General features: G+C 54.0%; 38 protein-coding genes (2 of these 38 cut by a window edge). 12 read left to right on the top strand and 26 right to left on the bottom strand.

Features of this window, described 5'->3' with window-relative positions; all coding sequences use genetic code 11:
- The 10 genes in view from H6G07_RS19395 to drmC are tightly spaced (at most 49 nt apart) and all read left to right on the top strand, a layout consistent with a single transcriptional unit that may run on beyond the window.
- Positions 1-1,252 carry the 3' portion of a hypothetical protein gene (locus H6G07_RS19395; protein WP_073609788.1) on the top strand. The gene continues 734 nt to the left of window position 1, outside the view, so the window shows 1,252 of its 1,986 coding nt (coding positions 735-1,986); its start codon lies beyond the left edge, outside the window; it ends in the stop codon at positions 1,250-1,252.
- Between the two features lie 49 nt (positions 1,253-1,301).
- Positions 1,302-5,426 carry an Eco57I restriction-modification methylase domain-containing protein gene (locus H6G07_RS19390; protein ID WP_073609787.1) on the top strand — a complete coding sequence of 1,375 codons (4,125 nt, stop codon included), beginning with the start codon at positions 1,302-1,304 and terminating at the stop codon, positions 5,424-5,426.
- 4 nt (positions 5,427-5,430) lie between these two features.
- Positions 5,431-5,619 (top strand): hypothetical protein, encoded by a 189-nt coding sequence (locus H6G07_RS19385; protein ID WP_073609786.1) that lies wholly within the window; start codon positions 5,431-5,433, stop codon positions 5,617-5,619.
- A complete protein-coding gene (locus H6G07_RS19380; RefSeq protein ID WP_073609785.1) occupies positions 5,616-5,927 on the top strand; it encodes a nucleotidyltransferase family protein in 312 nt (103 codons plus the stop codon). The genes H6G07_RS19385 and H6G07_RS19380 overlap by 4 nt, the downstream gene beginning before the upstream one ends.
- Entirely contained in the window at positions 5,924-6,295 is a 372-nt protein-coding gene (locus tag H6G07_RS19375) for a DUF433 domain-containing protein (RefSeq protein ID WP_073609784.1), read from the top strand. The genes H6G07_RS19380 and H6G07_RS19375 overlap by 4 nt, the downstream gene beginning before the upstream one ends.
- A 48-nt stretch (positions 6,296-6,343) precedes the next feature.
- The gene (locus H6G07_RS19370; RefSeq protein WP_073609783.1) at positions 6,344-6,598 is read left to right on the top strand and encodes a UPF0175 family protein; all 255 of its coding nucleotides are present in this window, start codon (positions 6,344-6,346) and stop codon (positions 6,596-6,598) included.
- On the top strand, positions 6,591-7,091 hold the full coding sequence (locus H6G07_RS19365; protein WP_073609782.1) for a PIN domain-containing protein: 501 nt from the start codon (positions 6,591-6,593) through the stop codon (positions 7,089-7,091). The genes H6G07_RS19370 and H6G07_RS19365 overlap by 8 nt, the downstream gene beginning before the upstream one ends.
- 47 nt (positions 7,092-7,138) lie before the next feature.
- On the top strand, positions 7,139-10,540 hold the full coding sequence (drmA, locus tag H6G07_RS19360; RefSeq protein ID WP_073609781.1) for a DISARM system helicase DrmA: 3,402 nt from the start codon (positions 7,139-7,141) through the stop codon (positions 10,538-10,540).
- Entirely contained in the window at positions 10,537-12,438 is a 1,902-nt protein-coding gene (gene drmB, locus H6G07_RS19355) for an MrfA Zn-binding domain-containing protein (RefSeq protein WP_073609780.1), read from the top strand. The genes drmA and drmB overlap by 4 nt, the downstream gene beginning before the upstream one ends.
- Complete coding sequence (gene drmC, locus H6G07_RS19350) at positions 12,438-13,238, top strand: DISARM system phospholipase D-like protein DrmC (RefSeq protein ID WP_073609779.1); 801 nt, start codon at positions 12,438-12,440, stop codon at positions 13,236-13,238. Before drmB ends, drmC begins: the two co-directional genes overlap by 1 nt.
- Before the next feature lie 91 nt (positions 13,239-13,329).
- On the opposite strand, the gene H6G07_RS19345 is transcribed toward drmC, so the two are convergent.
- The 23 genes from H6G07_RS19345 to H6G07_RS19235 all read right to left on the bottom strand — a co-directional run bounded on the left by H6G07_RS19345 (position 13,330) and on the right by H6G07_RS19235 (position 54,397).
- Complete coding sequence (locus H6G07_RS19345) at positions 13,330-13,983, bottom strand: SGNH/GDSL hydrolase family protein (RefSeq protein ID WP_073609778.1); 654 nt, start codon at positions 13,981-13,983, stop codon at positions 13,330-13,332.
- 173 nt (positions 13,984-14,156) lie between these two features.
- Complete coding sequence (locus tag H6G07_RS19340; protein ID WP_073609777.1) at positions 14,157-15,950, bottom strand: bifunctional DNA primase/polymerase; 1,794 nt, start codon at positions 15,948-15,950, stop codon at positions 14,157-14,159.
- A 90-nt stretch (positions 15,951-16,040) separates the two neighbouring features.
- Positions 16,041-24,224, bottom strand: a complete 8,184-nt coding sequence (locus H6G07_RS19335) for a DUF6908 domain-containing protein (protein ID WP_073609776.1) — start codon at positions 24,222-24,224, stop codon at positions 16,041-16,043.
- A gap of 2 nt (positions 24,225-24,226) precedes the next feature.
- On the bottom strand, positions 24,227-24,517 hold the full coding sequence (locus H6G07_RS19330) for a hypothetical protein (RefSeq protein ID WP_073609775.1): 291 nt from the start codon (positions 24,515-24,517) through the stop codon (positions 24,227-24,229).
- A complete protein-coding gene (locus H6G07_RS19325) occupies positions 24,514-25,158 on the bottom strand; it encodes a hypothetical protein (protein ID WP_073609774.1) in 645 nt (214 codons plus the stop codon). Before H6G07_RS19325 ends, H6G07_RS19330 begins: the two co-directional genes overlap by 4 nt.
- Entirely contained in the window at positions 25,155-25,598 is a 444-nt protein-coding gene (locus H6G07_RS19320) for a hypothetical protein (RefSeq protein WP_073609773.1), read from the bottom strand. The genes H6G07_RS19325 and H6G07_RS19320 overlap by 4 nt, the downstream gene beginning before the upstream one ends.
- Before the next feature lie 13 nt (positions 25,599-25,611).
- Positions 25,612-28,044 (bottom strand): glycoside hydrolase family 19 protein, encoded by a 2,433-nt coding sequence (locus tag H6G07_RS26520; RefSeq protein ID WP_073609772.1) that lies wholly within the window; start codon positions 28,042-28,044, stop codon positions 25,612-25,614.
- A gap of 513 nt (positions 28,045-28,557) precedes the next feature.
- The gene (locus H6G07_RS19310; protein WP_073609771.1) at positions 28,558-35,868 is read right to left on the bottom strand and encodes a CHAT domain-containing protein; all 7,311 of its coding nucleotides are present in this window, start codon (positions 35,866-35,868) and stop codon (positions 28,558-28,560) included.
- A 35-nt stretch (positions 35,869-35,903) separates the two neighbouring features.
- A complete protein-coding gene (locus H6G07_RS19305; RefSeq protein ID WP_073609770.1) occupies positions 35,904-36,287 on the bottom strand; it encodes a trypco2 family protein in 384 nt (127 codons plus the stop codon).
- A 392-nt stretch (positions 36,288-36,679) separates the two neighbouring features.
- On the bottom strand, positions 36,680-38,245 hold the full coding sequence (locus H6G07_RS19300) for a WD40 repeat domain-containing protein (protein ID WP_073609769.1): 1,566 nt from the start codon (positions 38,243-38,245) through the stop codon (positions 36,680-36,682).
- Positions 38,242-39,387 carry an ATP-binding protein gene (locus H6G07_RS19295; protein WP_073609768.1) on the bottom strand — a complete coding sequence of 382 codons (1,146 nt, stop codon included), beginning with the start codon at positions 39,385-39,387 and terminating at the stop codon, positions 38,242-38,244. Before H6G07_RS19295 ends, H6G07_RS19300 begins: the two co-directional genes overlap by 4 nt.
- A gap of 455 nt (positions 39,388-39,842) precedes the next feature.
- Positions 39,843-40,838, bottom strand: coding sequence for a hypothetical protein (locus H6G07_RS19290; RefSeq protein WP_073609767.1), 996 nt, complete (start codon positions 40,836-40,838; stop codon positions 39,843-39,845).
- 1 nt (position 40,839) lies between these two features.
- Entirely contained in the window at positions 40,840-41,046 is a 207-nt protein-coding gene (locus tag H6G07_RS19285; protein ID WP_073609766.1) for a hypothetical protein, read from the bottom strand.
- On the bottom strand, positions 41,046-42,923 hold the full coding sequence (locus tag H6G07_RS19280; RefSeq protein WP_073609765.1) for a type IV secretory system conjugative DNA transfer family protein: 1,878 nt from the start codon (positions 42,921-42,923) through the stop codon (positions 41,046-41,048). The genes H6G07_RS19285 and H6G07_RS19280 overlap by 1 nt, the downstream gene beginning before the upstream one ends.
- Positions 42,924-42,933: 10 nt before the next feature.
- Positions 42,934-44,421 (bottom strand): hypothetical protein, encoded by a 1,488-nt coding sequence (locus H6G07_RS19275; protein ID WP_073609764.1) that lies wholly within the window; start codon positions 44,419-44,421, stop codon positions 42,934-42,936.
- Positions 44,421-45,218, bottom strand: coding sequence for a hypothetical protein (locus H6G07_RS19270; protein WP_073609763.1), 798 nt, complete (start codon positions 45,216-45,218; stop codon positions 44,421-44,423). Before H6G07_RS19270 ends, H6G07_RS19275 begins: the two co-directional genes overlap by 1 nt.
- A 9-nt stretch (positions 45,219-45,227) precedes the next feature.
- The gene (locus tag H6G07_RS19265; RefSeq protein ID WP_073609762.1) at positions 45,228-46,922 is read right to left on the bottom strand and encodes a hypothetical protein; all 1,695 of its coding nucleotides are present in this window, start codon (positions 46,920-46,922) and stop codon (positions 45,228-45,230) included.
- Positions 46,919-47,662 (bottom strand): hypothetical protein, encoded by a 744-nt coding sequence (locus tag H6G07_RS19260; RefSeq protein ID WP_073609761.1) that lies wholly within the window; start codon positions 47,660-47,662, stop codon positions 46,919-46,921. The genes H6G07_RS19265 and H6G07_RS19260 overlap by 4 nt, the downstream gene beginning before the upstream one ends.
- Before the next feature lie 50 nt (positions 47,663-47,712).
- Positions 47,713-48,873, bottom strand: a complete 1,161-nt coding sequence (locus H6G07_RS19255; RefSeq protein WP_073609760.1) for a hypothetical protein — start codon at positions 48,871-48,873, stop codon at positions 47,713-47,715.
- 34 nt (positions 48,874-48,907) lie between these two features.
- On the bottom strand, positions 48,908-50,281 hold the full coding sequence (locus tag H6G07_RS19250) for a hypothetical protein (RefSeq protein WP_139297118.1): 1,374 nt from the start codon (positions 50,279-50,281) through the stop codon (positions 48,908-48,910).
- Positions 50,282-50,296: 15 nt separating this feature from the next.
- On the bottom strand, positions 50,297-52,981 hold the full coding sequence (locus H6G07_RS19245; RefSeq protein WP_199312252.1) for a putative type IV secretion/conjugal transfer ATPase: 2,685 nt from the start codon (positions 52,979-52,981) through the stop codon (positions 50,297-50,299).
- A gap of 217 nt (positions 52,982-53,198) precedes the next feature.
- Entirely contained in the window at positions 53,199-53,633 is a 435-nt protein-coding gene (locus H6G07_RS19240; protein ID WP_073609757.1) for a hypothetical protein, read from the bottom strand.
- Positions 53,634-53,731: 98 nt separating this feature from the next.
- The gene (locus H6G07_RS19235) at positions 53,732-54,397 is read right to left on the bottom strand and encodes a hypothetical protein (protein ID WP_139297117.1); all 666 of its coding nucleotides are present in this window, start codon (positions 54,395-54,397) and stop codon (positions 53,732-53,734) included.
- 363 nt (positions 54,398-54,760) lie between these two features.
- Between H6G07_RS19235 and H6G07_RS26950 the strand changes: the two genes are divergently transcribed.
- The gene (locus tag H6G07_RS26950) at positions 54,761-55,504 is read left to right on the top strand and encodes a response regulator transcription factor (RefSeq protein ID WP_171973060.1); all 744 of its coding nucleotides are present in this window, start codon (positions 54,761-54,763) and stop codon (positions 55,502-55,504) included.
- A gap of 4 nt (positions 55,505-55,508) precedes the next feature.
- On the opposite strand, the gene lepB is transcribed toward H6G07_RS26950, so the two are convergent.
- The 3 genes from lepB to H6G07_RS19215 form a co-directional block, all read right to left on the bottom strand.
- Complete coding sequence (lepB, locus tag H6G07_RS19225) at positions 55,509-56,048, bottom strand: signal peptidase I (protein ID WP_073609754.1); 540 nt, start codon at positions 56,046-56,048, stop codon at positions 55,509-55,511.
- 3 nt (positions 56,049-56,051) lie between these two features.
- On the bottom strand, positions 56,052-56,369 hold the full coding sequence (locus H6G07_RS19220) for a hypothetical protein (RefSeq protein ID WP_073609753.1): 318 nt from the start codon (positions 56,367-56,369) through the stop codon (positions 56,052-56,054).
- Between the two features lie 561 nt (positions 56,370-56,930).
- Complete coding sequence (locus H6G07_RS19215) at positions 56,931-57,329, bottom strand: hypothetical protein (protein WP_139297116.1); 399 nt, start codon at positions 57,327-57,329, stop codon at positions 56,931-56,933.
- Positions 57,330-57,601: 272 nt separating this feature from the next.
- Here H6G07_RS19215 and H6G07_RS19210 point away from each other — a divergent pair, with 272 nt between their 5' ends.
- Positions 57,602-57,671 carry the 5' end (the start) of a hypothetical protein gene (locus tag H6G07_RS19210; protein ID WP_139297115.1) on the top strand. The gene runs 191 nt beyond the window's last position, so only the first 70 of its 261 coding nucleotides appear in the window; it begins with the start codon at positions 57,602-57,604; its stop codon lies off the right edge, out of view.

Below are 57,671 nucleotides of genomic sequence, written 5' to 3'. Positions count from 1 at the left end.
AGTAGTAGACCAGTTAGGGGCGACCTCAGCAGTGGTGGCTTCTGGTTTACAGACAGGGCAGCTGCTTAGGGTGGTCGGCCCGCCAGAACTGGTTTCTGGTATATCCAAGGGAATTTACAAGATGGTTCAAAGTGGCGGCGCGTCTCTTGGAACTGTGAAAAATGTCACTGGAAGTAAGTTTGCTGGGCAACTCCAGTTTGCTCAAGCTTCTGCTGTGCCCATTCTGGCTCCTGTGGTTGCCTACCAGGTGCTCCATGCAATTGTGGGTACCCAGCAGCTAAACCAAATCAATCAGCGACTGGCCCACATGGAGAAAACCCTGGAAGAACTCCATGTCAGGCAAGAAGCCGAGGTGCTGGGCGAAATCTACTACGCTATCAACGTCTTGGACGACATCCAGGCAGAGCGGATGAACACTGGCGTGTTCACAGCAGATGCTAGTAACCGTTTAGCTCTGGTCGAGAAGAACATTTTGGCAATCCTTGAGCGAAATCGACTGCTCGTCGAACGGTTTAGAGATAAGGCGAAACACACTAGATATCAACGAGGTCGTCAAGGTGCCCGCAGTGCGGCAGAGCTACTTAAGTCAAATGGGAAGCAGGCGCTCCACGATATGCAGTGCTTAATTGGGCTTATTGCCGCTGACCTTAAGCTTGAGCAGATGTTGCTCCTGCAAGCTATGCAAAACAATCCTACGGATGTGGGGCGGCGGCAAGAGCGCATTCGCAACAAAATGCAGAAGCACGAACAGGCACTAGAAAATCTCCCGTCAGTGAAGGAGCTTGAGCGCCATGCCGATGCTTGCCTGAAGGCCATGCGGTGGTGGGAAAAGCTCACTGATTTTGGCCAAACCAAGAAAGAGGTCAGAGAGTTCCAAGCTTATGGGCTAGAGGATGCTAAACCAGCGCTTGCGGCACTTAAACCAGGTTTAAATGGCTATGTCTTTTGGCAAGACAAAGAGGGTATTCAAGTCTTTTCTATGTCTGGTGATGACCTTCGGCTTCGACCAACTCAGTTAGCTGCTGAGCAAGACTTGGACGTCTTGCAAGTGATGGTCAAAGAGCACGTCGTTGCTGGCAATACCTATAAGTTGCAGATCCCAGAAATAACAGAACCCGTAAGAGTTGCTGTAGATGAGGAGGTAGAACCAGGTCTTTGGTTGGGTAAACAACTTGACCAGGAACTGAGGCAATCCGTATTGATTCGAGCTCAGGACTACTTCAAACCCCATCCCAATTTTGGGCTAGGTTAGGCAGCACTCTCAAAGTAAGCATTTTTCTGCAATACAGTTCATTGTCACCATGCCATCTAAAGACCTCGACATCCTTAGACACCAAGAATGGCTCGGCCTGCTGCAACCGGTGGGTTTGGTCGTGTCGCCGCCTGCGCTGATCAAAGCCCAGGCGGTGATCGATCGCGCCAAACTGGTAGACCTGCAAGAGCGGCTGCAAGGCGTAGTCTCCACCGAGGCGATCCCGCGCCATAAGAATGAGGGTATTGCCTGGATTGAGAACTTCCCCGCCTTTACCCAGAAAGTGCTGAATTGGATGCCCGAAGACCTGGTGGTGGCGGCAGACCTGCCCGATCGCCTCTCGGCGGTACTGCCCAGCTATGGCGAGACCCTGCGGCCCACCTATGGGGTTAAAGACCCCGACAGCGACGAGTGGGTTTTGCTGGTGCAGGAAATGGCACCGGGGCTGCCGTTGGATGAGGATGATCCGGCGGCGGCGACGGGGCAGGGGTGGAAGGCGAGTTTTCAGGCCAAGTTTGAGCGGTTGCTGCGGGAGACGGGGATTCCTACCGGGCTGCTGGTGAATGGTACGGAGATGCGGCTGGTGTACGCCCCCAGTGGCGAGTCGTCGGGGTATCTGACGTTTCCCGTACAGGCGATGGTGGAGGTGCCGGGGCGGCTAATTTTGGGGGCGCTGAATCTGCTGATTGGGGCCGATCGCCTCTTTAACGTGCCCGAAAACCAGCGGTTAAACCGGCTGCTGGTGGAGAGCCGCAACTACCAGGCCGAGGTTTCGAATAAGCTGGCCAGCCAGGTGCTCGATGCCCTATGGGAACTGCTGCGCGGCTTCCAGGCGGCAGATGCTGCCGCCAACGGCAAAATCTTTGCCCCCCTCTTATCTCCCCTCTCCCGTTCTGGGAGAGGGGCCGGGGGTGAGGGCCAACACATCTACGGTGGCCTGATCGCCACACTGATGCGGCTGGTGTTTTTGCTCTACGCCGAAGACGAGGGGCTGATGCCCGACGATGAGGTCTACCAGCGCCACTATGCCGTGTCGGGCCTCTACGAAAAGCTGCGGGAAGACGCGGGCAGCTACCCCGACACGATGGATCAGCGCTATGGGGCCTGGGCTACGCTGCTGAGCCTGTTTCGGCTGGTGTATGACGGCGGCGGTGCCTACGACGAATATCTGCCCGCCCGCCACGGGCAACTGTTTGACCCCGACGAGTACCCGTTTTTAGAAGGGCGACCCCAGGGCACCCAGTATGAAACCCATGGCCGGGTAGAAGCGCCCCGCATTGCCGATGGGGTGATTTACCGAATGCTCGACAAGCTGCTGATGCTGGAGGGGGAACGCCTCTCGTACCGGGCGCTGGATGTGGAGCAGATCGGCTCGGTGTATGAGGCGATTATGGGCTACGAGGTGGAGGTGGCCGAGGGGCTCTCCATTGCGGTGAAGCCGAAGGATGTGGTGATCAATGTCGAGGCGCTGCTGGCGGAGAAGCCGGGGAACCGCGCCAAGGTGCTGCAAGACTGGGCCGAGTGCAAGCTGACGGGCAAGGGGGCGCCGGCGCTGAAGGAGGCCACAACCCCAGCCGATCTGGTGGCGGCCCTGGGCAGTCGGGTGTCGTCGCGGACGCTGAACCTGTTGCCTCCCGGTGATCTGTACCTGCAACCGGGGGAAGAACGCCGCCGCACGGGCTCGCACTACACGCCGCGAAAGCTGACCCAGCCGATTGTAGAAACCACGCTGCGCCCCATTTTTGAGCAGTTGGGCGATCGCCCCACCCCAGAGCAGATTTTGAACCTGAAGGTGTGCGACCTGGCGATGGGGTCGGCAGCATTTTTGGTGGAGGCCTGTCGGCAACTGGCGGAGAATCTGGTGGAAGCGTGGGATACCCACGGCCAGCCCGCTGACCTGCCTGCGGCGGTGGAACCGTTGCTCTATGCCCGTCGCCTGGTGGCGCAGCGGTGCCTGTATGGGGTAGACAAAAACCCCTTTGCGGTGAACCTGGCGAAGCTGTCGCTGTGGCTGGTGACGCTGGCCAAAGACCAGCCCTTTACCTTTGTGGATCATGCGCTGAAGTGTGGGGATTCGCTGGTGGGGCTGACGCGGGCGGAGATTGGCAGCTTTGGCAAAGACACGACGGAAGACCTGCCGCTGTTTAAGTACCTGAAGGAAAAGGTAGACCGGGCGAAGGCGTACCGCACCCAGATACAAGCGCTGGATACGCGGACGGATGCGGATGCGGAGGAGAAACTGGCCCAGTGGCAACGGGCAGAACGGGAACTGGAGGAGGCGAAGCTGATTGGCGATGTGAAGATTGCGGCGTTTTTTGCAGGCAAGAGCAAGAAAGACCGCGAAGCTAAACTCTCGGAATACGCCGACCTCGTCCGCACCTGGCGACAATCTGTCTACACCCAGGGCGATCCATCTACCCATTCACCCATCGACGCATCCACTTACTCCCCCCTCACCGAAATCCAGAACTCTATCCGCAATGCTGAAAAGCCCATCACGCCGTTTAACTGGGAAATTGAGTTTCCAGAGGTGTTTGATCGGGAGAATCCTGGGTTTGATGCGATCGTGGGGAATCCGCCGTTTTTGGGTGGAACTCTGATTTCAGGTTCTTCCTCAAAGGAGTATCTGGATTGGATCACAAACGTTTTTCCGGAGACTGGAAACAGAACTGATTTAGTTGCTTATTTCTTTAGGAGAGCTTTCGATCTCATACGCAAGGAAGCAGCTTTGGGCCTAGTTGCAACTAATACCATTTCTCAAGGTGATACTCGAACTGGCAGCCTTAGTTGGATTTGCAAAAAAGGAGGGACAATCTTTGAAGCAGAGCGTAGATTCCGCTGGCCCGGCTTAGCTGCTGTCATCGTTAGCCTAGTTCATATTTTCAAAGGATCTTTGCCCGCTCCATTTCGCCTAAACAAACGAGAAGTGACAAAAATTACGGCATTTCTATTCCATGCCGGTAGCCATGAGGATCCAAAATCCCTTCCTCAAAACTCCGATCTCGTTTATGAAGGAGTTAAGCCTTATGGAGATGGTTTTCTTTTTGAGGATGGCAAAGAAAAGGCGACTTCAGTTACCGAGATGTACTCGTTAATTCAATCTAATTCTGAAAACAAGGAAGTCATATTTCCATATATCGGCGGCTCAGAAATCAACTCACATCCTGAGCAAAAACCTACAAGATACATAATCAATTTTGGTGATCGAAGTGAGGATGAGGCACGTAAATGGCCTGATCTGATCCAAATTGTCGAGGAGAAAGTGAAGCCAGAAAGAATGACCAAGGCACAGGATGTTGCAAACTGGCCTTGGTGGAAGTTCTGGAGAATGAGAAAAGAACTATATGAGAAAATTAGTGATAATTCAAGAACTCTTGCTATTTCACGAGTTAGTCAGTATCTAAGTATGGCATTCTTGCCAGTTAATGTTGTTTTCACAGAAGGCGTAGTTGTATTTGCCTTTGAGAAATATGGTGATTTTGCATTTCTTCAATCCAGGATTCATGAGATTTGGGCTAAGTTCTTTGGCTCATCAATGAAAGATGACTTGCGTTACACCTCCTCCGTTTGCTTTGATACTTTGCCCTTCCCCGAAAACTGGGAAACCGACCCCACCCTAGAAGCCATCGGCAAAACCTATTACGACTACCGCGCCGACCTCATGGTGCGCAACAACGAGGGTCTCACCGACACCTACAACCGCTTCCACGACCCCACCGAAACCCACCCCGACATCCTCCACCTCCGCCACCTCCACGATCAGATGGATCGCGCCGTCCTCGCCGCCTACGGCTGGGCCGATATCGACACCACCTGCGGCTTTGCCCTCGACTACCTCGACACCGACCCCGACGACCTCCCCCCCGAAGCTGCTGAGCGAGTTGCCAGCGGCGACCTCTTCTGGGTCACAGCCGACGAAGCCGCCGCCTTTGGTGCCCTCATCAGCACCGGCAAACGCAAACTCCCCTGGCGCTACAAATGGCCCGAAGCCACCCACGACGAAGTACTCGCCCGCCTCCTCGACCTCAACCAACAGCGCCATTTAGAAGAGGTAAGGGGGCATAAGGCGGCAGAGGGAGCGAAAAAGGCAAAAGGCAGCGTTCAACGTTCACAAGGGTCAAGGAAAACAAAATCAGCCCCCGAAACGCCCACTATTCCCGGTATGGAGATTTAAACCTGTGGATAAAGTCCCCATTGTTCTACCCAAACCCATCCAAGATGAACTGGAAGCCCTCGCTCAACAACAAAACCGCACCGTCCTAGCCATCATCCAAGATGCCGTCCGCCTCTACATCACCACCCTCCACAGCCTTCAAGCTAGAACCATGACCATGGACCACCAAAACCAAAATCCCCCAGAACCATGACAACTCCAACTAGCCCCAGCCTCCAAGACCTGCTCCAGGCCAAAAAAGACCAAATTTTAGCGATCGCCGATCGCCACGGAGCCTATAACATTCGCGTCTTTGGTTCCATCGCCCGCAACGAAGCCACCGCAACCAGCGACATCGACCTACTCGTAGACTACGACCCCGCCCGCCGCAGCCCATGGTTTCCGATAGGGCTAGTTCAAGAGCTAGAAGCCTTGCTAGAGCACAAGGTAGACGTAGCCACCCCAGCCATGCTCAAAGAGCGCATCCGCGATCGCGTCATGCAGGAGGCTATTCCCCTATGAATGCCAAACTCGTCGAATCCCTCGTGCAGGCGATCGAGTCCTTACCCCCAGAGGACTACGCCCTGTTTCAAGAACAGCTCGCCACCCGCAGCGTGCAGAAAACACCAGGGGTTTGCGGAGGCCATGCCCGCATTCGCAGCACCCGCATCCCCATCTGGACGCTCATCTCCCTCCAACACCAGGGAGCCGACGACAACGAGCTGCTGCACAACTTCCCTAGCCTCACCCCTTTTGATCTGACCGTAGCACGGGCTTACTATGCCAACCATACCGAGGAGATCGACAGTGCGATCGCCGATATTCACGATGCCGAGGTGCCTAGCGAAGGGGAAAGCAAACAACAGATCCCCACGATCAAGCAAAACTAAACGTTAAGCAGTTTCTAGTCGTAACCCCAACCATCGAGACAAAGCCCCATGTCCCTGCAACTCACTATCGAATACCCCGAAACCTTCCCCGATGCCGTGGGCCGCACCCGCGAGCAATTTGAACAAGAAGCCCGCTGGGCCATGGCTGTCAAGCTGTTCGAGCTACAGCGGCTTTCCTCCGGCATGGCGGCAGCCCTGCTAGGGGTCGATCGCGTCACCTTTCTGCTCAAGCTGGGCGATTATGGCGTTCCCATGATTGACCTCTCCGAAGAAGAGCTTCTGTCGGACATCGCCAATGCCTGAGACAACCCAGATTGTGATCAACACCTCTCCCCTCATCGCGCTAGTAGCAGCCTGGGGAGACTTAACCCGCTTAGAGCCTCTCTATGAAAAGGTTTGGGTGCCCTTCGAGGTCTGCCAAGAAATCTCAAGAGGGGGCACCAGCCAATTTGCCGTCCCTGAGTTTGAGCAGGCTACCTGGCTTCACAAACAAACCACTGCCCTAGCTATATCTCCCTTTCTGCTCAACGCCCTCGACCTGGGAGAAGCCTCTGTTATTCAACTGGCCCTCGACCAAAACATCACCACCGTTTGCATTGATGAAGCCGTTGGGCGGCGAGTTGCCCGACTCAGCGGCCTAACGTTAACCGGCTCCGTCGGCATTTTGCTAAAAGCCAAACAAAAAGATCCGTCACTCTCAGTTAAATCCGCCATCGACAACATGCTCAGCCGCAAAATTCGCCTCAGCGAGACTGTAATTAACATCGCCCTGCGCCAAGCCGGTGAACTGGATTGATGGGCTAACCCCGTAGGCCGCCCTGCTGCTATTTAGGATCTGACACCATGACTACCTCCGCCGAAATTCGCGCCACCCTGGTGGATGCCCTCAACATTGACCTGGTCGGTCCCACCCCCCAAAACACCGACCACGCCGAGGAAATCCTCAGGCAGGCTCCCTCCAAGTGGTACCTGACCGGCTTTTTGGCCCCCTTTGGCGCACCCCCCGACCTGCGCTCCGACGACGATGCCGACGACGACCTACCCGAGGAAGTCACCACCAGCGACTCCAGCGAGGACAGCAAAACTCCCGACAAACCCGCCGCCCGCAAAGCCTTGTTTCCCTCCTCCATGGGGCTGAGCTGCTTACTATCGGGCAAAACCACCACTCTAGAGGCCCAAGTCACCTGGGGCGACTACATTCCCCTCACCCCCGTAGAGGACGACCCCGAAGAGGGACAGGGCAAGTCGAAGCGCAAGAAAAAGCCCGAACAATGGCAGCGGGTACCCCAACAGGCCGCTCTCACCGTCCCCATTGAAGAACGACCCGAGCCCTTTGCCATCGACATCCCCGGCGGCAGCGGCCTCAACCTGGTGGTCACCTGTCGCCCCGTGCTGGATAACCGCTTCCCCTACGGCACTAAAGCGGTATCGGTCTTTTTGGTTAACTATCGCCAGGTCACCTCCGGGGAGCGCGACGCCACCTTTGCCTTTCAAACTCACCTCAATATTCGCTGCACCGAGGGGTTTGTGCCTCGACCCGACCCCCGAGGCGTCAGCACCGACGATTGGGATGAGGCCGTGGCCGCTCTCCAGTACCGCGACGACTACGAATTTGCCGTGGGCCACAACGTCTCGGCCCTAGCTATAGATGCCCAGGGCAGCCGCTGCACCGAAGTCTGCACCACCTGGATACCGATCGCTGAAGTGCCCCGCGTGGCCCCCACCGCTCCAAAAGGGGTACAGCTGGGCATGGAATCTCTAGCCTTAGCCGCCGATGCCGCCGCCATTCGCGGCATGGTAGGGCCACTGGTCACCGAATACCGCGCCTGGATTGCCACCCAGCGGGCTGTAGCCATCAGCCCCCAGGAAGCTGCTAACGTGGCCAGAAACCTGCTGGATCGGGCGAGTCGGGTCTGCGATCGCATCGAAGCCGGTCTCAATGCTCTACAAGACCCCCAGGTGCTAGAGGCCTTTCAAGTGGCCAATCGGGCGATCGCCACCGCCCGCCGCCGCCAGCTCAGTCAAGAAGAGGGCCACCCCCCCGAGAGCTTTTCAGAACCTACCTGGAGACCCTTCCAGCTCGCCTTTATTTTGCTCAACCTGGTGGGGCTAGCTGACCCCATCCACGACGATCGCAAGACAGTAGACCTGCTGTTCTTCCCCACCGGGGGCGGTAAGACCGAGGCCTATCTGGGCCTAGCCGCCTTCACCCTAATTTTGCGGCGGCTCAAGTACCCCGGCATCCAGGCCGCTGGCCTGAGCGTGCTGATGCGCTACACCCTACGTCTGCTCACCCTCGACCAGCTAGAGCGGGCCTCGCGCCTGATCTGCGCCCTAGAGCTAGAGCGGCAAAAGGTGCCCGACAAACTGGGCACCTGGCCCTTTGAAATCGGCCTCTGGGTGGGCCAGGGGGCTACCCCCAACCGCATGGGCAAACGGGGCGATAAAGATGAGTATTCGGCCCGCGATCGCACCTTGGACTTTAAGCGAGACAGCAAGAGTAAACCCTCTCCCATTCCCCTAGAGCGCTGCCCCTGGTGCGGCGAGGGCTTTACCACCAACTCCTTCCAGCTCTTGCCCACCGAAGACGCGCCCAAAACCCTCAAAATTGTCTGCGTTAACCGAAGTTGCGACTTCCGCAGCCGCAATCCTTTACCCATCCTGGCTGTAGACGAGCCGATCTACCGCCGCTTGCCCTGCTTCATCATCGCCACCGTCGATAAGTTTGCGGCCCTGCCCTGGGTCGGCCAAACGGGTGCCCTGTTTGGTCGAGTCACTCACTACCAGGAGGGCGAAGGCTTTTATAGCTCCGGTGACCCCACGACTGCGGGACGCCCCTTAGCGGGCTATCTTCCCCCACCCGACCTGATCATTCAGGACGAGCTACACCTGATTTCTGGCCCCCTGGGAACGATGGTAGGACTCTACGAAACGGCGATCGATACGCTGTGCTGCCGCGAAGAGAATGGCCATACCATTCGCCCCAAGGTGATTGCCTCCACGGCCACGGTGCGTCGGGCTAGCCGCCAGATCCAGGCCCTCTTTGGCCGCAGCCAAGTCGATATCTTTCCGCCCCCTGGCCCGGATCGCCACGATTCATTTTTTGCTAAAACCGACTTTCAAGCGCCCGGTCGGCTCTACGTGGGGGTGGCCGCCCAGGGTCGCAGCTTAAAAGTGATTTTGCTGCGGGTCTATCTGGCCCTGCTAGCGGCAGCCCAGAAACAGTGGGTAGAAGCTGGGGGCAAGCGCAATAAAAACAACCCCGCTGACCCTTACATGACCCTGATGGGCTACTTCAACTCCCTGCGAGAACTGGGGGGCAGCCGCCGCATTGTGGAGGACGAGGTCAACTCTCGCCTGACCAAGTACAGCGATCGCCTGCGAGAGGGTGAGCTAGTCGGCCCCTTCCTCGACCGCAAAATTGACGAGATGCCGGAAGAACTGACCTCGCGGGTGAGCACCAACAAAATCGCTAACACCAAGCGCCGCCTCTCCACCCCTTTCCACGAAGATGACCGGGTCGATGTGGCCCTGGCCACCAACATGATTTCAGTGGGCCTCGATATTATTCGCCTGGGCCTGATGGTGGTGCTGGGGCAACCCAAGACCGCCGCTGAATACATCCAGGCCACTAGTCGGGTCGGGCGCGACAAGAACAAGCCGGGGCTGGTGGTAACACTGATGAACATTCACCGACCCCGCGATCGCTCCCACTATGAGCGCTTTGAAAGCTGGCACAACAGCTTCTACCGAGCGGTCGAGGCCACCAGCGTTACCCCGTTCTCGCCTCGGGCGCTGGATCGCGGGCTAGCGGGAGTCATGGTAGCCCTGGCTCGACTAGGCGTACCCGCGATGACCAGCCCAATGGGGGCCTCTAACCTGACCGACCAACGGGCAGCGGTCGCGGCCATGGTGGAAGCCATTGCCCGCCGGGCCGAGGGCCACAGTCCTGATCTAGATGGTGAAGCGGCGAATGATCTGCGGGTGAGGGTGCGATCGCAGGTCACTGACTTGCTCGATACCTGGGAGCGAATTTTGACCCGCGAAACCCGCTTGCAATACCAAAAAGAGACCGACCTGGCCCCTGCCCTGCTGGTCGATGCCCTCGATTTGTCTGCCGAGAAACGCCCCGCCGATGAGCAAAAGTTTAAGACCCAGCGCAGCCTGCGCGACGTAGAAGCCAGCGTCAACCTCTGGATTCGAGACCCGTACACCATGGAAGGCGTAGCCGGAGACGACGAATGAGCCAGCCCAACAAAACCAAAAAAGCCAGCGGCGAACTGCGCCAGAGCCAAATGCTCACCACCTTCGGCCCCGGTTCGATGGTAGACCTACCCGCCCGGTCGGTGATTATTTCAGGCCTCAGCTACTGGAAAGGCGACAAGCCCTACATCCGAGAAGACCGCCTTAAGTACAAGGTGGCCAAGAGCCTCAACCTGCCCGATGGCCACGAGGTTAAACTCTTTGGCCCACCGAGCAAAACTAGCGACCCCAAAGCGCCTATCAGCGGCGTTGATGCCCTCGTGTTCCCCACCTGGTTTCTCGCCCAGATCGATCGCACGATTGAGCGAGCGGGCAAATCCTACCGCACCCGCCCCCTGATTTCTTGGAGCGCCGTCAAGGGGGGAGCCCGGTTTGAAGGTAAATCAGTGCAGGCGGTGCCGGTGCGCTTTGTGCAGGCCTGCACCAATGGCCACCTCAGCGACATTAACTGGAACGCCTTTGTCCACAACGACTTCCAGGCCAAGTGCCGGGGCCAGCTCTGGCTCGATGAAGCCGGTTCCGGCAACGATTTTGAAGAAATCTTTGTGAGGTGCGAGCAGTGCGCCAGCCTGCGCCCCCTCTCTCAGGCCAAGATCACTGACTCCAAGGTGCTAGGAGCCTGCGAAGGCCACCGCCCCTGGCTGGGTGCCCGAGGCAAAGAATCCTGCCGCCGCCACCGGGTCACCGATACTGGCGAGATTATCGCCACCGATAAGCCCGAGTACAACCGGCTCTTGGTGCGATCGGCCAGCAACGCCTACTTCAGCCAAATCCTCAGCGTCATCTCCATGCCCGACAAGGATGCTGCGCTGAAGCAGGCCGTTGACCGCTTCTACGAAGAAGACCTGCAATACACCGAAGACATCGCTGACGTCACCAAGGAGCTGCGCAAAGCCAAGTTTGCCGACCTGGTAGAGTTTGGCGCAGAGGCCGTCTGGGCTGAGATTAAACGCCGCAAAGCCGGTCTTTCTACCCCCGACAAAAGCATCAAACAGGTGGAACTGGAGGCATTACTGGCCTGTCCTGAAGAGAAAGGCAAAGAGGCTCCCTCCAGCGACAAGATCTTTGAAGGCTATACCCGCAAACCCAGTTCTCTAGAGCCTAAGTGGCAACCTTTCATCGATAAAGTTGTCCTGGTGCATCGCCTAAGGGAGGTGTTGGCCCTGATCGGCTTCACCCGTTTCGAGGCGGCTCAAACCAACATCGAAGGGGAAATCGACGATCTAGCTATTGGTGTACGCCGAGCCAGCCTAGACTTTGAGCCCAACTGGGTGCCCGCGATTGAGAACCTAGGCGAGGGGGTTTTCATCAGCTTCAACAAAGAACAGGTAGAACGCTGGCAACAACGGCAAAACGTGATTGACCGAACCAAGGCTCTCAATCAGGGCTTTAGCAAATGGGCAGAGAACCGGGGCATCCCCCAAGACAAGGCCAAGTTTCCCGGTGAAGCCTACATCATGCTCCACTCCCTCTCCCACCTGCTGATCACCGCTGTATCTCTGGAGTGTGGCTACGCCTCCAGCGCCATCCGTGAGCGGATCTATGCCTTCCCAGATATCGGCTACGGCATTCTCCTCCACACCGGCACCTCGGGTTCTGAAGGCACCTTGGGTGGCCTAGTCGAGGTTGGCAGACGGATTGAGTACCACCTCGGTAAGGCCCTGGAGCAGGGGCGGCTCTGCTCCAACGACCCGGTTTGCGCCCAGCACGAGCCCGATAACGTCCAGGAAGACCGATTCCTGCAAGGGGCGGCCTGCCACGGCTGCCTGCTTATTGCCGAAACCTCCTGCGAACGGCGCAACGAGATGCTTGATCGTGCCTTGGTCACCAGCACTGTTGAGGGGTTAGGAGCCGAGTTCTTTCCCGATGGAGTGTACTGATGTCGCCCTTTGTGCGGCTAAGTCGCCCAGCCCTACTGGGCATTGCCGAGGCTCTAGAGTCTGGCAGGCTTAGTCTGCCGGTTTCAACCGTCTCTTTGTGTACCTACGTGCCCGAGCAGGGTTTAGCCGCCGTCGTCCAGGAAATTAACCACCTACACCAGCAGGGCATGGCCCCCAGGCCGCTCGCCTACATGCTCAAATTACTCGCCGAAGAGCGGGCCGCATCCCAGGCCAAACAAGATCAGGTGGACTTGGTGTGGACGGGGCCAGAAGTCCTAGGTAGCGAAAGCCGAGATACCGGCATTGTGGTGCGCGAGCTCTTTAGCAGCGCCCAGCACAGCGTGCTGATCTCCAGCTTTGCCATCGACCAGGGCACCAAAGGCTACGACCTCTTTCGCCCCCTGGCCCAGCGAATGGATGCCAATCCCGCCCTCCAGGTCAGAATGTTCCTCAACGTCAAACGTAAGTACCAAGACCGTACCCCAGCCACTGTACTGCTCCGGCAGTTTACCGAGACCTTTCGCCAGCGCGTCTGGCCCGGTCAACGCCTGCCAGAAGTCTTTCACGACCCCCGCACCATGCTAATGACCGCCGGGTCTAACGCCTGCCTCCACGCCAAGTGCGTTGTCGTCGATGAAGAGCGCCTGCTGATCACCTCCGCTAACTTCACCGAAGCGGCCCATGAGCGCAACATTGAGGCTGGGGTACTGATGCGCGATCGCGTTCTCGCTAAGGCCATCCGCTCCCAGTTTGAAATGCTGGTTGTTCAAGGCCTTTTAGAACGAGTTCCAGGACTGTAAGGAGGGTTACTACCGACAGTCCACAGGTTGACGCTACTCAAAAAGGCGATCCAACACCCGCCCCAGGCGGTCATCACTGAGCCCTACCACCTTATGCATAACAGACAGTGTGGGCGATCGCCTTGTCGTGCTGGCTGATGACTGTAGCAATACGCTGGGCAATCTTCTGTCCCCCTTGGTGGGAAGGTTCAATGGGCGAAACGGCAGAATAGTCACCTGGGTCAGAGCAGACCAACCGCAGGTCGATTAGGGGCAGACCATACTGAATCGCCTGCCGGGTAATGCAGTCGTTAAAGAGCGACAGGGTCGTAAAAGCCAATAGACGCAGCCCAGGGTCTTGGATAGGGGCTTGGTCATAGATGGTGCAGACTGTCAGCGGTTTTTTAAATGCTGACAGCTGATTCAGAAGTTCATTGTACTGGTGGTTAAACTCTGTTTTCATCTCCGCCATTGCCGTTAGGGCTACGGACAAAGAATCGGCTCGGCTCTGCAACTGGGCAGCGTATCCCAGGGCATCGTTCCCACCAACGCTCAAAAACAGGTGGGTAGACTCCACAGGCAATGCCTTGATTTGATCATGAACATCTGCAATGCAATCACCATCTACCGCCAATAGAAGTACTTGGTGCTGATCAGTGCCTAAAGAATCCAGCGCTGCGCGCAGGTGCTCTTGAACGGGCAACCCGTTTGGCACATAAGTGGCGTTATCAAAGATAGAGTCACCCAGCAAAACGGCGTGTACCACGGGTCTAGTCTCCTATAGAAAATGGCGCTGCTATTTCTCAAGATTCCCCTGTAGCCTACGACTTAATTCACCAATTCAAATCTGAAGTGTATCAACCTGGCTCATAATCGCTGCCAGCCTCTGCGATCATTTCTGCAACACGGTGACCAGTACACTCTCCCACGTCAGGTAGACTAAATCTGAAACTGCTGGGATTTAGTATGTCCTGGCTTCTGCTGGCTTAAGACAGAGACTGCATTCCTAAAATCTTCTAAAACAGGCTCAGATGCTCTACTAAATTCTATAACAGATCCTTTTGCCCTCAAGACAGTTCTTCCTTCTTGAGTAGCTAGCAAAACTCCCTCCTCGGTCAAGATGACTGAGTTTCTTCGCCCCTCGACCTTAAACCCGCCAAGCTCGCTAGGCTGACCAGCACGAGACAGAATCAAAGAAGCAAGATTTAGTAATTCAACTGATTTAGAAGGATTCTGTATGTCAGCATCCTGTTCACCTGCACTAGACTCAATCTTTGCATCAACCAGAAGTGATTTTGGATCGCTGGCTTGAGATCGATTAAAGACAGTTTTCCTATCCTCATAGGCGAAAATAGTTTGTCCATCCTTCAAAATACTCAGCTTCCCTTCTTTATCGAGATTTACAGCATATTGATCGCCCACAAAGGCAAGCATCAAATCGTTAGTTCCAACTTGCCCTCTCTCGTGCAAAACCCGACTGGCCGCACATAACAAGTTATGATTTAGATCGACGGGTTCATTAACGATTTGATTAGGCTTCACGGTTAGCCGACTTCGATCTACCGGAAGCTTCATGGCCAGCGGAGCCTTTTGCTCAAACATCGTCGGAGAAACTTTTCGTAATCGTACCCAGGGGAACTCAGCCCCTTGATACTCACAAGAGGGGCGGGTCAGTTCCAATGACGCTCCATCCATGATTCTGTGAATGTGATCCTCATCAGCCCCGTGGACGAGTCCCCCTTGGATCGTCAGCGCTTCAGCACTCTGCCCGCTCAGGGGAATACGATTCTCTCTAGCCCAGTTCTCCCAGCCAAATGCCTCTCGGGCCAACGACACGATCGCATAGGAGCGATCGCTATGCCCACCTCCACCGCCTGATAGAACGTCTCTGGCGCGGTCTGAGATCAGATCTGATAGGTCTACAGTCGAACTCCCTGGCAGCGTCTTTTTACGCCAGGGCCGAGCCTTGACAGGAACAGTCTCACCAAGGGGAACACCATGCTCAGATTTTTTTGTTGCAGTCTGAGTCCCTGACTTAAAGATCCCGATTTCTGAGAGCTCTGCGACGGCCACTGGGGCCGCCACGAGATGCTTAGCCCGGTAAGGATTGCCTGTGGGCCCAATGGTCGGAGCCAGTACACAGACCCTGCCGACTCCAAGCACCTCACCCACATGCTGGCCACCGGGTTCTAGGGCAAAGTTGGTAAAGTCTTTAGGGTGATCCAGTTGCACCATAAAATGCCACCCGCCCCGATGGGTCTGCTCTGCATAGGTCTGCTTCAGTTGAGGATGGGTCTCAGCCCAAGCTAAAACGGCGGTATCACAAGCATCTCGGGAGCCAAAGTTTTTCACATCGAAGTCAATGAACACGGTACGCTCATTGCCTAGCGTGGCAATTCCATTTCGGGGATTGGAAAACCAGGCTTTCAGCTCACTGGGCTCAGGCATTCTGGACTGAAAGTCTCGGTGATTGACACTGTGCGGATGGCCGTCGGCATCCAGGTAGCTCGGATTTTTACCGGTGAATCTAGAGACCGGGCAAAGCTTCCCATCGACTTCAACCAAGGGGATATGGCAGTAAATCCCCCTGTCTGGGCGGTCAGGATTTACCTTGGGGTACTGGTAAGCATCCTGCTCTGGCGCAATGGGAAGCGGTGGTAGGTTATTTTTCAACAACCACTTCGCCACATCCTGCACGGATAGCTGCTTTGGCCATGGCGATAATGCGTTCATCGGTGAAATGTGAGCAATGGAGGTGGGCTTGACTCAGAGGCAGTCCATCAACATCAAAGGCTGGGCCATCTGACTAAACCTGTATGGGTACTACCGATCATAAACAGCCGGGATAGCAGCTGAGTGAGGGGTAGCTTGTGCCGCTAGTGCCTGTCGCACCCGAGACACTTGGGCACTAAACTTGTGGGCATCTTCGGCACTCAGCCCCTGACTGTGCAAGACTCGGCTGCCCTTGGCGTTAAAAATTTCGCCTCGTTCTCTCGCCGAAACCGCGATCGCATCGCCCTGACTGAGAAGGGTATAGGTCTTGCCAGCAAAGACTTTTGAGCCATCGGGCTGGTCTTGCCCTAACTGAGCTAACAGGTATTTAGACTGAGCCAAAACGTTAGCGGCCTGCTGAAGATAGGCCTTTTGGTCGTGCTGACGTGTGATTCTGTCTACGTCGCCGTACTCCCCCTCATGCCCCGATTTGACCGCTTGGCCGATCTGCTCAATGCGCTCCAGGTGCAACGGCGATCGCCCCAAGGCCCGCGCCTGGGAATACCATTCACGCAAATCTTTAAGCAGAGCCTGGCTCTGTACCGGCTCTGCTAGGGCAACCGGCGACGACTCGGGCAGAGCATCAACGGAGGGTTGCTCGGCGGTGGGAAGCGTAGGGGGCAAATTTACTCCACCGGGATTGGCCTGCCGCTCAGATGGCGTAGCACTTTGAATGGCAGGGTTGACCTCTGCATCCAGCGAGGTATAGAACTCCGCCATCAGTTGACCAACAGCACCTCTGATGTTCACGGGGTCTCCGTACTCATCGCCTAAGGCTTTGGTGGCGATGGTATTGGCCGCTTGCTCCATCCATTGAGCCCCAACCTCTGTGCCACTCTCACGCACTACGGCCTTAGCATTTTGCATGGAGGCGTTGACCATGGCCAGCTCATCCTGGGAAAGCTGTAGTTCCCAAAGTCGCTCCCCAGCCTCAAAGGTGAGTACAGCGCCACCACGTTCGAGCGCCTCAAGCCCAGGAGACCCCGTTGGCACCTCTACCGCCGGGGGCGGTGGATGGTGTAGCCCAGGGTCAAGATCGAGAATCAATACCTCATCTACATCGGTGGACGGGTCAGGCTGCGGCGACGAACTGCTGACAGGCGCATCCTGAGAGGATTGAGGGTACAAGGGTTGCACCACCAGCCCCAGATCGTCATAAATATCTTGGGCTGGCCGCATCTCCGTGGCTCCTACGACCCCTCCCAATATCGTCGTATCCGGGATAACCTGCGGATCGTAGGCTGATGCCAGGTGAGGCACTGATGCCCCAGCCAAGGCATCTCTCACCGCATCTTGCTGATAGGCATAGGGATTATTGTGGCCCTCCAACCATAAGAATCCCCGCTCACCGTCCTGATAGAGCATTTCAGGCGAGTCGGCAGCCAGTGCCTCAAATTCAGACCGATCAAACTCATGGAACAGATCGGGGCGCTGTTGGAATAGCGCATCTAAGGGACTCAAAGGCTCCGGCGGAGAAAGGGGTTGGGAGGCAGGTTCTAGGCCCGGTTCAGCCATCGCCTCCTGACCCAACTGGGTCAGATAAGCCTCTGAGCTCGCTTCCCCAAAGCCCTGCTCCAGCAAGTTCCGCGCAAATATCATGCCAAAGGTGCGATCGGGGGCACGCAGTTCGCCGCCATTAAACCCTTGCACCGCAGTTTCAACGAACTGAAGATGTCCATCGGGCTGAATGTCCATCTTCATCTCAGTATCAATCCACATATCCCCGTTGCCAGTGGCGTAGTGGGTCAGGTACAAATCACTGCCGCCCACCCCATTAGGATGGGCTTCAACCACCAGATCCATGTAGGGTTCATTGGACACCCTGAGATGAAAATCGTCGTTCCCATCAACCATGACCGCCTGCTGGAGCCCGCCCTGCTGAAGCAATCGGGCAACGGCCTGGCCGATCGGGGTCGTCTGCTGGGAGGGTGCCAGAACCTGGGGGCCACCCTCCTGGGACATCTCACGCAACCGCTGTCGGCCCGCCTGCCGCACAGCCTCATCTTGCTGTTCCTGGGTCTGGACGGCTATCGCCTCATCAAAGGCCTCTGCGACAACCTGGCGCACAGCCCCAGCAATGCGTTCCTCCAGCTCAGGGCTATCGGCAGCAAACTGTCCCAAGAAGGCAGAGTCCTCGTTGTCCATGGCGGACTTAGCCATCTCCAGATCCAGGCCAGCCTCCAGGTGATCGCTCAGGCGGCGGTAGGTGCGCCCCATCGCCTCAATCGCCCTATCTTGGGATATCTCGCCGCCCAGAGTCTCTACGGCCCGCTGCATCAAGACATCAGGGGTCGCACCGCTAGACGAGGCACCGAGATACTCATGGAAGGCGATCGCCTCTGAGTGCAGGGGCTGCCCATCGGTCTGTAACACCCCACCTCTGACCAGGGTGTCAAAGGTCAGCGCGGGCGGGGGTGGCTCGTAGAGGTTGAATTCGGCCTTGAGGTCGGCCAGGTTGCTGCCGGAATACAGGCGATCGGAGACAGCGTTCATCACCTCCCAGCGGCTAGGGGACCAGTCCTCGTCAGGGTCAGGGATGAGCCCAGGATTGCGCTCCAGCTCGGCCCGCAAAATGGGGTGAATGGCCCGGCTGCGGTCGCTGCTGGTGACCTCGTTACCCACGGGGAGCCAGGTGGTGGCCGGTTCCCAACCTGCTGTTTCTCCTCCCACGGCGGCGGTCGCCTCATCTAAATGCGACGTGGCCTTGATGCCGCGCCGGGTAACGAGGTAGGTCAGCACATCGTCTTGGGCCTTGGCATCGCCAATTTTGATCTGCATCATCTTTTCTTCGGTGGTGCGACCTGGCTTGTCGCCTTCCACCCGTCGAGTCCCGGAAACAAACTCCCCCTGCGCTAGATCGAGTAGCTCTCGGTCCTGGTAAAACTTCTTGCCCGCACTGCTGGTAGGCACCGTCAACACCAGCTCATTGCGCAGGTTAAACTCAGCGTCTAGAACGCCATCTCGATCCGTAAAGCTGGCTGCCCTCGATGTTGCCGAGAGGAATGCCATCAACTGATCGGGCTGCTGAATCGAGATCGGGCGGTTATCAATCTCTCCGGCGTCGATGCCCTTGGCCAGGAGGTAGGCCGGGTGGTACTCCCCCTCGTTGTCCTGCATCAGGGCAAACCGACCCACGAGGTCAGACTTGAGCACCTGGCCCACCACCATCATGCGATGCTCGCGGGAGGCCATCTGCTTTTCGTCAAAGACACTGTAGGTCGGCACCTCGGTGTACTGCTGCAACACCTGCCCCGGCTGATTCTTGAAGACAAAGGAATTTTCCTGGGGTTTGAGGGCGACATCGCGACCAAGTTCGCTAAATTTGACCGACAGTTCTCCGGCCTCGTCCGCCAGGGCAATCCTGAATCGCCATGACCCAGGGTTAATTGGGTTGGAGGCATTTTGCTGGCGGGTGACTCCGACGATAACCCCTGGCAGCGCCCGGCTGGTATCGAGGGAGGCCAACTGCACCGGAGCGCCGATGGGAAACTCCCGCAGCTTCCCCAGCACACCGTTCTGCTGGGCCGTCAAAATCATGGCGCTCTGAGCTTTATCCTTCTCGGCATCCGCAACCTTCTTCTCGGTGTTTTTGACCCGCTGCTCCTGCTTAGTTAGCTTCCCTTCAACTTTTTTGAGAGCATTGCGAGCCTCAACCCGGCGCTGCTCATACTGGCCTTCTAGCTCAGCTTCCCGCTCTGGGGTCACCGCTCCCGACTGGTTCAGCGCTTCCCTAGCAGCGGTGTACTCAGGGATGACCTGTTCTAGGGCTGTGGTCAACTGATCGCGCTCATCCCTCAGCCCCTCGCGCCGCGTATTGGCATCCTCAAGCTGCTGGCGAGCCCGGTTCAGAGCTTCTGTAAAATGCTCAGCTTTGCCCTCCCGGAAGGCGTCGCCCTCTGCGGTCACCCGCACTACCGTCTCCTGGGCATGAGCTTGTCCTGCCTGGCGAATCGCACCGTCAACCGTTAGATCAACCCCCTCCAGGTCGTCGGGTTTAGCCAGCTCCAGGGCATCACAAACTGACTGCACCACCTGCAACGTGGTTTGGGGTTTGCCCCCGGTCTTGGCCTCTACCTCCAGGGCGTAGACAGGCTGCCGGAACGGGTTGCCCCCATCGCCGTTGTGAAGCATCTTGCGGCGCAGGGGCCTGGCGTCTAGATCCATCTTTTGAGCATCGAGATCCCAGGCCCCCATCGCCGTCAACCGATCCTTGAGCCCGTTGTACTCGGAAATCAACAGGTCGTAAACCTCACCCTGAAGAGCCAGGGATGGGTAAGGATCATTTGGGGTCGGCAGCTGATCGCTCGACAGAATAGCCACCCGTCCGGTCAGCTTGCGCACATCGCCATACCTAACCTCTCCATCTTGATCGGGCGGGCTACAAGGGTAGTCGAGGGTTTGGTTGACCTCGGGCATCGCCGCCATGGCGTTGGCTGCCGCTTGGTCGCCATACTTGTTCAAAAAGTCAGGCACATCGGCCCCAGAGAACTGGCTTTCGCCCGTGCCTGCGGTGTTGGACTTGAGTCCCCGCATTTTATTCATCAAAACGGCCATTGCCCTGGCCTCGGTGGGTAACCCTTCCCCATAGACGAGCTTGAACATGGGCAGGCCAAATTCACCGGCCTTCTGCCCCCACAGGGGATTACCCTCTGGGTCGGTGCCGGTGGCCGGGTGTACCTCCGGGTCGAGCTGCCCGCTGCGATGGGTGCGCCCGATCGACTGCTCACACTGGTTGACATCGGGGTGAGCCTGAAGAATCAGCATGGAGCGGCGTCTGAGGTCTGTGGCCCCATTGATCGCAGCATGGAGCGAGTAGCCGGTGGTCAGGTTAGTGATCACCGCATCGACGGTGCCGTTCTGGAACCCGGCGATCGTCGCTACCTTCGCGGCGGCTCCCGACTTACGGGCCTGGTAGGTCGTCACAAATTGCCCGTCTTCGGTCGGTTGATACTCCAGCCGCTGGCTCCGCCCGGTCATTTCTACCGCGTTGTAGCCCGCCTGCCGAATGCGGGCCTCCATGTAGGCAATGGGGTCGGCGGGGAGTCCCGTCCAGTCACTGGACTCGATCGCCGTCAGCACCTGGTTATACATCTCTACCCCCCGCTCACCCAGTTCGTCGTCGGTCAGGTAGTGTGGCAGAATGACTTTCCCGCCGCCCTCATCCTCGTGGGCACCGACAATCCGAATCGTTCGAGCGGCGTTGAGGTATCGCTTGAAGTATTCTCCCGCCGTAATGTCAAAGGCATCGCCCGGCTTGAGGGTAGATCGCTGGTCGTCGGGGAACTGCGCGTTATCGGCCTCAATGCCCTCGTTGGTCAGCTTCACCAGGTCTTTGAGCACCGACTCCCCGGTGCGCTGAAGCATAATCACCGGCTTGCGCCCAGCCTCTAGCTCTGCGATCGCCAGGTCGGCAGTAGCCTCAGCCTTGAGGGCGATCGCGCAGATCGCTCCCAGGTTGTGCACCACCGAGGTAAAGGTCGTTGACTCAACTCCGGCATAGCCCACATGGGTGTCATTGCGAAATAAGGCTTCGCCGGTCTCAGCCATGCGGGCATCAAGCTCTTCGAGCAGCCCTAGCTTGTACTCATCAAAGCGGTTGATGGCCGCCATCAGCTGAATGTTGGCCTCGGCGCGATCAAGGCTGACGGCTACCGGGGCTGGGCTGAAATCAACGCCGGAGTAGTCTTTCTGGAAGCGAATACACCCACCGGACTCTGACCAGAGCCCAAAGGCCATTTGCTGCATGGCGGCACCGCCCGCCTGGAGGTGCCCGGCAAAGGTCTTTTGGTCTTCGGCGGCATCTTTGAAATCGGTGGTGTGGTAGAACAGCCGGGCCGCCACCACCGGCTCTTTGATCGCCGTTGCGGAACTAGCGACGAACCCGCCCACCCGCTGGGTGAGATCTTGAAAAAACTCGGTCACTGGGGCGATAAACTTACCGGCGGCCATCTTCTTGGCCCTGGCGGATTCCTCGTAGCTGCTGATCTCAAACTCTCCAGCGGGGCCACCGGCCTTGTGGGACTCGTCGGCAATCAAAAACAGGTTGGGAGCCAGCGCCTCGAACAGTGCCCGCCGATCTTTGCTGGCCAGGCCCTGGAGCTGCCCGTAGGTACTCATCAGCAGGTTGTGGTCGCCAATGGTGCCCAGCTCGGTAAACCGACGCACGTTGACCCCATTTTTTTTAGGGGTTTCAATTTGCCCAATCAGCTCGCCATTGCTGTCTTCAACCCGCACGTTGAGGCCATTGTCGGTAATGAAGGGGCGAAACTGGTTGCCGGTGTCTGGCCCATCTCGGTAGACCAGGTCTTTGTAGAGGGTGGGGTCAGCGGTGACCACCGCAGGCGTTAGCCCCTGGTTTTGGGCATAGCGACAGAGGCCTGCCACGATCCGGGTTTTGCCAATGCCGGTATCGTGCCCGACGACCGTCGCCTGCTGCTTGTACTCGTGGTTGTAGATGGCCAGGGCCAGGGTGTCGATCTGCTCTGCTGCGTAGTGGCTATAGAGGGAGTCGAGATCGGGTTCTTGCAGTCGGTCTTGAACGTAGGCATCGACTCCCAGCCCCGTGGTCGCTTCGATACGGTCGAACACGTTGCTGTAAGCGGTGATCGCTGAGGCCGGGGCCAATACCCCCAGGGAGTAGCCCTGAGATCGCGGCCTGTAGGGCAGGGTGACGGCATCATCCTGGGGTTGCTGGAGGATATCGTCCTCGGTATTCGCTTGAGCTACCATCGGGAGTCCTCCATCAGCAGGGCTTGCAGGTTGTTCAGCCAGTCGAGCAGGTTCCAGCTGTCGGTGATCATCTCCAGGGTGTCGGTCGTCATGGCTTCCGGCAGGACTGGAAACTCCTCCACCCCCTGGGGAAACAGCAATTCCCGCAGGGGGGTGTAATCCAAATTCAGCAGGCGGGCCAGCGGGCTCACGGTCCCCGGCATCCAGTGGGCCTCCGGTAGCACCGCGTTGACCCTTTGATTGGCCAAGGCGATCGCCTGACTGAGTGCCATCCCCTCCGCCTGCCTGTCCAGGAGGAATTGGGACAGCTTCACCTCTAGCAGCCAGAGAAGGCGGGCGCGGTAATCCTCCAGCGTCATCAACGGTGAGTTGGGGGGTACCGGCACCGTCGTCCACCAGGTTCCTGCCTCGGCCTGAGTCATCGCTGGCCACCGGGTCGGCGTCCAGACCTGAACCGGCTCGTCGGGGTGATCCAGGGCGTAGCTCAACGGGAGGGGAGATGTCCAGATACTTTGCGTCATAGGTTCTAGCGGCATGGATGACTACCTCGCGGAGATCGTTATAGCGGTCATAGATACGGGGGGCTTGAGCGCCGGGCAGCCTCAGGTCGGTGGAGCCTTGGCCCGCGATGGAGATGAAATCTATAGGAAACCCGGCTCCCTGCCGTCGGTACATCGAGCCGTGCAGGGTGAAGTGATCGTCTACCTTCCAGCCGCTCTGCTGGTAGAGAAAGGAATAAAAACTGCGGTCGGCCTGTCCTCGGTAGGCCGATTGGCGGGCGCTGGCATTGCCCATGTGGCCGCCGATGATGAGTAACGCCCTGCCCTCTGGAGCCAGTCCCTGTAAAGCCTGGAGTGCGATCGCATGGTCGATCTTCTGGGTGCTGACGGGGCCATGCTGCCAGCGCTGGGGTGGCCCGGTGCCGTTCTCGCGCAGCAGGCCAAAGGGAGGATTGCTCACCAGCACGTCATAGGGGCGATCCGGTCGGTACTGGGTGGCGTCGTGTTCGGTGACCGTAAACCCTTGCGATCTCAGATGTGCCGCGCGGGGGGGATGGAGCTCGTTGGCGATCGCCTGGGCTGGGTCGGCTAGCAGCAGCAGGGAACCATTGCCCGCCGTGGGTTCGTAGACGGTCACCGAGGGATGCACTTGGGCGATCAGCCCTGCTACAAAGGCCATGGGCAACGGGGTGGAGTAGGCTTGCCGAGCCATGCTGTCGGAGGTTCTGACCAGCAGGTTGGGCTGAGCCTCATAGAGCGATAGCAGGTCGTCAAAGGCCAGCAGGTGATCGCCCTCGGATTGCGCCACTATCTGCCGGGCCGCCTGCACCAGGCCCGACTCAATCGCCTCATCCACTTCCTTGGCGAGCATGGTCGAGGGCTCGACAGGCACCCCCAGAACCGTCGCCGCGAACGCCCTGGCCTCGACGATGTTTTTGAAGGCGTGGCCCGCCCTAAAGTGCTCGCCGTAGGCGCGGGTCAGCTCAATTTGCTCGTTGACATCCATCGCTAGGGATCAACAGAAGGTGGGCCAAATACAGCATCTAGAAACGAAGCCATCAGCACGTCGCTGACGGGGGGATAAAAGACCGGCTCTGCATCGGGACGGTCATACCCCAAGGCCGCCGCCTGATCCCAGAACGGGTCATCAGCCGGAATCGGTAACCCCGTTTCCGTTTTGCCCCCTGGTTCAAAGTCGTTCTCCGGTAAGGTGGGGCAGACCGAGTAGAGAAGATCCAGCCACTCAGGGGAGAGCTGATTGGGTTGACCAGGGCTACCGAACGGATCTATTTGGCTCATGGCTCCGTGTCCTCAATAACGGCAGCAGGTACGCCTGACGCAGGCTGATTCTCAATCATGGCGTTGGCGATCGCCACCACATCGCGCATTCGGCCAGAGCGAATGCCGACAAAGTACCGAATACCTTGTTCCTCCCAAAAGACTTTGGCCGCGTTGCAGTTAGCCCCACAGACCCAGGGGATAAAGGTGCCAGTGAGACCGCCGCTCAGTGTGACCGTGGCAATGGGTTCTTCGCTGCGCATCATGGGTTGATAGGTGGGGTCGAGGTAAAAGGAATATTCCTCATCCACTGTGGGTGTGTCTGCCGTGAGGCGAATGGCACCCAATACGCCGAAGTTGCAGTACCCGGCCCCATAACACTGGTCGATCGCATCGAGGTTGATGTCATAGCCGCCCCGATCAGCCCTGGCGATCGAGGGGTAAAAGGGCTCATCCTGGTCGGGGGCAGGTTCCCTAAGCACCACTTCGGGGATAGATGTCGGCAGCAGCACCGGGATGCTCGATGCGGCCTCAACCTCTGCCGCCACCGTTTTAAAGACCGGGGGCACTACTTCGGCCCCCAGGATGCGATCGCTCTGTGCCCGTGCCGAACATCCGGCCAGCAGAGCGCACAGGAGCAAAATCAAGAGCTGTGTCTTCATTGCCCACCCCCATCGGCAACGTACTGCTGCCAGAGTGCTTGGGCATCGCCCAGAGACAGGCCACAGAAATTGACCAAGTCATTGGCCTGCCATGCGCCCCCCGTGCCGCAAAAGGTTTCCCAGCCACCAGAAACTCGGCGCAGCAGGGTCATGCCGCCGCCTTCGCCATACCAGTAGTCGGCAATGCCATAGTCGCCAGTCTGGGAGAGGGTACCAATTTCGGCCTCCACCTCCGGGGGGCGCTGGTCGTCGAGCAGCGCCTGCACAGCGGCGCGGGGAGTGCGCCCCGAGAAGGTGATCTCACGGCTGTCTTGAGCGGTGACCGGCAGAACCAAAATGATGGTGTGAAGCACCAGAGCTAAACACAGGCCAAAGACCGCCCAAGCAGAGGTTTTGCTCTCAAAGACGTTGAGAGCTTTTCGTAGAAATCGATCAAACATATGGCCAGCCTCATTAATTGGTTACTCGATAGATCGCCCGTCGCCCACCGCCGTAGGAAGGCGAGAAATAGCCGTCGGACACCCAGATAAACGAGGCCTCGCCCCTGGCTGCCTTGGATGAACTGTTGGACACCACCTGGGTGCATCCCGCATTCATACAGACGCCGATGTGTTGTCGTCCGGCCCCCATATCGACGACATTGAGGTCACCCGGCTGGGCTTCGTTGGCGTTGACGCTAATGCCGCGTCCGCCTTTGATGGCACTTTCGACGCCGCGCACCGCTAGGTTGCCGTAGGGGGGGCCACCACCCAGGGTCTGAATGCCAGCCTTGTGCAGCACGTAGTTGACCATGCCCGCACAGCCCAATCGGCCCTGGTTGGTGCCCGGTATGCGAGAGGCGCTAAAGTTTTCAGCCTGCACGGCCCTCACCCCGGCCATGATCTTGGCGTTGAGATCGCCGCCACCGCCCGCCTGGGTTTCGAGGGTCGAGCACGATTGCAGCGCCTCGTAGAAGCGTTGGGACTGCTGGGCGGTGTAGTCCATCTTGTCGGCATCGTTGACGATGCGGCGGGCATTACGAAAGTCAGCCTTGCCATTGCCGATGTAGGTGTCGAGGCCCACTCCGGTAAATAGGCCGTCGCGCATACCAATGACGGTAATTTTGGCGGCAGTGTCGGGGTCGTTGGCCAAGTCAGGATTGTTGAGCAGGTCGATGCCTAACACCTGGCCCATCTTGCGGTAGTTGGCCTCCCAGGTAAGCTGCACATAGCCCCTACCGTAGTAGCAGCCGCTGCCATAGGTGCCACAGCCTACCCCCTGCTCACTGATTGGGCTCCAACGCCCCTCTAACTCAGTGGAAACGGTGCCGAGGATGTAGGCCAGCTGAGCTTTGTCGGTGACTCCGGCCTCGTTAGCGGCGGCGATGATGCGAGGTATGTGCTCTCGGGCTCCTGCAGCTTCACTGGAATGGCGCAGGGCACCGATCAAGCTATCCAGACATGGCTCATCCATCTGCACGGGAGAGCCACCGGAGCCATAGTAGGAACCACCCAGGTCTTGGCTGACGTAGCGCTGAAGCTCTGGCGGGACGTCTAGGCCACCCGAAGCCCCGCCGCTGCCGTCTAAGGGGCCAGTCAGAACAAAGCCCTTTTCCGTTGTGCTCCAGATGGGGATAGGCCCAATAAAGTAGGGGGTACAGCCCAGGGGGGCAAAGAATGAATTGCTGCAAAAGCGGGTGTATAGCGAAAATTGCCCCGTCCCCTCGGACTCGGTGGTGTCAGACAGCACGACTTTGAACACGGCCCCAAAGGGCACTCGCCCAGTAGGTTCCATACCGCCATTGACGGCGGCGAGAATGCCGCTGCCGCCGCGCACCATCTGCTGGCCTGGCCCGGTGCCCCCGGCAATCCACTGGGCACCGTGCATCTTACCTGGTCCTGCTAGCTCCAGGTGGGCGCAGCCCCGTGCCTGGGCACATTGCACCTCCCACCCTTCCACGTCAGAGCCAGTGATTGAGAATTGGGTGGGGGTTTGGGTGTGCTCTTGGTCGCCGTAGGTAACATCGTGGGTGCCGCCAAACCCGTTGACTAGCCCCGACAGCAGGCCGGGGAAGGCTCCCAAGGGGACTTGGTCCAGCCCTGGGATGTCGCTGATGGCTAGCTCTTGCCAGCCGCCGAGGTCGGCGATCTCAATTTGATCTAGCCCTGGAATGTCGCCGACGGTAAAGGCCTCTAGCTGGTCGAGGGCTGGCCCGGTAAATTGAATCTCTCCCAGGTTGGCACCGCCTAGGAGGTGATCTGGGGAGGAAATCAGGTCGGTAATGGGGGTGACGCCGAATTGGTTGAGAGCCTGCTGCACAAATTGCTCTGGGTTGATGGCCCCGGCAGGCAAGTCTCCGGTTCGCTCAGCTAGCGTCAGCAGCTCGGGGCGCACGGCGGCGTTGAAGGCCCCCTGCAAGGCTGGCACGTCTTGAAGGGCGAGGTGTTGCACACCGGCCAGGTTAGCCAGGCTGCCGAGGGTCTGCCGCTGCAATAGGGTGTGCAACTGAGACAGGGAAACATTGCCGGTGTCTACGCCAGAGGCTTGGGCAATCTCGGCGAGGGTGAGGGCCTGGGGTAAAAAGCTGCTGCCCAAGTCGCCGAGGCGAAGAATGTCGGTGAAAGCTGCGCCGGGCTGCCAGCTGCGGGCGGTATCGAACCCGGTTTGGCTCGACAGTTCAGGGGGGAGACCAGCGATTTGCCCTGGGGTGGTAGCGAGGCCCAGGTCGCGAAAGGTGGTGGTGAGGAAGTTTTGGTAGGTGACAGGGGCAGCGGATTGGGCGAGCGCGGGGTTGAGCTGAGCGACGGCTAGCAGGCCAGTGAGGGCAAGGGCAGCCAGCAGGGCGAGAAGCAGCGATCTGAGGGTCGCTGCTTCTTGGGTGGCGGCCAGGCTAATTTTTGCAAGCATTCAGGATACGCGGAGCGCTGATGCCTGAACGGTAATGGGGCAATATGGCTGCTATATTGCTTGCGATATGCGGGGGATGAAGAACTGATAATTTTGCGCTAAAAAATCACAGGCTGGATTTCCCTAGGCATAGGCATGACGGCAAAACGACCATAGAAAACCCTGGCCCATCCCCTTAGTGGTGCAGAAAACTCCTGAAACCCTTATAAATCAAAGATTCTCACCGAGACGACCACCTTGAGGTTTATTGGTCAAACAAACGAGGGCAATGGGTTTCAGCCACTGTTTTGGCTGTTCAGGTCATCCATCATGAGACTCAAAAAAGTTTTCTGCACCACTAAGGGCCCATCCCTTTTGAGCCTGCTCAAACGGTCCAACGGTTGAGTGCAGCGGCGGTAGATAACCTTTCATTTCTAACTAAACATCCTTATTCTGCCGCTGCAACGATTTGTTTAATAGCCTGATGTGTCACTTCACAGATATCCCTGAATTCAAAATTCACACAACCATCTGCTACAAAGATCCTGATACTTCTAACACAGCCTGAAAAAATACTTGATCTAGGCGACCTTGATAAAACAATCGGAGATAAGAGTCTTGATCAGCACCTGTCCCTGATACTGTATATATCCCCCGTTGAGATTGCGATGACCTAACTGCATCAGCAAGTGCTGTCAAAATACGGTGGCGTTGCTGAGGCTTTGTCTTGTCGCTTCTGCCCAACAACGAGAGAACTCTCGCAGACGTATAGGCTACTGTAGCGCTTTGGTCGTAAAGCCGCTTGATTAGACTATCAACAACTTCACCCTCAATCCGTTGTAAACGGGTGAGTGTTTCCATTGCAGCCTCTCGTACATATTGATGATCTAATAAAGCCTGCTGCAACGCATCAAGGGTATCGGCTGAGATCCTATTTAAGTGGCTTATTAACTGAATAGCCGCGACCCGACCAGGAGTCGAGTTATGCTTTTTGACAGCTTCTGCAAGCAGTGGCTCTAAGTTAAAGTCACCAGCAAGGTTAGCAAAGGTCGCTGGAGAACGCTCAGCATAAACAGCGACATCAGCTAAAAGTAATGTATGCTTCCAAAAATAGCCATCATTACAAACATTTGTAGATAAGGTTTTAGTCAACCAGCTAACTAAAAAACTAAAAATTTCTGGCTCATCCTCAATAAGAACTTCATACTTTTCTGAGGCATCCTTAAAAATACTCCCCGTACCCACCCAATAGGTGACAGAAGCCGCAATTTCCCCAAGCATATCCCTAACCATATCTGCTTCTACAGCCAATGCCTTTGCAGCAACAATTTTATGGGCATTGAGTTCTTTTTCAGCAGCTTCCATCAAATCTATCTCTGGGTTATTATGTTTTTGATGAAGTGCACTGATTGCTGCTTGAATGATAGGACAAGGTACCCTTGGCAAAGCACAAACATCTTCTAACCCATCCAGATTTAGTGTCTTCAGCCAAGAACCTGGATCCTCTGTATAGCTCTGCGTGTTATTTTCCAAGGCTAACCAGCAGAGCGCAAAAGTCATAGACTTCTGAGCTTGCTTATTTCCATTTTCAAAAGCTTGTCGGAAAGTTGGCCAGGTTTCTGAAGTAAGTTCAGCAATACCCATCAAGTTTTCTGAAGCAGCGCTCACATTACCTTCATTAGATTGGAGTGTTTTAGCCCATTTCTCAATATAATTTGGATTATCGTGAATAAGATCATACTGAGCTGAATAAATGATTCCATGGACAAATGGGGATTCATTTTTATAATCGCTTTTTGCCTGCCCAAGAGCATCTAGAACATAGAAGTCAAGTTCAGAAGTTCGGAAAAATCTCATTTCTCGTTTGACGGTCGTGATTTCACCTGTGAGTACTAGAGAAGCACGAGTACGAGATCGATCTTCTCTGCTATTTAGTAACGCGATTAAACCATCAATTGTTTGGGGGGTTAGCCGTCTTTCATTCTCTGAAAGAAACAGAGCAGCATGATTAGCAATATTCTCATCCCAATGATTCAGCCAGGTTTCTATTGTTGGTAATGCATCTTGTGTAGGGTCTTGTAATAAGGGCAGGAATTGACGAACAATTTCTTCGTTGCCACTATTGAGTAACTGATCTAAAGCCCTAACAGCTGTATAGGTTAGGGTTAACCCGCACTCAATGCCTGCTTCGTATACGCTTCGGATTTTGCCTTGCTCAGGACTATTAGCTAATGCTAGCCACTGACCATCTAGTAGGTTGGTTGCTTCATTAAAGTAGGTTAGCAGATCGTTGACAATTGTCCCTAACACAAGTGGAGACCATAAATCTACGCTGCCACCCAATGTTTCTTGCAGTTTGGAGTGGAGTTGAAGAAGTTGAGGGCTGCGTAAACCTAGTGCTTTTGCTCGGCTCCAAAAATCAGAAATCTGTCCGGCAATGACACGGAACTGTGCTAGTAAGTCAGGATAAGAAATTAGGGATTGATACAACCCTTGTAGGGTTTCTGCCTTCTGATATTCATTGGTAATATTTGACGCTGCTAATAGCGCATCCTGCAACAGACTCTTCTCTTGTCCTTCTAAGCAAAACCTCGACAACCTTGCCAGTGCCCTCGCTTTATCATCAGGATCTGCAATAATGCGGGCACTTAGCAAGGTTTCTTGTAAGATCTGCTCATAGCTTGACACAGGTATGCTTGGCAGAAGGTACTCAAATACTCGACAACGCAGATGAGGATCGTCAATAGTCCGTGCAACTTCTAGTGATTGATTAAATAAATGATTAAAACGGAAAGGAAGATACCGAGCCAACCTGAGTAAAGCTCTTGAACGAAAGTAGGGATCTTCCACTTGGTTAATCATTTCCAGGATACGAGCCGCTTTATCATAGCTGTTACGTATCTGGGGTGCTAGAGAGTGGATGACAGACTCGCCACTCACCGTATTCAATAAATTGAGAGTTAAAGTTTCTGGAAGTAGGTCAAAATTTGTTTTCACCAAAGGAACCATAGCATCTAGAAAAACTGAGCGTAGTGCTTCACGCAGGTCTGGACGGAGTTTTTCTGTATTAATATTCTCAATAGCATCGATCACTTCAAGGGGGATATCGGAGCGCGGGGTAAAACGAGGCGGTAATCGTTCTACAAACCAGCTTGTAATGTATTCACTCCAAGTCAAGTTCTGAGTTTGGTAAAGTAGGGCTAGAGAATGAATAATGAGATCTGCTGGTGAAGCAGCCATTTTATCTAAAGCAAGAGCACATTTATAGATAAAATCGTCCCCTCCACCACCTTCTCCTAGGAATCGGCAGATCCAATACTCTGCATTGACATAAGCTCTTGGGAGAGATGATAGGTGCTCATCCCAAGTGATGTATTCTAAAGGCTTATTGCTATAAACCAACGTAAGATTTGCTAGTACAGATAGCAAATCTTTCCAATGTAGATCTTGTAGAGTTTGGGCAAGGCTTTCTATAGAGAGAATTACTTGACCCCGCTTAGTAATGGTCAAATAATCTTGACCATCTTTTGTTTTAATTTTTTCAGGATGAGTTAATGGCTCTGGCAATTCAACTTCAACTTGTAATGCACGAGTGATCGGATCTTTGAGGAATTCTTTTAGTCGCGAAAGTTCATCAAAGATCAATTTAAGGACTTTCTGATTGCCGCTGACTGCTGAGGCATCTCCTAGTACTGAAATAAAATTCTCTCCCAGTGCAGCTAGAGCAATAAATGCATCAGCTTGTTGCTCTAAATGCTTGGAATTCTTCCAAAGATTTCTGAGATGGGGAATCAGAGATTCGGCAGACTCACCTTTTCGGATAGCTGAAAGAATTCGGTTAGTTAATGGTGAGTCACGATAAATAGCTTCAACTTTAAACTCAGGGGATATTTTTACTCTTTCGAGCTTGCCACCCATTCCAACATCAAGATATACAGCAGCATTATAGACAGGATCATCTGCCCCAAAGTCTCCAATATAGTATTCACGATTGCGTGCGATTTCGTCCTGACGTAGTTTGTCCGGCTTTAGCAGGAACAACACAATATCACGATACTCACGTAAAGTTTCAGGGGCCTTATAGTTATAATATCCACCATAAAGAGCAACAATTAAACGTAACCAGGTTGGGGTAGATTTAATACGCTCAACCAGTAGTGGATTTTGTTGTAAAGCCCTTCTAAAAGGAAGGTGATCAATAGGAAGATCAATAGCCCACTGTCCTACCAATCTGTCGTATCTATCTTTTTGTTCTTGATAAGCAGCTTGGGCAATTGAAACATTTGTTCGCAGCTCTTGATATTTAGTAATATTGCTTGTTTTTAGTTCTTCCCATTCTTCTTCAGTAGGCAGCTTAGGCGGAGTTGGTTCTTTACGCTCAGGTTGTGGGGTGATGATATCCTGAATGCATTGATTGATGGGGTAATTCCATGCCCCATTGTCATAGGGCAAAGCTTCTAGAAGGGCTTGAGCAATAGCTGGCGTAAACCATTTCTGTTGTCGGATCAAAGATGCAGCAGCAAAAACAAGATCAAGATTCAACTGTGATGAATTTCTTAAGACTTCACAGAGCCATCTTTCAATTGTATTTAAATTTCTCTGTGAATAAAGTTGAGAGAAGGCATTTTCAATTTGCTTTTTTAGGCTTTCAAACCGTATTAGTCTGTTGCGATTTGCATAGGTAGACAATAACTTCTGTGCAACCTCTCGAACAATAGATTCTGAGACTGTCACCATTTCATCCATTGCTGCGACAATTAGCAATGACGTTCGTGGCAACAGATCCTCCAAAGGATCATCAGCATCTAGAAGCGATCTCAGCACGGTTTCGTAGGCTACAGGTCCCCAAGCAGAGCTGACGTGCCCTAGCGCCAGCAAGATGGGTTCTCGCCAACGTGGATCACCTAACCGAGCTATAATCTCTTCGCCTGCATTTTCTTTAGATCGGACTAGATAAAGAGCGGCTAAATATTCTTGGAATGTTAAATGCAAAAATCCATAGAGAAATTCCCCACGCGCTGCAAGAAGACCGACATCTTCCCGAACAATTCGCAGGAAATTCTCTACTTTCTCATGCATGATTTGATTTTGCAATCGAAAACTCGGTGCCCCTTGTAAATACTTAGCGACGAGTTCTTTCAATTCCCTGTGCTCAATTAACCCAGTTGGATAGTTCTGGTGAATGTGGGCTGCTAACGGAGATAGCACCATGATTAATTCTTCTGCATTTAATCCTGTCTTCCTCCAATCTTCAATTAGGATCTCCATTGCAAGCTGATAAAGCTCAGCCCGGTGTTGAGGCAGGCTCCCTCGTGAATGGAAAACTAATCCCAGAATCGTAACCAATAGCGGGTTGCTTGCTAGTTCTCGAATACGTGGACGCTCCGGATCGTAAATCGCTGACTTCAATGCTTGCGACTCATTAGCTGCAATTCCCTCAGTCACCTCAGATGGATCATTCGGTCTGATTTGTTGATAGATAGCCAGTGTCCACGTGTCACAAAAATGTTCCACGGCAACCCGACGCATTGGCTCGATCGTAACGTGGGTCAAATTTCCTCTCAGTGGAGAGGCATGGTAACCAACAATGCGGCTGGTGATTATGATCTGGTTGCCACCAGTTGAAACAGGAGTTCCAAAGTCAAGCAGATCCCACCAGTAATTATTCAACTGCTGACTTTTGGTTTGTCCTTTGCCGTTAATCCAGTCTTCAATAAAGGTCTCAATCTCACGGACAATGTCTTCTCGTGTGGTTGAACCTGTAATTTCATCTAGACCATCTAAGATAATTACGGATTCTCCTCTGCGGAGATGGCTTTTGATGAGAGCATTTAGACTCTGTGGTTCTAGCATTTCACCGGTATGGCTGGGAAACTGGCCAAACCAAGGATGGTATCCCAAATAATCAATCAGCATCAAAGGCTCTTTTTCATAAGCCTCAGCATAGTCTGATACACGGAGTAAAACAGGTAAACGGCTAAGACCTAAGTTTACGGTTTTGCTACTTTCTTTAATTTCTGGATCAACCTCTCCCAAAGAAACGATGACATTGTTCGCTTTAGTCAACATCGCTTGGGCAAGCTTGACTGTTAGCCACCGAGCAAGCGTTGTCTTACCACTTCCAGGATCACCTAAAATAACTAGCCATCTCTCATGCTGAAATGCTTCACCTAACGTAATTACTTTAGATTTAAATCCGAAATCGGAAGATGAACGATCTCGCTCCATAAGCGAAGGCATGAGGGGATGTCCAACCAGAATATGTCTTCTGATAAACCCTAATTCTTCTTCTATTTCTTGAGCAGTGAATTCTTCATCTATTTGAGGCAAGATGCTGAACAGGTACTGTTCTTCCCTTTTCAAGGCTTCATAAGCATTCAGGCGTTCAGTAGAAGTAGTTCGATCTCCTTTAAGGGCAACATAGACTTTTTCTAATGGTACGGTTGGATAACCTTGTATCTCGCGTACACCTCGTAATTCCAACCGGTTATGGTGACGAATCAACCATTCTAAATATGGCTCAGGAGATGTCAGAAGAAGTTGTGAATTATTTGAATTACTCTCATTTAGAGAGAACAGTTGCCCACCTTCGTGATCCGGCCAGCGCAAATATAATATTGGGCGATACCATTGATTTCCTTCTGCTCCCATTGCTTCTTGTCCTTGGCTAACAGCAGTTGCCAGGGCATTTTTACGACCAAGAGAACGATAAAACTGTTCAGCAAACTGGGTTGCACTATTGACTCGGACGCTATACTGCATTGCAACGACTGCGGGTAGGCGATGGCTGATCAAGCGTTGAGCTAAACCGTTAAACACAGAATCCCCGCCTAGCGCCATACCAGACTTACAAGCACTTAACACTGCAACAGCAACGCCCCCCTGGCGGTTCAAATGATCTCCAAAGCCAGCCTTTTGAAGTAACTCACCCAGTTCAATAGCGCTGACATAATCAGCTTCATCTTCTTCGGTCTCGAACAGAAGGTATCCTTGTGGTTCAGGTAAATCTGCTCCACAAGATTTGCACTGCCTTGCACTCAGATCCTTATGAGCAGTGCGACAGAAATCCTTATTGCAACGCTTACCAAAAAACCCGTGTCCATCAAAATGGAAAACATGCGGCTGATGTTCAGTCAAGTAGGCGCGGAGTTGATTGAGAGAAGCAGCTTCCAGAATGTCAACCTGAATATGTTTCTCTTCCTGAGCTTTTTCCAAACCTTTCAGAATGGCCTTTTGTTCTTTCTTAGAGAGAGGCGGTAATCCGTTACTTTCATCTGAAGCCCCTGAGGATACCAAAAGGACTTTAAGTTGTTGGACAGGTTGTAATTGAGGGACAGTTGCTAGATGAGCAACATAACGCGAAAACCTGAGTTGATGGTGAACTAGAAATTTTTGCCCATCATGCACTAATTCCCACGGATAATCAGGGAGACGACTACGCTTTGTAACATCTGCACTGAATTTGAGTTGAACATGAAGTTGGGTCTCTTTAATTTCCGCATGAGAGATTGCACGCTGAAGCGCATCCCGTACTTCTCCCAGTGGAAATAGCATATCGTATATTGACTGTCCAATTCGAGCAAGCATAGCGGGATGAAAGCTTTGGCGATCGCTATTTAACCACCCTTGTTGTGCCATCCACTCCTGCTCTGCTTTTTCTGGAAAAACAGAAGCTCTAAAATCATTGACCTCTAACGCTTTAATTAAAGTAGTTCGCCACTGATTAGAGGTCTCGAAGAAAGGTAATTTTGAATCAGCTTCAGCATCCCCTACCACATTGGATTGTACGATTACTTTGAATTTGACTTCATCGATAGCAGATAGATAAACATTTAATAATTCCATACACAAGTCAATATGAAGTCAGTCAAAGGAGAAAATTAAATAACACTCGGTGGTTCTTCCTCGTTACCCTTTAAAAGAGCATCTAAGCTTCGTTTTATACTCGAAGGAACTTTGTCCGAATGCAACGTTCCATAAAACTCCATCAATTTCTCTTTATCAAAGAGAGGTGATAGTGTCACTTTCACTTTATGAACGTCGTCACGACTAATAGTACCGCCTATTTCAACCCCGCCTACCGGGATGACGTTTACTTTGACTCCACCTGCACCCCCGCGCTTAACAACTACTTGGAGTTCCAATTCAACCGAGTTGACAAATAGAATAGGGGCATCATTAGTTTGCCCCGGGGCAGTAGAAAGTAGTTCTTGCTTAATCTGCTCAACTAACTCTGCTAAACCAATTGACTTTTCATCCAGCATACTATTGAAGCTCCGCTTGAACCTTTAACTCTCTAATCGCGATCAAAATGTGGGCACCTCAATTAATCGCCTTATTGGGATTTTTCAGAGCCCAGAACCTTTGAAATCTTGCCCTCATTCTCGATAAGATTTATGTTTTTTGAGGTATCTACAACGATTTCATGTCAGGTGAAGTACAAATCAAGATCTGAGATTACCCTATAGCAAGAGGGTTTCAGGTCTTTTAATGTGCCTCACGTGAGAAAGAAAAGCTGTATATCTCTACCAAGTACTCCGAACAGTTTTTGATGACTAACAAAAGAATAAGGGTTTCATCCTCCTTTCTGGATATTCAAGCCAAGGAGCAACTAAGGGCTTTAGCGCTCGAGTAAAAAGCTGCCCGAACTGCTGACCTAAATAAGTTGCCATATTTTTACAGTATAGTCCTTGCTACCACTAGCAAGAAATCTTCCGTTAGGGCTAAAGCTGACCGACGTTACGGGTCTGTAATGACCAGATAATAGCTGGCCATCTTGAGTTTGGCCTTTACTAATATCCCAAATTCTTATCGATCCATCATCACCTGCACTAGCAAATATTTTGCCATCACTGCTAAAGCACAGAGCATTTACTTTCGTTTTTTTTCCTTTTGTTCCTATATGTGTACCGATTCTTTCTCGAGAGTTCTTAGCACCGACGGTATCTCTATAATCAACTGTTCTTATTTCTCCTTTATCTCCACTACAAACGAGCAATCTAGTACGAGGAGAAAATGCAATAGCATCTATAGAGTCATCGAACACCTCTAATCCTCCGATAGAGTCAAAAGAGTCACAACTCCATAGACGAATAAAACCGCTCTCGTCACCACTTGCAAACACATTATTATAAGAACTTGAGGCCACATAAGTGATTTTATGCTTATGTCCCCCCACTAGTATTTTCTTTCCACCTCCTTTAATATCAAAAAGTTCAGGATTTAAATGATTACTAGAAGCATTAATTACCCACTTGCCATCCTTAGAAATAGCAATTATGTCACCACCACCTTCATAGATTACGACCTCCCTCTTACTTGAGAAAATATAGGCTTTGAGAAAATAAGGAAGGAAAGAAGCCCCTGGCCCTAAATGCTGTGAGCTTTCATCCTTGCCTAGGAATCTCCTATTTGAACTGATTAGAGTATTTCTATCAAAAGATAAGTGGATATTTTCTATAGAGCGCGTAAAAAGTTCACCCTCGATTAAATTCTGGCTATTCTCCGTCTGGATATTAAAAAGCACAACTTTACGATTTTGAGGGACTACTGGGCTTGCTCCGAGATAAACCAGAATCTCCTCATCATTTAAAAAATAGCATTGATATATTTCTTCGTAAAAATCAATTGATTGTGGCTTACGCAGATTATGCGTGAATTCATCAAGTCCATCTAATTCTTTATAATTATCCTTTACTGATATATTTCTAGTAGCTCCCTTATTGCCAAGAGAATAGGGCGGCAAATTAATTTTCTCAAGCGCTGTACCATTTGTAAGAGCGAGTATTTTTACTTCGGATGGTATTGCCGATTGAGGTGCAACCCATTCCCAAAAATTACGGTAATCTTCAATAAGTTGCTGATGATTAAAGTCTAGGCATTCAAGCATTATGGCAAGAGAAGCTTGAATGCCTCTTAAAACAACTCCTTCTATGAGGTAGATTTCCCTGCCGAAAGAATCTTTGAGGATTCCTTCTGCACCATCGTTAATTTCCTTAGCTTGAGCCTCATGAACCCGATAAATAATGGTTAAATCTCCACATTTTGATCCATAAATTTCTCGATAGTAAGCCAGATTATCATCGATAGGATCACCCTCTGCTGTTTTTGCTAAAAGACTAGCAATGTTAACTTGGCACATAAAGTCAGGAGCTACTACGGTTCTGTAGTCCAGAAATTGATTTCGGCTAACTAGAAATCGCCAAGCTTGAATTTCGCTCATAGTACTCTTAACTCAGAAGCAGGAAACCGATAAGCAAGTTGATTTTGAATTGATACAAAACAATTTATAGAATGCGCTAGAGCGGATTCTTCATTTGCTACTCTCTTTAAAGAGTCCGCTTGTTCTCGTCTTAGCTCTTCAGTTCTTCTTGCGGCAAAGGCAACTTTTTGTTGCGCAGGAGTTTCTGCCCACTCTATTAGAGTTTTAAGAACATCATCTGCAAATTGGTACTTCCTTGGCAGAAGATCTTGAACTACCTTTACTCCTCCAGCAAACAGTTGGCCGAGGAAGTCAAGAAAGCCTATATCAGGTTTAACCTCTATAGGTGTTTCTAGCTCAGATTCGCGCTTCTTCACTAACTCTTCTATCATCGCTTGTATCATGTCAGGCAGAATACAAGCCAGTGGAACCTCAACTTGAAATGGCTTAGGTAATTCACCTGTCTTTTTCATGCTGCCATCAGCTTGTGCAATCGCAAAGCCTTTGCCTACTGCACTGACTGGAATAAGACGGACAGGTGAACCAGCGTGGTTTCTAAGTCCGACTAAGTTCTTAAATTCATCAATTTCAAGCAATTGATCTCTAATTTGCTCTAGTGTGTAGCTCTGCTCAACAATATCCCACTTGCTAATGACAAAGTGAACAGGCCTACGAGACCCTTGCATTACATCGATCATATTACGTAAGTCGTTAACTGCCCAAACTGTACCTAGTTTTTCTTTTTTCATTAATGCACACAGCTTTTGGCCGTCTAATAATCCCAGCAGAGCATCCGCTGCCTTAAATCTATCGCTAAAATCTAAACTTCCATCTTCCTCATCGGCTTCTTCAGTAATTCTTCCCCCGGCATAGTCAAGGTATGTAAATGAACAGGCATCATAAATTGACAAATCGCTTGGATTTTGAACTCGGCAAGTAAATGTCCATTCTGAAACTTCGCTGTATCTCGTACCAGAAGGCCATTTCTCGTCGGCAGCAATTTGCGTATAAATATTATTTAGTCGCTTACGCTTTTCAGCAGTATCGACCTGAAGGAAAAATCCTAAATCACTCTGTGTTGAAAGCTTCTTATACAAACTAGATAGGAATACAGTCTTCCCTGAGCCACTAGGGCCGAGCATGATGATTGAGTAATTGTTCATGGATGATGTATTTATTGACTGTGGAGGGGCACATAACTACTGTTTAGCCTGACTGATGGCTTTTGATTAAGCCTAGCACCGTAGGCAGAATGATTAGCAGATCCTAAGTTAGACCTTATCAGTAATAAATCGCTCTACATGTAAATGCACGCAGTAACTGTAGGAACATTCGATTTCAGGTAAAGAATTGGCTGTTTTTTAATTCCGATTTAGTCTGTTGAATATCACCCCCTTAGGGGTGCTAGGCTGAAAAATATCGGTATAATACCCCGATTTAGGTTGTTATACAGTTTTTGATCGGGCTATCTCCCAACAATAGGTTTGATACAGATCTACTTCTTGATAACTACCCTGCCTCGGGGTGCTATACCGCTCTTGCTCTGCATAATAGACTTCCTACAGGGTGTTATGCAGATAACTTCAGCAATTCTTTATCGTGGTACCACAATAGCTAGCTAATCCAGCTCAATCCCCCCCGTGAGCGGCGCAACTGCAGGCCCGATCGCACTCACCCCCCGCCGCACTGCAATCTGCTCAATCACCCGCAGCCGCTCATAATCCTGCCCCATCAAATCATTCTGCGTCGTCACACCCGCCGCATCCGCCGCAAAAATCTGCCCCCGGCCATCCTTCGCCCGCAGCGAGATCGAGCGATCTGCACCGCGCTCAACCTCATAGTCAGCCCCAATTAACTTGGCCGGGCCACCCCCTGGGTCAAAACAGGTATCCATCACCCGAGACAACAAACTCCCCACCCCAATCTGCTGCCCACCCACCGCATCAGCAGGGCCACCATCCGCCTCCCCTCCCGCCGAAGGCAACCTAGCTTTAGCTAAAGCTGGTTTAGACTCAACCACATCGGCATCCATCACCGAGGCATCGTGCTCCTGCCGAAAGGTGGCCGAAGCAAACATCTGCTCACTATCTCGGTAAAACTCCAGCTTGCCGTCCTGAAATACCGAAACCGCTGGTGCATCGGCAGGCAGTTCGCGATCTTTCACCGCCATTTTCAGCCCGTCAATAAACCCAGGATTTACCTGCTCGTGCTGCATTAGGTCTACAACCATAGTGCCCTCGGTGGTAGACAGCACCGAGTCACCCACCTGAATCTGCACTACCCCTTGCACTCTGGGAGATCGTCCAGGGGTAGTCACCAGATCGGTCGGGGGGTGTGGCCCCAGGCCCTCGGGCACCTTCCCCGGCTCAGCATGAATCGGCCCTGCCGGTAGCCCCAGGCGCTCTGGGGCACCCTCCAGCGCGAGCCCAGGCACTAGCGGCGATGGCTCATCCCCCTTCTTCACTGGCGAGGATGGGGAATCGTGAACCACCACACGCCGCCCCTGAATCAAGGCAATAGCCGCCAAAATTCCACTCATCACGTCACGGATAGAGTGCTCGGCCTTATCGCCGTCGTGCCCGCGCACCCCCGTCGTTTCTTCCAGTCCAGCCATATCAACCGTCCTCCCATGGGTCTGGAATAGTGGTCTCGGGTGCAGGCTCTTTGACCTGTGACGCCGGGGTATCTGAGGAGGCCTGAGCAGCAGCGGCATCCATGATCACGGGCAGCGGGGCTCGGCCCGTGATGATATCGGCAAGCCAGTTCACCGTCTTCACCATTTCGGGGTCAATGCCCTTGGGGGGATAGCTGGGGTCTGCCATTAGAATGCCTCCGTAAATTCCATCAATGCCGCTGCGTTGATCACCCGTGCTCCAACCTTCGGCGTCGGCAAAATGGAGGGCACCCCACCATTAAATCGCCCCCCTGACGCTTCAGCGCCCTCACCATCGACCGGCAGCGGCAGCAGCTCCGCTGCGATCGCCATCCGAATCGCAATCTCCTGCCGAGCGCGATCGCTATCACCCAGCGACTGCGGGGTACGGGCCTCCAGTTTCGCCTTCACCTTGGGCCAGGTCTTAACGCTCCAGTCGTCATCAAGCACGTCGGCCTTGGGCACCTTAATCGACGAAATTAAGGGAATCGAGGTCTCATCCTTGCGGCAAAAGCCAGGGCTAATCAGCACACACCGCCCCACCGGCAGCCGATTAAACTGGGCAGACTCGACAATGGGACGTTTCTGCAAATGGTCGCTGGTCGAGTGTGAGGCTCCGCCTTTGCCGCCGCTGCTGCGCGACTTTTGCTTGATCGTCACTTCCTCTTCGCCCAGATAATCCGAGAACATCCGGGCGCTATCGGGATCTTGCGGATTGAACAACACCTTGGTGGCGCAACCGCCCAGAATCGCCCTGGCCTGCTCTCGCTTGTAGGCATCCTCTAGCTGGGTGATGTTTTGAAAGCCAATCACCGTACACAGGCCGTCGGAACGGTTTTCGTTGAGCCACTGGGTCAAATAGGGCAGGTAAAGGGTCGGCAACTCATCAATGGCCAGCAGCAGCGGATCGCTCCGTTTCTTAGTGACATTCATCGTCACCATCATGTGCAGCACCGTAGCCACCAGGGGCGCGACGGCTTCACGTCTACGCCGGTCTAACCCAAGAATCACCAGCTGCTTACCGGATAGCTCAATCGGCAGAGTAGTTTGACCGCAAAAGGTTGAGATCAGCTCGGGGGCCATGAACCGAGAAAACACCTTGCTGGCGGTGCCGATCACCCCGGCCACCGTTTTTTCAGAGTCTTTTAGCTGCAAGAGTTGAGAAAAGGCGTAATACACCCAGTGGGAAATGTGCCAACCCTGGGGCAGACTGCCCAATTCCCCCAAGCGCTTGCCTTCCATAATGCGGGCGGGCAGCGCATCAAGACCCAGCACAGCGCTGGCCGTCATCAGGTCGGGGTTGGGCATGCCCTTGGCCAGCATAAGAATGGCCTGGGTCAGCTGGTCACCGGCATCAGCGAAGAACTTATCCTCGGAGCTATTGCTAGAGCGGGCAAAGTTTCGGTTCATCACCGACGCGATCTGCCGGGCCATCAGGGCATCGTCGGCATCGGCCATGAAATCGAGGATGTTGCAGACCTCAGACTCGGGGTAGCCCGGCGCAAAGATGCGCACGTCATAGCCACGGCGGGCCGCGTAGGCCACCAGGCACTCAGCCTGCCCTGGATATTTGAAATCGTAGACCAGGGCGGGCATACCCTCATCCAGCGCCGCGCGAATCAGCGGGTTAATCGCCGAATAGGTTTTACCCGAGCCAGGGCCACCCGCGATCGCCACTCCCCGCTGCACATCGGGCAGGTAGAGGGCCTTGGCATTGCGAGGCTTACCCTGTTTGTTGCGCCGCAGAGAGCCAATGTAGAGGGCCACAGAATTATGCTTCTTGGCCTTGAGCTGGGCGATCGCCCGCTTTCTCGCTCGCGCCTTTTCCGCGCCACCGCTGACGCTGCCCCTAGCAATCTTGCCGCTGGTTCCTCGGCCCTTCATGATCTGCATGACCATGAACACCAGCGCGATCGCACCCAGAATGACACCATTGCTGCCCATCAGCGGCTTCAGTGCCGGGGTGATCGAATTCCCTACCGACTCTAGGGCCGTTGACCGGGCCGGGGGAGACTGTGCCAATAGCGCTTGTTCGGTGTCAACCATACTGGGCTACCTAGGCCTTCTTCTGGCTCTTGGGGTTAGGTCGAGATCGAGTCGATGAATGTTTCTGGGACTGGTTCTGGACGGGCGGCAGATCGCGGGTTACCTGAGCCAGCAGGGTGAATAATTGGGCTGGGTTGCCCTTCCACAGCCCCCAGACCAGCGCCAGCGCCAGGGTTGATGAAAACGCCACCAGTCCGGCTGGCCCTGGATTATCAGCCAGAGCTTCAATCGCCTGGCTCACCCGGCTCGACTCATCTGGGGCTAGAGCTGGGGTCTCTGGGGTGGGGCTGTAGGGAATAGCGCCAAAGGCCTGTTGCCCCAAAAAGACGGCATCCCCCGGCTTGACCACCATGAAGGGAATCGGGCCAATACCGTAGGGCGAACAGTCTGCCGCCGTGCCCTCCCCCGACCGCCGACAGGTTCTGAAGTAAGCCACCAGCTGGATCTCATCGCGGGAAACCCAATGCGGCACCACCTTAAACGACGGGTTATAGATGGCGGCACCCAGCGGCTCTAACCCCTGATTGACGGTAGTAAGGTCGCCCGTCCCCAAACCACCCACCTGGAGCTGCCCAACCCACCAAGTGAGCGATCGCGCCGGCCCTGGGGCTGAATCTGGGGCCGAAAAGACTACTTCGAGGGCACCCTCGTCGGCCTCCTGCACGGTGGCGATCGCGATCTCACCCTGCACGCCAATTTTGCCTGGTAATGTCCACAGGCTGAGGTGTTCGAGCAGCGGCACCTCGGTGAGTTTGGCCGACTCCCACTGGCTAAAGTTTTGGATCGGAGCGATCTCAATCCCCGGCAGCTCACTGAAGGTGTAGTTGGCCAGGTCGAGATAGGACAAGCTGATCTCGCCATACTTTGGGTGCTGCTTGATCAACTCGCCCAAGGTGCCACCAGTCGCGACGAACGTGGGGTCAACGATGGCAATCAGGTCTTTGACCAACCGAGAGTCACTTACCCTTAGAGACAAGAGCGCCGGAGCAACTCTAACCAAGGAAGAGAGCGTTTGATAGTTCAGCAGCCCAAACTTGTTTAAGGGGATAGCTCTAATCCCTCCATCTCTGCCCTTGCTGGCATACACCCCCAGTTGATCGGCGATCGCCGCAATCGTCAATAGGTGTACGTCAAACCCACCCTGCAAATCACCCACCGTCAGCACATCAGCGATCGCATCGCCCCGCTGCCACGACACCGACCCCCAGGTTCCAGACTCTGCCAACACGGGCAGGTCAGAGAAGGCAATCAGCCGCCAGTCAGGTATAGCCGCCTGGCGATCGCCAATCCGCAGCACCCCCAGCGGCAAATTAAAATCAGCGACAGTCAGGCCCGAGGTGGAAGTTTGCTCTGTTGCCCCCACTCGCAGGACATCGGGCTGGGCCAGCGTCTCCTGAGCAGAGGCTGGGTTGGGTGGGGATGCGACCGCACCGGCCCCAGACACTACCCCCAGCGCCACCAGGAGAATCAACGCCGGGATCGACGCCACCCGCCCCATCATTCGTCACCTCCAGCCGGGTCAAGCGGTGCTGCTTCAGCATCCTCAGGGACAATACCGGGCCTCGGGATAGATTGGCGCTGCTGCTCTAGCCCTCGCATCGCCACCGCCTGCACCACCTCCAGGCTTATACCAGTCTGAGCCGATGCCTCTACCACCGGCACGTCGTTGGCGATCAACGCCAGGAATGCCCTCAGACTTTGGTGCATTGGCCCATTGGGGGCGATCGTCCCAGCTTCAATCAGGGCCGCAATCCCGTGGGAGAACGTTAGGGGAGTAGCACCCTGGCCAGGGATAGCCGAGGCTTGAATCATGAACCTGGGGCCAGCTGGTGCCGGGGCAGGAACCACCGCGATCGTCGAGTAGTCGGCTGGCCCAGAGCCATAAGCGATCGGAAACTGGAAAAGGTGAGCTGTACCGGAGGCATCTCGCGCCACTACGGAGAGTAGGGTAGCTGGGGTAGAAGGCAATCCCTGGAACGCAACACCGCTGATGCGCCGGAGGTGTACCACCTGAGCGCCACCGGCATCGAGGGGCGCGTCAAAGTCGATGGTCAGCTTAGATGGGTCATCTAGCCAGGCTCTATAAATGCGCAGCCCGAGGCGAGAAAAGTCGAGGTTGGCCCCAGACCCCGGCCAGACCGTGATCGGTACCGTACCCGCCTGAGCCGATTCTATCCGCACCTCCTGTCGCAGCGGGCGACCCTGGGCCAAGCTAGGTATCCCCAACACCACCCACCAGAGGGGGACGGCACAAGCCGTCAGCGCTATGCATAGCAGTCTGTTCCGGTCTTTCATCGTGGCATCCTACGGCTCAAAGACAAATTCGTTCAGGGCAAAGACAGACACCTCCGCAGTGTCGTGAAACCAGATCCGGTTGCGGGAGTCGTAGTCGTCAATGCGCTGAGTCACCCGCTGCTGCTCAATGGGTAAAACAGCCTGAGCCGCGCCTGATAGAAGACCCGCAATGATGTTGACCGGGGCGTATTCGGTGGCGACAGCACTGGCCCCCTCGCCGATAATCGTCTGTTGGCTAAGGGGACGATTGAGCAGCTCGCCCACATGACCGAGCGCCCCCAGGGCGGCTAGCTGCATCTGTGCCGCCCTGACCTCGCCACCATTGCGCATCTCTTGAGCGATTAGAGGATTACCGCTGCCGCCCGTGATCAGCAGGTGGTTGAGGGGCACTGGCGTTACCTTGCTCACCCCATTTTCAACCGTGACCACATCGGTGACCGACAGCTCCACCATCCCCGAGCCTGCCAGCACAGACACCTCGGCCACCAGCACGGTGCCAACGTCCAGCGCCACAGCACCGTTATCAGCTAGAAGTGGCTGGCTGAGGGCGATCGCCGTTCGCTGACTCTGCTGTTCTCGACTCAAATCTTCGGCCCAATAAATCGGGGCGACCAGGGTGGCCGCCGCCGTGGTGCCGGGAGCTACCCGCTTCAGAGGTCGCCCTAGGATTGCAGCCTCCTCTACCTGCAACGACGCAGGAGGTGGATTGCTGACAAGTTGCGCGGTAGGCCCAGTCGCTGCGGGCTGCTGGGGCAAGTCTGCCAAAGGGGCTGATGCTACTGGCGCAGGTTGTGATGAACGACTTGGAGTAAAGGCAGGTTCCATCCCCGTGCCGGTACCATAGCTGCCCATCGCCGCCAATGAGGCCCAAAGAACCTCGGGGGGAGGCGGGGGAGGCATATTCACTACGGGTTGTCGCGGAGGCGATGATGCGGTGGGTCTAGGCGATGGTGTCGGACGCGGCGCAACAGGGGCATAGGACGGCGCAGGGCGAGTCACTGGCCCAGTGGGTTGCACGGCCTGGGGAGAGACAGCAGCGGCAGTCTGAGCATTCGGCGCAGGCTGAGCGCCCCCTTCCTGTACGGCCTGGGCGCGAGCCATCTGATTGCGCAACGCTAGTAACTCGGCGGCTGATGGATCATTCCCTTCACCATTGGTTCGAGCCTCGTGGAGTTGCAACGCCTGGGTTTGATTCCCCAGGGCATTGCGCGTCTTGAGTTGCCCAATCTCCTGCCGCTGACGCTCTAGGGCCAACTGAGTCAGATCTGGAGGCGGCTCCGGCGCTTGTTCTGGCCTCGCCGTTGGGGTCAGATCTCGCTTTCCAGCACTTTGGAAACCCGATAAAACACCCCCCACTACCACCATGCATACACCCCCAATCAGGGCGACGGAACCTGCCTTCACCAGCGGGTTAGCCCAGATCGGGGTACGGGTCTTTCCGTCTGCATGGACACGACCGGCCAACACATCGCGGTCAACCAACTCCTCTGCATCATCCCCTTCCCCATCGGGGTCGGTCGCCACACCATCCAACGACTTATCACCCAATGCTCCAGGATGAGAAGGGGCGTTCTCTGGGTGAATGCCAACCAGCAGAGATAGCTCGTAGAGCTCATCGCGATCGAGATCGCCTTCATCGAGCAGCAAATCTAGAGTGTTCGGAGCGATCGCCGCCCCATTTCCGTTTTCAGTTCCAGTCGTCATCTTGCCGCCTCCGTCATCTCAGTAATGTCAGTAATTTGCAGTCCTGCCGAACGCACCTGATAGACAGCCCGCTGCACTGCCGTCGCCTCAGCCTCCATCGGGTCAGCGGGTGGCTCAACGGCCTGAATACGAATCACTTTGTTGACCGGAATCGCAATCCCACCAGGATTTTTCACGTCAAAAATAATCAGGTTCGCGACCATGGTTACGTCCCAAAACCCAGGCGCAATGAGCAGAGGTTCAGACAGCGATTCAATATTGAAAACGCTTTGCGCCTGCCCCTGAAACACCGATCGCGGGGTCAATGCACCGACCTGTTCCAAAAATGAAGCCCGAAAGTCTTCAGAAAGACTAAAACTCGCTTGCCACGCCTTGGTCGTAACCGTGTTACTTCCTGCCTTGACGCCTGAATCAGTCGTTGTTTGGATGGTCCCGGTCGCATCCTGGGCTTGACTGACGCCATTCCAGGTAAATAACATCGTCATTGCCTGCCGAGTGAACAGGCGAATCGACTCCGGGGTTCTATCCAGGTTGTCGATCGGCTTCACCGTAAACGAATTGCCATCAATGGTTTGCACCAGCGTCGGGACAGGCTTTCTGGCAATTTGACTGGTCGTCATCCCTAGCACTGCCGTCAGCAACAGATTGAGGCCGCCCAGCACTAGCGCTAGCAACACAAAGAGGGGGAGGAGGTTTTCGGTTGCAAGTAAACCTTGTCTTTTCGGGTTGATTAACGTCATCTCATTTACCTACAGGGTCTACAGCCAAAGGAGTCTCACCCAGGCAGAAATCAACGCCCCCCTTGGGGCAGTCTTGGATAGGCCGATTGAGAGGAATGGTTGGTACTGACGTGGGTAGTCGATAGCGCCATCCGGCTGAGCAGGATCGTCGCGGCCCCAGTTGACCCGGCCAGCATGATATTGAAAATCGCCAGGCCGCCCCCACTGGCTAACCCCAGCGCCAGCGCCGGGGCCAGCAGGGCGATTAATACCAGGAAACCATTGGTATCAAAGGTGTTGGCATTCATTATCACGACGGCACACATGCCGACAATGATGTTGTAGGCCATCTGAGCAAACCCCAGACTCAAGAATCCGGTGATCCAGGCAAAGATGGGTTTGCCGCCAAAGGGCAACAGACTGGCCGCCACAGCAAACGGCCCCATCAGCGCCGTGAGCAATAGCGAAATTTGAATCAAATTCACAAACGCCCACTGGAATGCCATCAGAAAGGCATGGATAATCACGCGGGACTGGGAGCCAATCAGGCCCCCAAATGCACCCGGCAGAATATCGCCCACACTACCGTCAGTGTTATAGGCGTCGATCGCCCCTCGCACCATCTGCAAGGTCATATCAATTTGAGGAAAGACACTGCCAGCAATGCCCGTAGCCGTTACCAGCCAATGCTGCTTGAAGTCGCCCACCGTCGCCTCGATCTGCTCATAGGCCATTTCCAGACACTGGATCTGAGCCTCACCCAGTAGGGACTGACATTGCTGCACTTGGGCATCTACCTCGGCAACCACAACTCCCTTGGCGATCGCCCCCCGAATCGCTTCTTCCAAGGTGACGTTCAACATCGAGACTTGCAGCACCTGCTCGTTCGTCCGGTTGATGACATCTCGAACAGAGCGAGTAGAGGTGCCCAAAAGGCTACCTTGATTGCTCAGTAGAGCAACCACAATCAGCGGCCACACCAACATTCTCAGCGGTTCTCGGTAATCATCCTCATGCACGGCCATGTAGGCAAATCGCATCATGAACAAGACCAGCGCCCCAACGGCAAAGATCAGTGCCAGTCCAGTGATTTGGGTATAGAGTTCCGAAGTAAACAGCTGCGTCCAATACAGGCTATAGATATCGCCGATGTCACGGCTCATCTCAAAGCCCTGGCGAAGCAGCTCGCCAGCACCTTGCACCCCTAAAATCTGCGTGAAAATTACGCTCATCGCCGTCACCAAGTAGAACCGTTGCCTGGGCTAGTTACTGGAAAAGCACTAGGCCCGCCGAGCTGTTGATCACCTCAGCGGCCTGGGCCATGCCCTGTCGAGATTGCGCCCGGTTGAGAGCAGATAGCTCTCGGGCAGCTTCAATTTGCACCAGCGAGTCAGCCGCCAGTTGCTGCCGCATCTGGATGCTTTGACCGTACTGAGCCACGTCGATGGCCGACGATTGCGCCAGGGCCGCAATGTGGCTTTTCATAATGTCTTGCGTCACATCCAGGCTCTGGGCCTCTTCAGCCAGAACCACGATTTCCTGCAAGGTGTCGTCTGTGGCCTTGACCTCAGCCACAATCCCCGCTTGGCCCTCCTCACTGAGGAGGGAGTTGGCGAAGCCAGCCGCCGCCGCACGGGAGACCTCTTTACTCGCCGTATCAGCTAGGGCGATCGGGTTCATGTTGAATCGGTCTACCCGTTGGGAGGCCGCACCAGGTGAACCCTTTTCTGCCCCAGATACGATCGCAGTGGTGAGCGCGAGCTGGGATGCCAGCACGTCGGGAACGCCTAAGCTGCCAGTAATAAATTCAGGTGGTGTGCCAAAACCACCTCGAATGTTGTCCAGAAAGCGCCCCGCCGCCGTAGCAACGGTTGGAGAGCGAGCCGCGACACCTTGAACCAGGGTCTGAGTTCTGATATTAACCTCAGCCCGATGCCCAGCGCCTGCGCCATCACCAAAAAGACCACCAGGGCCAAGCACAGCCCCGCCGCCAAACCCGCCACCGGCATTGAGAATGTCCCCGAGAGGGTTGTTAGATCCTCCTCCACCCGTCAAGATGCCACCCAGGCCACCGCCAGTGGGGGTGCCGCCCCAACCGCCGTTGAGGATGCCGCCCAGACCACCGCCATTGAGAATGCTGCCCAGGTCGCCATTGAGAATGCCGCCTAGGCCACCACCGTTCAGGATGCTGGCTAAGTCACCGTTGAGAATGCCACCTAATCCGCCGCCGTTGAGGATACTTCCCAGGTCGCCATTGAGGATGCCACCTAGGCCACCACCGTTAAGGATGCTGCTCAGGTCGCCATTGAGAATACCGCCTAGGCCACCACCGTTGAGGATGCTGCCCAGGTCACCATTGAGAATGCTGCCTAGACCACCGCCGTTGAGGATGCTGCTCAGGTCGCCATTGAGAATGCTGCCCGTACCACTACCCCAGCCCCCATTGGCAAGCGCCCCCACGTCAAGTCCAGGGATAGAGCCTGTGGTAGAAGTCGGGGCGAATGTCGCAGTCGGGTCAGCAGTAATGGAAGTCGGATTTATGGCCTGAGCCCGTACTGGCTCCCCAGGGGCCATGGCGATAGCCAATGCGCCAACGAGCGTTAATGAGCGCAATCCAGTTTTTGATAGTCGTCGATTCATAGATACGCCTCATGACTAATTAACTGAACTTAAGGGTCGAGATTGAAGCTCCACTGATGAGTAGACATGGGTTAATTCACGTTGCGCCAAAGCTTTTTCTTGCTCGACCAGATCGGCTATTCCGCCGCCATTACGAATGGCGTTAACGTAGCATTCAGCAAATCTGGCCATGGCCTTAAATTTGCCTTCATGCCGGAGACGGCTGAGCATCAAATCTCTCAGCTCTTGTTCGTCTGGGTTGTTAGCGACTGCTGCAATTTGAACTGCGCCAGGGTAAAAGCGACAGTAGAGATACTGCCCATCTATGTCGAGCAGCCAATTTGAATAAAGCTCTGTCCTCTTTGGAAAAAATGCCTCTGTCGCATTCCTAGCGATCACCTCTCTGGGGTACCCCAGCAACGTCTCAAAGGAGTCCACCGCCACAGCCTGGATACGGCCAATCATCTTGGTGCTCATGTTTTGCATGACCTTGGCCCCAGACACTGACTTCATGATGGTGTCTGGATCTTGAGCCGACAGCATGACGCGAATGCCAGCCTTGGCACCGTTCGCACATAATCGGCCAATCAGTTGAGAAATCGTTTTGTACTCAAAAAGGATCGGTGACTCATCGATAAAGAAAATTGACTTTGGGCTACCCAGGGCACGGCGAAGGGCAGCAGAATAGGCAGATAGAGAAAGAATCGCGGCCTCATTTTCGTTGCTCAAGTTTCTCAGAGCAAAGACCAGTAGTTGGGCATCCGTTCGGAAAGAGCTAGCCCGACCGATCGCCTTACCGATCCGCGATTTTAACCAGTAGTTCAGCTGAAGCTTGATATGGCTGGCCGCATTGGCAATTTCATCACTCCCGCTTTCTTCTAGCTCTAGCTTGTCGAAGGAGCAGAACTCAATAAAATCTTCAAGGGTGGGCATCCGTTTCCAGGCCTCACTGCCAAACCCATCGGATTCAGCCGCCCTGTACCGACTCAATATGTCGGCATCGACAAAGAATTTACTCAAAGCTCTGCCGATCAAGCTCCTGACCGTTTGCTCAAGCAGCTGCTGGTTTTCGGTGGAGGGCAACACCATTGTGACGAGGGCTGACTCCAAGAACGAAACATAGTCCTGCATACGTTCATCGCGATCTTCGGGGCTCAGACCGGTGAGGGTTGGCAGTTCCAGCAGGTTGTTGGACTCTCGCCCAATATCGAAATAGGCGGCATGGTCGCCTAGGAATTTAGCGTAGTCAGTAAAGGTGGAGGTGCCATCCGGTTTGGGGTAGTCCAGGCATACGATGGGGTAACCCTTCGCCAGAAACATAGACAACATCCCTGACACACATACCGATTTACCTGATCGGGTGGTGCCAAAAACAGCAATGTTGCGATGCTCGCCAATGAAGTCGATCTTGACCGGGCTCCCTCCCTCGTCTGCAATCAGTTCAAAACCCTGCCTGCTGACCTGGCGAGTCATGGTGAACGGAATCAGTCCGGGAGCTTCGCTGCTGAGGTAGGTCTGTGTCCGGTTGTACGGGGACATTAGCAGCTTCTCCCACGCCAGCGTGGGATGACACTGTAGCCACTGCTGCCACGCCACCTCGGGTTCTCTGACCACCTTCGCGGGCAATAGGAATCCCTCGGCCATGTGCCGACAGGCTTCCGTCAGCTTAGCCCGGCTGGAGCGATGGATCACCATCACTGTTGCAATCTTGACGGGGATCGCGCCTTCGATAATTTGTGCGGTCGCCTCCACCGACTTTTGCACCTTGAGGGCAGCCCCCACGTCAATGGAGTTGGAGCTGGCCGCTGCTGTGGCGGCATTGTTCGACTGTTTAATCAGCCGCTGCATTTGAGTTTTGACAATGGCCTGATTCGCCGGGGAAACCTGGCAGAAAATCTCGGTATCCACCACCTGGTGGCGGCACAGCACATCCCAGAGATACCTCAACTGGGCACGCATGTTGGAGAACCCCGCAGGCTTTGCCACAAAGGGCATGACGGCAACGTATTTGCCCCTCACCTTGACCCAGGCGCGATCCGCATCAGGGACGGTCATCTCACCGCCCTCGCCCTGAATCAACAACGATTTTGGATCGTATTCACTGGTGGCCTCTTCCGTAATAGTCTGCCCATCGAACGTAAGGGGGTTGGGGACATCGGGGGGCTGATTCGTATTGAAAATATCCCAGGTTTTACCCCAAAGATCCTCAGCAGACATGGGAGAAATTTCAAGCCCCATCTTGATGGCCAGCAGAGACTCCCAACGCATATAGCCTTCTTCAAAGGCAGAGCTAAACATCTCCTCAAACCGCCTCAAGATGACGTTTTTTCCCTTACCCTTAAACCCTTCCCAGAATGAAACCAGCGAGGCCAATGCTCTCTCAATCGGGTCAGCCTCCGCCCCAGCGCGATCATCTCCAGCAATGGTATAGGTACAGTAGATAGTCATAGTCTTGACCTTGCGAACCCCTTGACTGGCCAGGTCTTGGGCACGTTTCTTCTCGCTGAGCAAAATGAGCTTGATCTCAGCCGATGGGGCCGACGCAATTAGCTCATCTAGCTCAGCCTGGCGATCGCGATCGGTAGCAAAGCTGCTGAGCTGAACCGTCATCGTGCCATTGCGAGGCAGTTCCTTGAGCCCAGACTCTAGCCGCTCAACCGTGGGAAAAATCTGCTCAGACCGCAACGTGTCGTGCAGCCCTCGACAGGTAAATCCAAACACTAGGCGATAGCTATTTTTATGCGATAGAAGAGCGGCCCCTACACTCCGGCCTTTCATCTTAAATCTGACAAAGGTTCTGAGGCTGCAAAAATCCTCAAACGCCTTTAGCGTCGTCTTTGCCGACCCACCTTTTGTTGACTTAAGAGACTTTATATTGCGTTTTCCGAGCTTTCCACTTGCCATGCGCTTGACTCTCTAATTGTCTTGAACCCATTGCTCAGAAATAATCTGCTCTGGGTCGATGCTGGGAAGTTTTGGAAGTTTTGAGTGCCTTCCTTTTCTCTGCTTTTTTGAAACTCTTTTTCGCCTTTTTGGTCGTCCTGCCTCTGCTCGATTTCGGATTCAGGTCGGGGTACGGCGCGAGTGGCGTGAAATAGGCAAGGTGGCCGTAGCACCAGCTGGGAGGTGAATGAAACTTGGAAAGAAAACGCGATGCATCAGACCCCGTCAGCACCCACCAAGTTGCGGCCCCCCAGCCGATGCACAAGATCGTCGGTATCCACCCAGCCCCAAAAATTCGATTGACAATAACGATATTGAACAGGGCAATCACACACCAAGGAACCAGCTGGTCTGCCGGAATCGGCCCAAACCCTGGCTTCATATTGATCGCCCCGTTTACCGGGACAAAATCATTGGGGTGTCCCAACATGGAGATTACTCTCTGCTAGAAAATGAAGTTGTACAGTCATTTGGCCTCGATATCTAAATGGCTGTCGCATAGCCATTTAGATATGAGGTCGCCCGAGGCTAGGCTCCAACTACCAAGGTTGCCAGCACATCCCCAATAACCACCGCCATGACGATAATCATGGGAGCACGAGCCAACTGCTGCCAATCGTCGTCATTTCTAGCTGCTTGGATAACACGCACCAGAGAAACCGCAATGTAGAGCAAAAACAGCGCTCGAATTACCCCAAACACCAGGGGAACAACATCCCCTGCGTCAGGAAAAGTGGTCGTAAAGAAGTCCTCAGCCACCTGGAAGAACTGTGCAAACAGCGGATTGGTATGCCTCATCCACAGTGTTAAGCCGAAGAGAACGCCAATAACCAGCCGAACTGCACGAGGGCCTTTGATTTTGCTCAAGATGCGATTTGCAAAGTTGTCTTTCTTGGCAGCCCGACGAAGGATAAGGCTGACGGCCATAACCAAGCCAGAACCAATAGCTAGGACAGGAGATGCTGTTAATAGACGGAATCCGACCAGACCACCGACGCTAAACCAGGGCAGCAACTTAAGTACCTGTCGAAGGAATTTGTTGTCTGATAGTGAACTGAAGAGGTTTCGCTCGCTAACAGAAATAGCTTGGGCCGTACCATTGGCATTGATTTGGTCAACAATTCTTGAAGAAAAACGAGAAGCAGCTTCCCGTTCAGCAGGAGTCAATTGGAGAGGGACAGTACTTACGCTCATGACAGGAATCACAGAGAAAGGAACAAAACAAACCGGTGCCTTCTGCGGCTTGAGTAAAACCGTATCAGCCGAATTTCTCCCCTGTATGGAAAACCTGCCCTCTTTGATTAACTTTGACTAAGAAAACTTACGCAAATACACCTGAGATAAACAAATGTTGCAGAACACTTCAAAATACCTCTAGTTACTCGGGAATATGAATAAAACCTTAAGCCTCCGCAGATCCCCTGAGATTTACAGAAAGATTATCGAAAGTAGAAAGAATCTTGATGAAGGGGTATTGCAGTGAGAGCTCTTTTGATATGCAACCGACCCGAACGCCTTACGTCCATGATCCAGTGCTTGAGGGAAGCGGGGCATGAGGTGACGGCCTCATCCGCCGAGATGGCATTGACAGCAATAACCCAAAATCGACCTGATCTTGTATTCATTACCACATGGGATATCTCATCGCTGCCAAGTTTCTTTTTGAAATTGCAGCGGCTATACGGACTCAATCATCGGACTAGCTACTATCCAGTCATTATCGCGATCACCCATCACGAAGAGGTTGACTTAGATGGCCTCTACAATATGGGCTTTGACCTGGTCAGCGAAGTTCCCTTGCGTGAGCCGGTACTGATGGCCCAGGTGATGGCACTAGATCGACGGCTAGGCATATCTTGTAGAACACTGGCCTCGCCCCATCTGCTAGTCGATCTGCATACTCACCACGTTTTTCTCAAGGCCAATCAGGGCACACTCCTGGCAAGTCTAAATGTAGGTCAGATTCAATTCATTTTGCTGAAGTGCTTTTTGCGATACCCGCAGAGAATCTGGACACGGCCTGAATTACTCGAACAGTTGAGTATCGAAAGTGAATCTCAGAGAATAACTGAAAGCCTTGATATCAGAGTAGTTGACGGAAATATTTATAGGCTCAGGAAAGCTATTAGGGATGCCCTAGAAGGTGTTCCTAAGGGATGGTGGATTGATAAAAGGTACAAAGAAGGATTTTTTCACACAGAGCGGTCTGGGGGCTACTTTTTCCTTGATGCGATCAAGATGGAAGGGGAAATTGACGCCAGTGAATTCCATCTCGCCCGACAAACAGCAATGACCGCGTAGGTCGTTAATTAAAAGGCAAAGTCAAAAGAACTTTCCCTTTGATACGACCTTCAGGAACCGGCCCAAGATACCGAGAGTCATAGGATTTATCTCGGTTATCCCCCATTAAAAAATAATGCCCTTGAGTAACTTTAGTTAAAGCGAAGTCCCTCTGTTGCCCGATAGCGTAGGATTCGGTAAAGATGTCCCCGTTAATGTAGAGACTTCCATTTACGATTTGCAGCTCATCGCCGGGTATACCGACAACTCGTTTTACAAAAAGAACCTGCTCTCTGTTCATAAGTCCTGCCCTAAACCCTGAGTCAAAGGCCACGATGTCACCCCGCTCGGGGTCTTTGGTGAAATACTGCATGTTGTTCACCAGGACGTGGTCGCCTCCATGCAGAGTAGGCTCCATTGATTCGCTAGGAATGTGGCTAAGGGGAATGACACTCCTTAAAAGTACAAGGAGAGGGATGCCAACAGCCGCGATTGCGAATACATCGCCTAAGGACTGTTTGATGATTTGGATTTCACCGGGCCTAAGGAATTCGCGCTTCTGCATGTTTTAGTCCTGAAAGAGAGCAACAAAGTCGTCAGTCTTGGCAGACAATGAGCCTGATAGCATCTCAATGCCAGCCAAGGCCTTCATTTGGGAGACAGTCAACGGGCGACCGGAGAGCCGAGCGCAGATGTCATCCAAATCCTTGGCCACCTCAACTAGAGATTGCAGGAGGTTGAGCTGTGGCTGCGGCTCTGGCTGAAGATCATCATTCAGTAGTTCTTCTAGGAGAGGAGCGAATAAAGCGATCGCACTCTCGTCCCAATCCAAAGGATCACCACGGCCTGGTGGGGTGGCCGAGTGTCGTGCAGCGTCGTTAGCCATGCCTATATCTCCTGCATGTTTTGGGTCTTACACAAAAACGCTATAACGAAGGGGTAAACCTTGAGAAAAGTGGAAGGAAGGAGTCATGCCCCCAACTCCGCGAGTGGTGCGGTGGCTAGAGCTTGTCCTTGGTAGCTTTTTTGCAGTGATGACTGCATTGTTCTTGTTTGGCAGCGTTTTTGACCATCAAGGATACCTAATACTGCCATTAGCCGCAGGGCTACTTACAACGGGATTCTGGGTTCCCTCTGCGCAGTGGCCCAGGGCCTGGATTCTCCCAAGGTCGCTAACAAGGGGTGGAGCGCTTGCAGTTGGGGTACTCTTCCTTTCTATTCCTTAAAAAGTAGATCCATAGAAACCTCCTGAAAACTGCGGGGATAAGAGCATAGATTTAGCCGGATTTCTTCACCATCGAAAATCTATAAAACCTTTGCACTCACACAATAAACCTGCAATATCTCCCTGGTATCGCAGTAAAGGTTTTGTTACGAAAACAAATAGATCGAAGACTATCTCAAAATTCTTATACGGTGCATCCACCTTAATCAGCTAACGTACCGCTTATGAGAAAACCTTATTCAAAATAACTTCATACTCAAACTGGGCAAAAAAATCTTTCAACGAAAGACCATTCCCTGCGGCCAATTTCTTTATTCCGGCCCACCCATCATCAGTGACCCATGCCGCATGGCGAATCAGATCATGGCTGGCAGGTGACTCAGCACGGGTTACAGGCAATGTGAGAGTGAGGTGGGCGCGACCGAGCAACTCAACCAGCTCAGAGCGACTTACTGAAAACTGCACAGCTAGGGCGTCAATCCGAGCGATCGCCTCTGAGGTTGCCAGAATGTGCCTCAACTTTTTTTTCACCCCATAGCGGGGTGGTGGAGAAGTCAAATTCAGCAGACTTCTATCGCTCATGAGCCAACCATTCGCTTCCGCCAGATCACTATACAGCACAACATCAATACCAAGGCAGAGAAAACTGATACATTCGTCATTACATTGGTATTGATTATTCTATAGCAATGTAATATATTCAGATGGTATGCCTAAGTAGGTAGCATCGCTGGATGTAGAGATCAGACGCGTCAAGCGGTCGACCAAGTGCACCCAGCGGCTGGTCAGGGACATCCCGGAATCGCCAGCAGTGATTGAGGAAGGTCTTTCGAGCTACTGGGATGGTAGGTATAGCAAGGATAACGACAAAGCTCGATCGCATTGGCACCCTGATGAAAAATTACTCTTGGCTAGAGGTGCGCTACTACTCTAAGGGCATCTGCGGGGGCTGTAAATCAGCGG

The organism is Phormidium tenue FACHB-1052 (genome assembly GCF_014696675.1).
GTDB lineage: Bacteria > Cyanobacteriota > Cyanobacteriia > Phormidesmidales > Phormidesmidaceae > Nodosilinea > Nodosilinea tenuis_A.
This window is presented reverse-complemented; position numbering and strand designations above follow the sequence as displayed.

Bases quoted from the DNA above. Each gene is read 5' to 3' on its own strand.
- H6G07_RS19365 (WP_073609782.1), top strand. From the start codon at position 6,591: ATGCCTGAGACAACCCAGATTGTGATCAACACCTCTCCCCTCATCGCG.
- lepB (WP_073609754.1), bottom strand. From the start codon at position 56,048: ATGCAGAAGCGCGAATTCCTTAGGCCCGGTGAAATCCAAATCATCAAA.
- H6G07_RS19280 (WP_073609765.1), bottom strand. From the start codon at position 42,923: ATGGTTGACACCGAACAAGCGCTATTGGCACAGTCTCCCCCGGCCCGG.
- H6G07_RS19370 (WP_073609783.1), top strand. From the start codon at position 6,344: ATGTCCCTGCAACTCACTATCGAATACCCCGAAACCTTCCCCGATGCC.
- H6G07_RS19265 (WP_073609762.1), bottom strand. From the start codon at position 46,922: ATGACGACTGGAACTGAAAACGGAAATGGGGCGGCGATCGCTCCGAAC.
- H6G07_RS19255 (WP_073609760.1), bottom strand. From the start codon at position 48,873: ATGAGCGTAATTTTCACGCAGATTTTAGGGGTGCAAGGTGCTGGCGAG.
- H6G07_RS19310 (WP_073609771.1), bottom strand. From the start codon at position 35,868: ATGGAATTATTAAATGTTTATCTATCTGCTATCGATGAAGTCAAATTC.
- H6G07_RS19335 (WP_073609776.1), bottom strand. From the start codon at position 24,224: ATGGATGTCAACGAGCAAATTGAGCTGACCCGCGCCTACGGCGAGCAC.
- H6G07_RS19290 (WP_073609767.1), bottom strand. From the start codon at position 40,838: ATGGCTGGACTGGAAGAAACGACGGGGGTGCGCGGGCACGACGGCGAT.
- H6G07_RS19380 (WP_073609785.1), top strand. From the start codon at position 5,616: ATGACAACTCCAACTAGCCCCAGCCTCCAAGACCTGCTCCAGGCCAAA.
- H6G07_RS19250 (WP_139297118.1), bottom strand. From the start codon at position 50,281: ATGAATCGACGACTATCAAAAACTGGATTGCGCTCATTAACGCTCGTT.
- H6G07_RS19240 (WP_073609757.1), bottom strand. From the start codon at position 53,633: ATGTTGGGACACCCCAATGATTTTGTCCCGGTAAACGGGGCGATCAAT.
- H6G07_RS19300 (WP_073609769.1), bottom strand. From the start codon at position 38,245: ATGAGCGAAATTCAAGCTTGGCGATTTCTAGTTAGCCGAAATCAATTT.
- H6G07_RS19260 (WP_073609761.1), bottom strand. From the start codon at position 47,662: ATGACGTTAATCAACCCGAAAAGACAAGGTTTACTTGCAACCGAAAAC.
- H6G07_RS19325 (WP_073609774.1), bottom strand. From the start codon at position 25,158: ATGAAGACACAGCTCTTGATTTTGCTCCTGTGCGCTCTGCTGGCCGGA.
- drmB (WP_073609780.1), top strand. From the start codon at position 10,537: ATGAGCCAGCCCAACAAAACCAAAAAAGCCAGCGGCGAACTGCGCCAG.
- H6G07_RS19305 (WP_073609770.1), bottom strand. From the start codon at position 36,287: ATGCTGGATGAAAAGTCAATTGGTTTAGCAGAGTTAGTTGAGCAGATT.
- H6G07_RS26520 (WP_073609772.1), bottom strand. From the start codon at position 28,044: ATGCTTGCAAAAATTAGCCTGGCCGCCACCCAAGAAGCAGCGACCCTC.
- H6G07_RS19340 (WP_073609777.1), bottom strand. From the start codon at position 15,950: ATGAACGCATTATCGCCATGGCCAAAGCAGCTATCCGTGCAGGATGTG.
- drmC (WP_073609779.1), top strand. From the start codon at position 12,438: ATGTCGCCCTTTGTGCGGCTAAGTCGCCCAGCCCTACTGGGCATTGCC.
- H6G07_RS19390 (WP_073609787.1), top strand. From the start codon at position 1,302: ATGCCATCTAAAGACCTCGACATCCTTAGACACCAAGAATGGCTCGGC.
- H6G07_RS19295 (WP_073609768.1), bottom strand. From the start codon at position 39,387: ATGAACAATTACTCAATCATCATGCTCGGCCCTAGTGGCTCAGGGAAG.
- H6G07_RS19270 (WP_073609763.1), bottom strand. From the start codon at position 45,218: ATGAAAGACCGGAACAGACTGCTATGCATAGCGCTGACGGCTTGTGCC.
- H6G07_RS19375 (WP_073609784.1), top strand. From the start codon at position 5,924: ATGAATGCCAAACTCGTCGAATCCCTCGTGCAGGCGATCGAGTCCTTA.
- H6G07_RS19330 (WP_073609775.1), bottom strand. From the start codon at position 24,517: ATGAGCCAAATAGATCCGTTCGGTAGCCCTGGTCAACCCAATCAGCTC.
- H6G07_RS19285 (WP_073609766.1), bottom strand. From the start codon at position 41,046: ATGGCAGACCCCAGCTATCCCCCCAAGGGCATTGACCCCGAAATGGTG.
- H6G07_RS19235 (WP_139297117.1), bottom strand. From the start codon at position 54,397: ATGAGCGTAAGTACTGTCCCTCTCCAATTGACTCCTGCTGAACGGGAA.
- drmA (WP_073609781.1), top strand. From the start codon at position 7,139: ATGACTACCTCCGCCGAAATTCGCGCCACCCTGGTGGATGCCCTCAAC.
- H6G07_RS19220 (WP_073609753.1), bottom strand. From the start codon at position 56,369: ATGGCTAACGACGCTGCACGACACTCGGCCACCCCACCAGGCCGTGGT.
- H6G07_RS19275 (WP_073609764.1), bottom strand. From the start codon at position 44,421: ATGGGGCGGGTGGCGTCGATCCCGGCGTTGATTCTCCTGGTGGCGCTG.
- H6G07_RS19320 (WP_073609773.1), bottom strand. From the start codon at position 25,598: ATGTTTGATCGATTTCTACGAAAAGCTCTCAACGTCTTTGAGAGCAAA.